This is a genomic window from Thiohalophilus thiocyanatoxydans, assembly GCF_004366735.1.
Lineage (GTDB): Bacteria > Pseudomonadota > Gammaproteobacteria > UBA6429 > Thiohalophilaceae > Thiohalophilus > Thiohalophilus thiocyanatoxydans.
Genome location: NZ_SOQX01000002.1, coordinates 1 through 57,671, shown reverse-complemented (window position 1 = coordinate 57,671; position 57,671 = coordinate 1). Strand labels below are relative to the sequence as shown.

The 57,671-nt window shown below is 58.8% G+C and carries 53 protein-coding genes and 1 tRNA gene (1 of these 54 running past the window's edge); 14 read left to right on the top strand and 40 right to left on the bottom strand.

Annotated features, from left to right (window positions below; translation table 11 throughout):
• The 3 genes in view from hsdR to EDC23_RS03880 are tightly spaced (each overlapping or abutting the next) and all read right to left on the bottom strand, a layout consistent with a single transcriptional unit that may run on beyond the window.
• Positions 1-2,064, bottom strand: the 5' portion of a protein-coding gene (gene hsdR / locus EDC23_RS03890; protein ID WP_134081412.1) for an EcoAI/FtnUII family type I restriction enzme subunit R. Its footprint begins 330 nt before the window's first position; the window shows 2,064 of its 2,394 coding nt (coding positions 1-2,064); the start codon lies at positions 2,062-2,064; its stop codon lies off the left edge, out of view.
• Positions 2,061-3,284 (bottom strand): restriction endonuclease subunit S, encoded by a 1,224-nt coding sequence (locus tag EDC23_RS03885; protein ID WP_134081410.1) that lies wholly within the window; start codon positions 3,282-3,284, stop codon positions 2,061-2,063. Before EDC23_RS03885 ends, hsdR begins: the two co-directional genes overlap by 4 nt.
• A complete protein-coding gene (locus EDC23_RS03880; protein ID WP_134081408.1) occupies positions 3,281-4,762 on the bottom strand; it encodes a type I restriction-modification system subunit M in 1,482 nt (493 codons plus the stop codon). Before EDC23_RS03880 ends, EDC23_RS03885 begins: the two co-directional genes overlap by 4 nt.
• Before the next feature lie 247 nt (positions 4,763-5,009).
• On the opposite strand from EDC23_RS03880, the gene EDC23_RS03875 reads away from it, so the two are divergent.
• The 3 genes from EDC23_RS03875 to EDC23_RS03865 all read left to right on the top strand — a co-directional run bounded on the left by EDC23_RS03875 (position 5,010) and on the right by EDC23_RS03865 (position 6,941).
• Positions 5,010-5,876 carry a hypothetical protein gene (locus tag EDC23_RS03875; RefSeq protein ID WP_134081406.1) on the top strand — a complete coding sequence of 289 codons (867 nt, stop codon included), beginning with the start codon at positions 5,010-5,012 and terminating at the stop codon, positions 5,874-5,876.
• Positions 5,877-5,986: 110 nt separating this feature from the next.
• The gene (locus EDC23_RS03870; RefSeq protein ID WP_134081404.1) at positions 5,987-6,184 is read left to right on the top strand and encodes a helix-turn-helix transcriptional regulator; all 198 of its coding nucleotides are present in this window, start codon (positions 5,987-5,989) and stop codon (positions 6,182-6,184) included.
• Positions 6,185-6,398: 214 nt separating this feature from the next.
• On the top strand, positions 6,399-6,941 hold the full coding sequence (locus EDC23_RS03865) for a hypothetical protein (RefSeq protein WP_134081402.1): 543 nt from the start codon (positions 6,399-6,401) through the stop codon (positions 6,939-6,941).
• Between the two features lie 569 nt (positions 6,942-7,510).
• On the opposite strand, the gene EDC23_RS03860 is transcribed toward EDC23_RS03865, so the two are convergent.
• The 13 genes from EDC23_RS03860 to EDC23_RS03800 all read right to left on the bottom strand — a co-directional run bounded on the left by EDC23_RS03860 (position 7,511) and on the right by EDC23_RS03800 (position 18,304).
• Positions 7,511-7,789, bottom strand: a complete 279-nt coding sequence (locus EDC23_RS03860; RefSeq protein WP_134081400.1) for a hypothetical protein — start codon at positions 7,787-7,789, stop codon at positions 7,511-7,513.
• A gap of 254 nt (positions 7,790-8,043) precedes the next feature.
• Entirely contained in the window at positions 8,044-8,232 is a 189-nt protein-coding gene (locus tag EDC23_RS03855) for a hypothetical protein (protein ID WP_134081398.1), read from the bottom strand.
• Positions 8,233-8,398: 166 nt separating this feature from the next.
• On the bottom strand, positions 8,399-9,355 hold the full coding sequence (locus tag EDC23_RS03850) for a COG2958 family protein (RefSeq protein WP_134081396.1): 957 nt from the start codon (positions 9,353-9,355) through the stop codon (positions 8,399-8,401).
• A gap of 29 nt (positions 9,356-9,384) precedes the next feature.
• The gene (locus EDC23_RS03845; RefSeq protein ID WP_134081394.1) at positions 9,385-10,134 is read right to left on the bottom strand and encodes a hypothetical protein; all 750 of its coding nucleotides are present in this window, start codon (positions 10,132-10,134) and stop codon (positions 9,385-9,387) included.
• Between the two features lie 263 nt (positions 10,135-10,397).
• Positions 10,398-10,490: transfer RNA gene (locus EDC23_RS03840), tRNA-Ser, on the bottom strand.
• 58 nt (positions 10,491-10,548) lie between these two features.
• A complete protein-coding gene (gene csrA / locus EDC23_RS03835) occupies positions 10,549-10,743 on the bottom strand; it encodes a carbon storage regulator CsrA (protein ID WP_134081392.1) in 195 nt (64 codons plus the stop codon).
• Positions 10,744-10,896: 153 nt separating this feature from the next.
• On the bottom strand, positions 10,897-12,126 hold the full coding sequence (locus EDC23_RS03830; RefSeq protein ID WP_134081390.1) for an aspartate kinase: 1,230 nt from the start codon (positions 12,124-12,126) through the stop codon (positions 10,897-10,899).
• Between the two features lie 171 nt (positions 12,127-12,297).
• The gene (gene alaS / locus EDC23_RS03825; protein ID WP_134082455.1) at positions 12,298-14,928 is read right to left on the bottom strand and encodes an alanine--tRNA ligase; all 2,631 of its coding nucleotides are present in this window, start codon (positions 14,926-14,928) and stop codon (positions 12,298-12,300) included.
• A 201-nt stretch (positions 14,929-15,129) separates the two neighbouring features.
• Positions 15,130-15,570 (bottom strand): regulatory protein RecX, encoded by a 441-nt coding sequence (locus tag EDC23_RS03820; RefSeq protein ID WP_134081388.1) that lies wholly within the window; start codon positions 15,568-15,570, stop codon positions 15,130-15,132.
• Positions 15,571-15,594: 24 nt separating this feature from the next.
• Positions 15,595-16,665, bottom strand: a complete 1,071-nt coding sequence (recA, locus tag EDC23_RS03815) for a recombinase RecA (RefSeq protein ID WP_134081387.1) — start codon at positions 16,663-16,665, stop codon at positions 15,595-15,597.
• Between the two features lie 228 nt (positions 16,666-16,893).
• Positions 16,894-17,457: an RNA 2',3'-cyclic phosphodiesterase gene (gene thpR, locus EDC23_RS03810; protein WP_134081385.1), complete on the bottom strand. Its 564-nt coding sequence runs from the start codon at positions 17,455-17,457 to the stop codon at positions 16,894-16,896.
• The gene (locus EDC23_RS03805) at positions 17,450-17,956 is read right to left on the bottom strand and encodes a CinA family protein (RefSeq protein ID WP_134082452.1); all 507 of its coding nucleotides are present in this window, start codon (positions 17,954-17,956) and stop codon (positions 17,450-17,452) included. The genes thpR and EDC23_RS03805 overlap by 8 nt, the downstream gene beginning before the upstream one ends.
• Positions 17,957-17,995: 39 nt before the next feature.
• On the bottom strand, positions 17,996-18,304 hold the full coding sequence (locus tag EDC23_RS03800) for a PilZ domain-containing protein (RefSeq protein ID WP_134081383.1): 309 nt from the start codon (positions 18,302-18,304) through the stop codon (positions 17,996-17,998).
• Positions 18,305-18,612: 308 nt separating this feature from the next.
• On the opposite strand from EDC23_RS03800, the gene mutS reads away from it, so the two are divergent.
• The 5 genes from mutS (at position 18,613) to trxA (ending at position 29,222) form a co-directional block, all read left to right on the top strand.
• Positions 18,613-21,168, top strand: coding sequence for a DNA mismatch repair protein MutS (mutS, locus tag EDC23_RS03795; protein WP_134081381.1), 2,556 nt, complete (start codon positions 18,613-18,615; stop codon positions 21,166-21,168).
• Between the two features lie 121 nt (positions 21,169-21,289).
• Entirely contained in the window at positions 21,290-21,613 is a 324-nt protein-coding gene (gene fdxA / locus EDC23_RS03790) for a ferredoxin FdxA (protein WP_134081379.1), read from the top strand.
• A 27-nt stretch (positions 21,614-21,640) separates the two neighbouring features.
• A complete protein-coding gene (locus tag EDC23_RS03785; protein ID WP_134081377.1) occupies positions 21,641-24,568 on the top strand; it encodes a PD-(D/E)XK nuclease family protein in 2,928 nt (975 codons plus the stop codon).
• Positions 24,569-24,809: 241 nt separating this feature from the next.
• Positions 24,810-28,289, top strand: coding sequence for a UvrD-helicase domain-containing protein (locus tag EDC23_RS03780; protein WP_134081375.1), 3,480 nt, complete (start codon positions 24,810-24,812; stop codon positions 28,287-28,289).
• A 69-nt stretch (positions 28,290-28,358) separates the two neighbouring features.
• Positions 28,359-29,222, top strand: a complete 864-nt coding sequence (gene trxA / locus EDC23_RS03775; RefSeq protein WP_134081373.1) for a thioredoxin — start codon at positions 28,359-28,361, stop codon at positions 29,220-29,222.
• Between the two features lie 197 nt (positions 29,223-29,419).
• On the opposite strand, the gene EDC23_RS03770 is transcribed toward trxA, so the two are convergent.
• The 10 genes from EDC23_RS03770 to EDC23_RS03725 all read right to left on the bottom strand — a co-directional run bounded on the left by EDC23_RS03770 (position 29,420) and on the right by EDC23_RS03725 (position 38,562).
• Positions 29,420-30,142, bottom strand: coding sequence for a DsbC family protein (locus EDC23_RS03770; protein ID WP_134081371.1), 723 nt, complete (start codon positions 30,140-30,142; stop codon positions 29,420-29,422).
• A gap of 395 nt (positions 30,143-30,537) precedes the next feature.
• Positions 30,538-31,443 carry a site-specific tyrosine recombinase XerD gene (gene xerD, locus EDC23_RS03765; protein ID WP_134081369.1) on the bottom strand — a complete coding sequence of 302 codons (906 nt, stop codon included), beginning with the start codon at positions 31,441-31,443 and terminating at the stop codon, positions 30,538-30,540.
• Complete coding sequence (locus EDC23_RS03760; RefSeq protein ID WP_134081367.1) at positions 31,440-31,919, bottom strand: methylated-DNA--[protein]-cysteine S-methyltransferase; 480 nt, start codon at positions 31,917-31,919, stop codon at positions 31,440-31,442. Before EDC23_RS03760 ends, xerD begins: the two co-directional genes overlap by 4 nt.
• Before the next feature lie 259 nt (positions 31,920-32,178).
• Positions 32,179-34,047 (bottom strand): tetratricopeptide repeat protein, encoded by a 1,869-nt coding sequence (locus EDC23_RS03755; protein ID WP_134081365.1) that lies wholly within the window; start codon positions 34,045-34,047, stop codon positions 32,179-32,181.
• 83 nt (positions 34,048-34,130) lie between these two features.
• A complete protein-coding gene (gene rplS, locus EDC23_RS03750; RefSeq protein WP_134081363.1) occupies positions 34,131-34,481 on the bottom strand; it encodes a 50S ribosomal protein L19 in 351 nt (116 codons plus the stop codon).
• Between the two features lie 27 nt (positions 34,482-34,508).
• A complete protein-coding gene (gene trmD / locus EDC23_RS03745; RefSeq protein WP_134081361.1) occupies positions 34,509-35,252 on the bottom strand; it encodes a tRNA (guanosine(37)-N1)-methyltransferase TrmD in 744 nt (247 codons plus the stop codon).
• Positions 35,253-35,286: 34 nt separating this feature from the next.
• Entirely contained in the window at positions 35,287-35,823 is a 537-nt protein-coding gene (gene rimM / locus EDC23_RS03740) for a ribosome maturation factor RimM (protein ID WP_399359075.1), read from the bottom strand.
• A 51-nt stretch (positions 35,824-35,874) separates the two neighbouring features.
• The gene (gene rpsP / locus EDC23_RS03735) at positions 35,875-36,132 is read right to left on the bottom strand and encodes a 30S ribosomal protein S16 (RefSeq protein WP_134081357.1); all 258 of its coding nucleotides are present in this window, start codon (positions 36,130-36,132) and stop codon (positions 35,875-35,877) included.
• 255 nt (positions 36,133-36,387) lie between these two features.
• Positions 36,388-37,749 (bottom strand): signal recognition particle protein, encoded by a 1,362-nt coding sequence (ffh, locus tag EDC23_RS03730; RefSeq protein ID WP_134081355.1) that lies wholly within the window; start codon positions 37,747-37,749, stop codon positions 36,388-36,390.
• Between the two features lie 48 nt (positions 37,750-37,797).
• Complete coding sequence (locus tag EDC23_RS03725; RefSeq protein ID WP_134081353.1) at positions 37,798-38,562, bottom strand: MBL fold metallo-hydrolase; 765 nt, start codon at positions 38,560-38,562, stop codon at positions 37,798-37,800.
• A 300-nt stretch (positions 38,563-38,862) separates the two neighbouring features.
• On the opposite strand from EDC23_RS03725, the gene EDC23_RS03720 reads away from it, so the two are divergent.
• The 4 genes from EDC23_RS03720 (at position 38,863) to EDC23_RS03705 (ending at position 42,290) form a co-directional block, all read left to right on the top strand.
• Positions 38,863-39,690, top strand: a complete 828-nt coding sequence (locus EDC23_RS03720; protein WP_134082449.1) for a cytochrome C assembly family protein — start codon at positions 38,863-38,865, stop codon at positions 39,688-39,690.
• A gap of 96 nt (positions 39,691-39,786) precedes the next feature.
• Positions 39,787-41,082 (top strand): HlyC/CorC family transporter, encoded by a 1,296-nt coding sequence (locus EDC23_RS03715; RefSeq protein ID WP_243830707.1) that lies wholly within the window; start codon positions 39,787-39,789, stop codon positions 41,080-41,082.
• Positions 41,083-41,274: 192 nt separating this feature from the next.
• On the top strand, positions 41,275-41,913 hold the full coding sequence (locus EDC23_RS03710; protein ID WP_134081351.1) for an FHA domain-containing protein: 639 nt from the start codon (positions 41,275-41,277) through the stop codon (positions 41,911-41,913).
• Between the two features lie 2 nt (positions 41,914-41,915).
• A complete protein-coding gene (locus EDC23_RS03705; RefSeq protein ID WP_134081349.1) occupies positions 41,916-42,290 on the top strand; it encodes a PilZ domain-containing protein in 375 nt (124 codons plus the stop codon).
• Between the two features lie 474 nt (positions 42,291-42,764).
• Here the strand turns inward: EDC23_RS03705 and radA are convergent, their stop codons facing one another.
• The gene (gene radA, locus EDC23_RS03700; protein ID WP_134081347.1) at positions 42,765-44,129 is read right to left on the bottom strand and encodes a DNA repair protein RadA; all 1,365 of its coding nucleotides are present in this window, start codon (positions 44,127-44,129) and stop codon (positions 42,765-42,767) included.
• Between the two features lie 201 nt (positions 44,130-44,330).
• Between radA and EDC23_RS03695 the strand changes: the two genes are divergently transcribed.
• The gene (locus tag EDC23_RS03695; RefSeq protein WP_134081345.1) at positions 44,331-45,287 is read left to right on the top strand and encodes a PDC sensor domain-containing protein; all 957 of its coding nucleotides are present in this window, start codon (positions 44,331-44,333) and stop codon (positions 45,285-45,287) included.
• Between the two features lie 419 nt (positions 45,288-45,706).
• Entirely contained in the window at positions 45,707-45,988 is a 282-nt protein-coding gene (locus tag EDC23_RS03690) for a hypothetical protein (protein WP_134081343.1), read from the top strand.
• Between the two features lie 163 nt (positions 45,989-46,151).
• Here EDC23_RS03690 and EDC23_RS03685 read toward each other — a convergent pair whose 3' ends face one another.
• The 13 genes from EDC23_RS03685 to rpsF all read right to left on the bottom strand — a co-directional run bounded on the left by EDC23_RS03685 (position 46,152) and on the right by rpsF (position 57,375).
• Positions 46,152-46,949, bottom strand: a complete 798-nt coding sequence (locus EDC23_RS03685; RefSeq protein WP_134081341.1) for a DODA-type extradiol aromatic ring-opening family dioxygenase — start codon at positions 46,947-46,949, stop codon at positions 46,152-46,154.
• A gap of 142 nt (positions 46,950-47,091) precedes the next feature.
• The gene (locus EDC23_RS03680; protein ID WP_134081340.1) at positions 47,092-48,036 is read right to left on the bottom strand and encodes an RDD family protein; all 945 of its coding nucleotides are present in this window, start codon (positions 48,034-48,036) and stop codon (positions 47,092-47,094) included.
• A 178-nt stretch (positions 48,037-48,214) separates the two neighbouring features.
• On the bottom strand, positions 48,215-49,177 hold the full coding sequence (locus EDC23_RS03675; RefSeq protein WP_134081338.1) for an SPFH domain-containing protein: 963 nt from the start codon (positions 49,175-49,177) through the stop codon (positions 48,215-48,217).
• A 3-nt stretch (positions 49,178-49,180) separates the two neighbouring features.
• Positions 49,181-49,663, bottom strand: a complete 483-nt coding sequence (locus EDC23_RS03670) for an NfeD family protein (RefSeq protein WP_134081336.1) — start codon at positions 49,661-49,663, stop codon at positions 49,181-49,183.
• A 91-nt stretch (positions 49,664-49,754) separates the two neighbouring features.
• A complete protein-coding gene (locus tag EDC23_RS03665; RefSeq protein WP_134081334.1) occupies positions 49,755-50,150 on the bottom strand; it encodes a hypothetical protein in 396 nt (131 codons plus the stop codon).
• 754 nt (positions 50,151-50,904) lie between these two features.
• Positions 50,905-51,534: a hypothetical protein gene (locus EDC23_RS03660; protein WP_134081332.1), complete on the bottom strand. Its 630-nt coding sequence runs from the start codon at positions 51,532-51,534 to the stop codon at positions 50,905-50,907.
• Between the two features lie 97 nt (positions 51,535-51,631).
• Positions 51,632-51,901 carry a hypothetical protein gene (locus EDC23_RS03655; protein WP_134081330.1) on the bottom strand — a complete coding sequence of 90 codons (270 nt, stop codon included), beginning with the start codon at positions 51,899-51,901 and terminating at the stop codon, positions 51,632-51,634.
• A gap of 633 nt (positions 51,902-52,534) precedes the next feature.
• Positions 52,535-53,611, bottom strand: coding sequence for an alanine racemase (alr, locus tag EDC23_RS03650; RefSeq protein WP_134081328.1), 1,077 nt, complete (start codon positions 53,609-53,611; stop codon positions 52,535-52,537).
• Positions 53,608-55,008, bottom strand: coding sequence for a replicative DNA helicase (gene dnaB / locus EDC23_RS03645; protein ID WP_134081326.1), 1,401 nt, complete (start codon positions 55,006-55,008; stop codon positions 53,608-53,610). The genes alr and dnaB overlap by 4 nt, the downstream gene beginning before the upstream one ends.
• A 261-nt stretch (positions 55,009-55,269) precedes the next feature.
• Complete coding sequence (gene rplI, locus EDC23_RS03640; protein WP_134081324.1) at positions 55,270-55,719, bottom strand: 50S ribosomal protein L9; 450 nt, start codon at positions 55,717-55,719, stop codon at positions 55,270-55,272.
• A 56-nt stretch (positions 55,720-55,775) separates the two neighbouring features.
• Entirely contained in the window at positions 55,776-56,702 is a 927-nt protein-coding gene (locus EDC23_RS03635) for a DUF2232 domain-containing protein (RefSeq protein WP_134081322.1), read from the bottom strand.
• Between the two features lie 36 nt (positions 56,703-56,738).
• Entirely contained in the window at positions 56,739-56,969 is a 231-nt protein-coding gene (rpsR, locus tag EDC23_RS03630) for a 30S ribosomal protein S18 (protein WP_134081320.1), read from the bottom strand.
• Between the two features lie 49 nt (positions 56,970-57,018).
• Positions 57,019-57,375 carry a 30S ribosomal protein S6 gene (gene rpsF, locus EDC23_RS03625; protein ID WP_134081318.1) on the bottom strand — a complete coding sequence of 119 codons (357 nt, stop codon included), beginning with the start codon at positions 57,373-57,375 and terminating at the stop codon, positions 57,019-57,021.
• Positions 57,376-57,671 lie beyond the last annotated feature (296 nt).

Here is a 57,671-nt window from a genome sequence, read left to right as displayed (position 1 = left end):
TTCACGTAGCTGCTCGACGCCGTAGCCTTTTTCCTCCAGGCCGTTCAGCAGGGCCTTGCGGGTATCCGGTCGGCTCCACAACTGGCGCAGCTCGTCCTCGTTCTTGAACAGCTCGGGCAGGTCGCCGAAGAGCCGTTGCACGAATTCAGCGGCGGAGATCGGCTTGCCGTCGGGGCTCCAGAAGGTGGTCGCGCTCATGTGCTGCAGGGTGCGTTCCTTGCCGTCGGCCAGTTTTACCTTCACCTTGCGTTGCTTGTCGCAGACACAGGGCGATTCGCCGCATACAGGGCATTCCTCGGGCGGTTCTTTGGGACAGACACAGGGGCTCTGTCCGCAAACCTCGCAGGGCCTGGGCGGTTCGATCACGCAGGTACAGGGCACGTTACCGCAGCGCGGGCAGGGATCCGGGGCCAGCGGCTCGCCGTCCCATTCCTCGTCGTTGAAATGCTCGTAGGCCTTCACGAAGTCATGAATGGTGAAATAGTCCTTGCCGTCGAACAGGCGCGTGCCGCGGCCGATGATCTGCTTGAACTCGATCATGGAGTTCACCGGCCGCATCAGCACAATGTGGCGCACGTTGCGCGCATCCACGCCGGTGGAGAGCTTCTGAGAGGTCGTGAGAATTGTTGGAATGGTTTTCTCGTTATCCTGGAAGGCCCGCAGCCAGCGCTCGCCCTCGGCGCCGTCATTGGCCGTGACGCGCTCGCAGTAGTGCGGATCCTTGATGGTCTTCATCTGGTTGATGAGATCGCGTACCGCCAGGGCATGTTCCTGGGTGGCGCAGAATACCAGGGTCTTCTCGCGCGGGTCGATGCTCTCCATGAACAGCTTCACGCGGTACTGCTCGCGCTCACGAATTTCGATAACCCGGTTGAAGTCTTCCTCGGTGTAGCGCCGGCCCTCTTCGATCTCGCCCTCGATGACCTGATCGTCCGAGGTGAAGACGTAATCATCCAGAGTCGTGGCGATCTGCCGTACCTTGAACGGGGTTAGGTAGCCGTCGTTGATGCCCTCCTTGAGGGAATAGATATACACCGGGTCGCCGAAGTAGGCATAGGTGTCAGTGTTGTGGGTGCGTTTGGGCGTGGCGGTCAGGCCAAGCTGCACGGCCGGGCTGAAATGCTCCATGATCTGGCGCCAGTTGCTCTCGTCGTTGGCCCCGCCCCGGTGGCACTCGTCGATGATGATGAAATCGAAAAAGTCTGCCGGGTAATCGTAGAAGTTGTATTGCGGGTTGCCCTCGGCATTGCGCCCGGTCATGAAGGTCTGGAAGATGGTGAAGAAGATGCTGCCGTTTTTTGGCACCCGGCCCTTCTTGCGGATGGTCTCCGGGTCGATGCGCACTAGCGCGTCATCGGGGAAGGCGGAGAAATCGTTAAAGGCCTGGTTGGCGAGGATGTTGCGGTCGGCCAAGAACAGGATGCGCGGCTGGCGTCCTGGCTCGCCACTCGCCCGCGCCGCCAGGCTCCAGCGGGCATGGAACAGCTTCCAGGCAATCTGAAAGGCGATGGCCGTCTTGCCTGTGCCGGTGGCCAGGGTCAGCAGAATGCGGTCACGCCCCTCGGCGATGGCCTCCAGAGCCTTGTTGATGGCGTTGTGCTGATAGTAGCGTGCCTGCCAGAAGCCGCCCTTGTCCTCGAAAGGCACCGCACCGAAGCGTTCGCGCCAGAGATTCCGCTCGGCAAAGGCTTCATGCCAGAGCGCATCCGGTGACGGAAAGGCTTTCGCATAGCCTTCCTCGCCGGTGTGCATATCCACCCGGTAGATACCGACCCCGTTGGTGGAGAAGGCAAAGCGGGCCTGCAAGCGTTCGGCATAGCGCTTGGCCTGGCCTAATCCTTCGGTGTCCGGTGAGGTGCGTTTCTTGGCCTCGATCACCGCGAGCTTCTGGCCGCGATACATCAACACATAGTCGGCAATGTCCTGCTTGCCGCGCCGGCCGCCGCCGATCAGCCGCCCCGGCGCGATCACCTCGCGCCGTACCCGGCTGCCGTCCACCACGCCCCAGCCAGCCTCCTTCAGGGCCGGGTCGATCAGTTCGGCACGGGTCTCGGCTTCGTTCATGCCACCGCCTCTTCAGCCTCTTTGTGCATCTCGGCTGTCAGCTCGCCGGTGAAGGCCTTTTGCAGCAGGGACTGTTTGAGTTCGGCGAGAGCAGTTAGTTTCTGTTGGTAGATAGATTCAAGCCGTCGCGTCTCAAAACTGAGGTCATCCAGCATGCTCGACAAGTCTGTTTGTTTATTTAATGGCGGAATGGATAGTTTTAATTTCTTCATGTCGCGAATGTTAATTTGCATTAACGCAGCTCCATATGTTTTCTCCTTAATCTGTTCTTGTACACTGGGTGACTTCAGTAAGTAATATCCGAATTCTTGAGTGAGAACAGAAGAATTAAATCGAATTGGAACAATGCCTCTAGTTACATTCGCTCCCGCTAACTCACTAGCCGCAATAGAAACAACGCCCGTGCTCCCTCGCACACAGAGAAGCAGATCATTTCCTATCAACGTAGTCCTTTTATATGACTTAGCTAGATCTGGATTGATATGTTTTAAATTATCTAGCGTAATGACTTTTTTTGTTAAATCGGTTGGGCGAACTACGGGCAGTCCATTTGGAAATTCTTTCCCTGGCTGAACGATTCCATAAGAAAGTGAGCATGTTTCATCAACAACGTTATCTAAGGTATCTTTGTGCCATTTTCTGGCATCTTGACTGAAGATCGCATTCAGGTAACTGTCAAACAATTCACGGGCATTGGCGAGGTTCTTTTCGGTATTGGCTATGGCCGCTTCAGTCCCCGCGAAGGCCTCATCGAGAATGGCGACGATGCGTTTTTGTTCGAGAAGCGGCGGTACAGGCACCGGAAAGTTAGCTATGTCTTCTTTGCTGAATCCAGCTTGCGCTGATCTTGCGGCGATATTCATTAATGGCCGTTGGAAAAGAGCGGAATTTAGAAAGTAATAAAAATAGTTTCTGTCAATCACTTCATCGTCAGGTATCGTTTTAATAAGTGCAACATTATATGCACCCGACTTGCCTCTATGAATTTGGCCTACGGAGGCGCCGTACCTTCCAATCAAAATATCATCTTCGGAACAGGTGCGAATTTTCTTCGTGACAGGAATATAAACTGCTTTGTCATCACTCTTGAAATCTCTTATTTGTAAAAGCCTCACATATCCTTCCTGAGGTACAGATACAAATTGCGATTTCGGTGGCTGTGATCCACCTTGAAAGCCGGAGACCTCTTTCAAAGGTTTCGTATTCCAAGTTGACGTCATAACATCCCCCGTATCCCTTCCAGGATTTCCTCGCTCTCCCTGTCTAGGGTTTCGATCTCGTTGATGATGACCTCGGGATCGCGCAGGGGATCTTCCTCGGCCTTGTTGGGGTTCTTGACCGACAGATCCCAGGTTTCCTGATCAATGTCTTCAATATTTACCGTCCAGGATTCATCCGAGTCGGCAAAGCTGGCCTGCAGTTCGACGAATTCCTTCAAGTCGTCGTCGTTGAGCGGATTGGTTTTGCCCAGGCTGCGGCCAGGGTCGAGGTGGTAGTACCAGATATTTTGTGTCGGCGCGCCTTTCTCGAAGAACAGCACTACAGTCTTTACACCAGCGCCAAGGAACGTCCCGCCGGGGCAGTCGAGGATGGTGTGCAGGTTGCAGTTCTCCAGCAGCTCTTTGCGCAGGGCGCGGGAGGCGTTGTCGGAGTTGGATAGAAAGGTGTTCTTGATAACGATGGCCGCCCGGCCGCCGGCCTTGAGATACTTGATGAAGTGTTGCAGGAACAGAAAGGCCGTCTCGCCGGTCTTGATGGGGAAGTTCTGCTGGATCTCCTTGCGCTCCTTGCCGCCGAAGGGTGGATTGGCAAGGATCACGTCGAAGCGGTCCTTTTCCTGGATGTCGCTGAGGTTCTCGGTCAGGCTGTTGGTGTGCTGGATGTTGGGCGTCTCGATGCCATGCAGGATCATATTCATGATCCCGATGACATAGGGCAGGCTTTTCTTCTCCTTGGCGTAGAAGGTGCGGGTCTGCAGTGTCTCCAGGTCTTTTGTGGACAGCTTGGGTGGTTTGTTACCGTCAGGACCATCCGGCCCGTAGCGTAGGTAGTCGTGAGCCTCGCACATAAAGCCGGCCGAGCCGGCGGCCGCGTCGTAGATACGCTCGCCGATCTTCGGTTTGGTGACTTTTATCATCGCGCGGATCAGCGGGCGCGGGGTGTAGTATTCGCCGCCGTTACGCCCGGCGTTGCCCATGTTGCGGATCTTGGCCTCGTACAGGTGTGAGAGCTCGTGCTTTTCCTTCTGCGAGCGGAAGCTCAGGCTATCGATCAGCTCCAGCGCTTCACGCAGGCTGTAGCCACTCTGGAACTTGTTACGGATCTCGCCGAAGATCTCACCGATCTTGTACTCGATGGTATCCGGCCCGGAGGCGCGCTCGCGAAAGCCCTGCAGGTAGGGAAACAGCTTGGTGTTTACGAAGAGGATGAGATCTTCGCCGGTCTCGGCGTTGTCGTGGTCAAATGAGCCGTCGGCCTTCTTCGGCGCCGCCCACTTCGACCAGCGGTAGTCCTCGTCAATGATGAAATCGTAGGACTTGCCTCGCAGCTCGGCCTCCATGGCCCGCTCCTGCTCCAGGTCATCCAGGTACTTGAGAAACAGCATCCAGGAAGTCTGCTCGGTATAGTCCAGCTCCGTCGCGCAGCCGGCCTCTTTCCACAGCACGTCATCGATATTTTTGAAGGTTTGCTCAAACATGTCGGCGAGGAACTCTATAAGTTATTGTTTTTATTGCCAATTAAGATTCGATTCGGGTACTGGTATCAAAAGGAGCACTACCATTCACATAAATCATCTATAACTGCTTGAATTTCCACCATTGTGGACTTCAAAACATGGTGGATATACTACATGGGATGCAGATAGACAGAAATAGACAACCTTTTAATCTCTACTGCTTACCAGAGCTTGCCTCAGGGAAAACCCTGAATCTCGATACCAGCCCGTGACCACTACCCCCTCAGAAAAACAAGAAGACCGTCTGGGGATTTACCGGCGGCTGTCCAATGCCTGGAAGATGGCCAGCATTGATCGGGATATGGCATATCAGGAGCTTGTACTGGCCCCGGTTTTTGACGGGTTTGCCCCTGTCGGTGCAGCTATTCTCCTCTCGGTTCTCTGTTATCCGGAGGAGCAGGACAAACGTTCATCATTTGTTGATGCGATAAGCGCACGGATGTTCAAAACTGGCACCAAACCGAGGAGCCCAGAACGAAAGGAACTCCGGGCTACACCCGGAATTTCATCCCTTCTCGACCTGCCTAACAAGCGCATTGAACAGATTCTGAACGATGGGCTACGCCGTTTTCACTCCCGAATGCGCGCTGGGTGGGTGCTTGGTCAAAAATTAAGCTCTAGCGAAGACCCGAATACCCAGCTTCCCCTTCGGGATCTCATGCTTACAGCTGCCCGGCAAAATACCCGGACCTATCCGGCTTTCGACTCAAGCACTGGTGACAAAGAACAGGTTATCACCAGCTTCAGACAACGGGTCATGACCCCGGCCCGCCCGGTCGCCCACCTGGCCCTGGAAATCCACAATCTGTTTGTCAGAGACAACACAAGGAAAATCGGCCTGTTGGAACTGGTCAACTCTGCAGAAACCTGGCTGGCTGAAACTATCGAGAATGCCGAAGTGCACCGGGTATTGTTCGGCGATCTCTTTCCTTCCCGTTCAAGCACTTACCTACCCGGTCGGAGCAAAAACTATTGTGTCCCCCCTGCGGAAATGATCGCGGTCCTGCCGTTCATCGATCCGATTACGCCGGAAATTGGCTGGGATGCCCTGAAGAATCTGGAAAGGCTCAACTAGCCCTCCGTCCAGAATTAACTGTTCCTTTACTGTTCCTACGATTCGTTCTCCCCCTCCCCTAATCTCCTCGCCCATGGACTTCTTGATAACCCATGAGGAGGTATTAGACGATGAAGACCATCCTTCGGCTTCCGACCGTAGTCGCCCGCACAGGCCTGTCTCGCAGCACTCTGTATCTACGCATTGCAGAGGGCCGGTTCCCCAGACCCATCTCACTGGGCGGCAGGGCTGTCGGCTGGCTTGAATCTGACGTCGCTGAGTGGATCGAGGCCCGGGTCGAAGAGAGCCGGAAAGGGGATGTGGCATGAAGACACAGAATCCGCTTTCCAAAGGCCTGAAATCGACCTCGCTGCGAGCTTCCGTAGATGCGCACTGCTACATGTGCATGGGTGGCGAAAAAGACGACACAAGGACCCAGAAAAGTGTCGTCGAATTGATCCGGGTGTGCAGTAGCGAGATTTGCCCGTTGTGGTCTGTGAGGCCGTTTACCCGCTCGAATTCGGAGGATAAGGCAGGTAACTGATGCTGACCGCTGCGAAAAAGAGGCCTGAAGATCAGACCACGGATGAATGGTTGGCTGAGTATGGTGGAACCAGCCATGCTTCAGCGGATGGAATGCGTCCACCAAAGCATCCTCCTGGAGCCAATAGCAGTGCCAACGAAACTACTCACCTGTTCCGCTTTATCGGCCATCGCACGACAAGAACAGGCAGTGTTGTTCTGGAATTCGAAACCCTGGATGGTCAGCTGCAGGCCGTGAAATTTTTTAATGTGAGCATCAAGAGCCGGCGGGGAAACACCTACCCCGCAGGCATACATGGTCAGTTCGATCCGCCAGAGCGTGGAAAATTCCGTCGATTCTGGATGGAAGCTGTAGGCCAACCACCCGGCAGGTGGTGTCGTGTCCACAAATCACTCCGTAGCAAACTAGGAAAACTTGTTTTCACTGGGGAAATTAAACATTGCATTGATAGGAAAGGGATTGGTTATAACAAAATCACAAACCTCACCTGTGTACAGGAAGGTGAACTGGCACAACTCAGTCACAAATTGGGCACAATCTAGGCACAATCTAGGCACAAATCGGGCACAGAGACCCAGCACACATACCGGGCACAGCATCATTCTGAGACCCTTGCAGTGATTGGGTTTCCAGCGATTTCACCGCATAGGGAAATACTACATAGCGAATAAGTGCACAAAAACACAGTTACCCAGGCACACAGAACACACTGCTACATCTATAGATCTATCTATATCCATGTAGTGTAATTCTGGGATGACTATCGAAATGTAGTGTTCAGAAGTTTGGAGAGCGAGAAAATTAAGTTTTGCGATCAGTACGCGCGCGGACCTGAACAGCAATGGCAGTGTTGGGAATTACTCTCAGCACACTCCCTGAATTATCAATGGCTATCATCCCAGCTATCACCTATGCCTTAGCAAAACTGAGCAAATAATATACAAATTTTACAGGAATCACCCTTCCTGGCGGCGAGGCTCTCCGACAGGCTTTTGAGGTGTCGTAGGAATAGACCTGGTAAAAGATAGTCAGCTTGCCGTCCTGGGTGACGACAACAGTTTGCGTGGGGGAGTCGAGCAGGTCAGCGTCCAGCTACTCCTGCCCCATCAGGTTATGTGGAGTTCTTTTTGACCATCGATTCCATCGACGACCTTTGCTCCGATGTGAGTGGAAGTGAACGGCCCGTACTTTCCTCGTACTTCGCGAACATGGCCAGGATCGGATCCCAGTTCTTGTCGAACCTCGTCAGAAATTCGCTTGAGGGCTCGGGCGGTAGCAGAGGTATGGGGACGGTATTTTCGTCCCGCATCGACATTGGATAGGAAAATACGCGCTGCTTCAGCAAGCTCTCAGTCGGTAAGTCCTTGTTCGGCTTCTTCTCATCGGGCATCGCTTATATCCTTGATTGCGGTGTTGTCGTTTCGTTATGGGTGGTTAATCTGTCGACCCCGACCCGGATTTCGCCTGTGGGAACTCCACGATAATGGTTCTCGAAGGTGTCTCTTGCCTGGGCTTGTTCAGCAGGTACGGCGGTGGCGGGCTGAAAGTCGAGAGACATCTGCTCTGACTGAGCCGCACGACATTGGCGCTCTTGTATATTGCTGGTTTCTCGCTCATAGTCTGCGTATAACCCTTAGGTCTCGCCTACTTCTCATTCAGCTTCTTGCGCCGATCCCTCGCCCGATACAGGTTCACTAGCGCCTGTTTCTCCAGCTTGTTCAGCTCGGAGTCGCTTAATTGCGTCGAGGTGTTTTCGGGCTTCTGCTTCGAGGTGTTCGATTTCTTCATGGTCAGATCCTCTTTCTCCAGGCGGCGGGTCTGCTTATCCAGCACCCGCTTGATGGCCTTGGCATCACCAAAATAATCGGTGTGCGTGATACTGTCAGAATAGCAACCAAAACAGTGTAATCACATAAGTTGAAACTTTATAAGTATTAGCCGGAACCCACCTGTTTCTCTAGCTCCATCAAACATCTAGGCCATCAATTTTCATTACAAATCAAACATCCCCTTTGATTTTATTTATATAAGACTCAGGGTCCTCAATCACATCGTCGTATTCAGACTTATGTATTCGTTTCGAATCATAATCAATCTTGACATCCTTGATAAATTGCCTGAAGTCATCATTTTGCTCAGACAATTTATTCATCGTTTCCCAATCCAACTGAGGCCTATATTTGGCATGATAGAGAATTCCCGATGAATCAATATCATTAAGATCAAGGTGAATCACACCAATACCGAATGACATAGATAACCGCTCAAGCTCTGAGAGCAATTCATCATCTTGTTTTATTTCTGCAGCAATCAGATACCCTTCATTTGCCCACGACGAATTGGAAACAGCCTGAAAAAAAGCTTCTCTGTAATTACCTTTAGTTATCGATTTTTTTAGCTCAAAAGAGAACAGCTTTAATGCATTGTTATCTGATATACGATTGAACTCTATTAGATCGGGATTCCAGTCTTCCAAGGGAAGATGAAAACCCACGAGATCCGGATGGCTCCACTCACTATATCCATGCTTCTTAGATTTCTCATGAAATATAGTTTTGGTAAGTATGCTTTTCCCCCGACTAAATGTGGGGTTCGTATATGCAAAATAACTAACCAGCGGATGGAGATCTCTTTCGGTATATTTAGATTTAGGCTCTTTTTCTTTTCTTTCTGATACTTCGATTTTTTCTATTATGTCATCTGGCAACTGGCTAGCTCTTGACTTAAGAAAAAATCTGGCGGGTCTGCTTCCAATTTTAATAAATTCAGTTCTAGGATTATCCCTTACTTCCACAAACAATCTTGCACCAAGTGTTTGCCATGGGGTTTTACCTGTAGTGTTCAACCGTTGATCCAAACCCTTACTCTTACCAATTTCCCATATTTCCTGATAGGTTAGCGGCTTGTCTGCATCCACCAGAACTTCTACAGCGTAATCTGTAAATGTAAAACTCATCCCCATCTCCCTCGAAAACTAGCAGATCGTTATCGGTTTATGGTTGTATCCTGTTTATCCAAGAACGCAGACAATCTAGATGATTCATTAGCTAGTTGTTTAGATAGCCTATACTCTTCGGAAACCTCAGCTGGCGCCAGCAAATATCTCAATTCGCCTTCCTGGTTTAACAAAATTTTTGATAGCTCATCACCAAAATTCATTTTTTTCTTATTGGCTTTAACCAAACAAACCATGCCGCCCAGCATGAAATTATACAACCTGACATTTTGTTTCTTTAAATTCAAAGGTGCTCGGTATGCAAAAACCTCATCATCTTGCTTATGGATCAGCAATCGCACTAAAGCGACATCAAACCATGAGGGAATTTCTATTTCACCGAATGCAATTTTCTTAATTTCATCTTGATAGCTGTAAAGATCAATTTTTCCATATTCCTCAGAGGTAATACTGTATTTCCAGAGAATTCCTGCACAGAATCTTAAAATTTTATCTTTGTCGATACCGTGACATTCTTTTATGCCAAATCCTCTATTAATTGAGCCTTTTCTTATATTAGCAAACACAATAGCGGCATATTCTTCCAGTCTACCCAACTCCCCATCGCAGGTTGCACATAGTATGTTTTTATCGAATGTGCCTGATTGAGTAGGATGAAAAGATCCATCTGTCTTAACCGCTGTAGCATGGCTTTTCCCAGTCTGCACTTCTTTACAAAACACTTGAGGAATTAAATGTGCTCGAATGGTGTTTTTTTCACCGCATTTGCTACATGGCATCCGATTCCACCTGATTCACTATTTTAGGAAGATAGCCTCAGGCCTCTAAACACTAGAGCTCAAGGCTAGAGGCTTTCTATCAGTGCGATTTGATTTGCGGATAACGATTGGTTCTCAGCAACCAGATATTTTTGAAATTATAGAAAACTATGATCACAGTAACCCGAAGGAACTGCTACGGCTACAAAAGGGGGCCAAATGGGGGACTATGCGTATGAATGCAATATTAAGTTATTGTTTTTTATAGGATTATAATTATAAATTGGCGGAGAGAGAGGGATTCGAACCCTCGATGGAGCTATTAACCCCATACTCCCTTAGCAGGGGAGCGCCTTCAGCCACTCGGCCATCTCTCCGGAACCCCGTTTTACCGGGGGAGCAAAGGATACTAGGGCCGGGGGCCGAGGTAAAGTCTCAGCTGCCGGACTCCCGGGTGCTGCCGTCATCTTCGCTCTTGATCCGCTCGTAGATCTCCTCACGGTGGACGGAGACATCCTTCGGCGCATTGACGCCGATACGTACCTGGTTGCCCTTGACACCCAGGACTGTCACGGTCACTTCGTCGCCAATCATGAGTGTTTCACCCACCCGTCTGGTCAAAATCAGCATGTTAATCTAACTCCTTTTCGGATAATTCGGTCATTTCTGTCCTTCGGTCGGCCTGATAGCGGGCAGGCTCCCGTTGGATATCGTCAACTGATCACTAAACTTTAATAAAATCAAAACCGGTAAAAGATCGTTATTTCACGATCCCCGACCGATTTACAGAGTCATTTCCTGCTCAAGCTGGAAAGCGCTATGCAGTGCCCGTACACCCAGCTCGAGATACTTTTCCTCGATGACGACGGAGATTTTAATTTCCGAGGTGGATATCATCATGATATTGATTCCTTCCCTGGCCAGGGTTTCAAACATCTGACTGGCGACACCGGCGTGGGAACGCATCCCCACACCAACCAGTGAAATTTTAACAATGGATTTGTCACCTGCAACCTCACGCGCGCCCAGCTTGCCCGCAACGTCCTGTAGCAGTTTCAGGGTTTTATCATAATCGTTGCGATGCACGGTAAAGGTAAAATCGGTGGTGCCGTCGGCGCCGACGTTCTGGATGATCATATCGACTTCAATATTGGCGTCACCAATCGGGCCCAGAATACTGAACGCCATACCGGGTTGATCCGGAACGCCCAGAATCGTCAGCTTGGCTTCATCGCGATTGAAGGCGATGCCGGAGATGACAGGTTGTTCCATATCCGCTTGTTCCTCGTAAGTGATCAGTGTGCCAGGGCCCTCTTCAAAGGACGAAAGCACTCTTAGATTGACATTATACTTGCCGGCAAATTCCACCGCGCGGATCTGCAGGACTTTCGAACCCAGGCTGGCCATCTCCAGCATCTCCTCGAAGGTGATACGCTGCAGGCGCCGGGCATCAGCGACGACGCGGGGATCAGTGGTGTAAACACCATCCACGTCGGTATAGATCTGGCATTCGTCGGCCTTCAGGGCCGCCGCCAGCGCCACCGCGGTGGTATCGGAACCCCCGCGACCGAGGGTGGTGATATTGTTCTCCTCATCCCGTCCCTGAAAGCCTGCCACCACCACGACCCGGCCCTGATCCAGATCGGTGCGCATGCGGCTTTCATCGATATCCAGGATCCGCGCCTTGGTATGCGCGCTGTCGGTCAGAATATGCACCTGCGAGCCGGTGTAGGAGCGGGCCGGATAGCCACGGGCATTGAGGGCCATACTCAGCAGGGCAATGGTCACCTGTTCACCGGTGGAGACCAGCACATCGTACTCCCTCGGATCGGGCTGGTCACTCACCTGGCTGGCCAGCTCGATCAACCGGTTGGTCTCGCCGCTCATGGCGGAAACGACCACCACCACGTCGTGGCCGGCCTGACGACTGGCGATCACCTTGTCGGCGACATTCTCGATTTTCTCAACCGTACCAACCGACGTACCGCCGTATTTTTGAACAATAAGAGCCATTAAAACCTTTACACGGTGCCCAAAGGGCGCAAATTAAACACTAGTTGACAAAAGATTGAAAGGCGCATCCCCGCCGGAGACAGGAAAAAGGCCTCGATCAACCCGCCATCGGACAGAAAAATAAAAAAACCGGCCAGGTGCGACCCGACCGCCCCCCGGGGCCAGGCGCCTTCAGCCGGCCAGCTGGGAGCGAACCCAGTCCGGGACACTGGCCAGGGCGGCATCCAGTCCTTCGGGCTGACTGCCGCCGGCCTGGGCCATGTCGGGACGGCCGCCGCCCTTGCCGCCAACCTGTTGCGCGACCATATTCACCAGTTCGCCGGCTTTGAGTTTATCGGTATTGTCCTTGCTCACGCCGGCAACCAGCGCCACCTTGCCGTCGCTGACGGTGGCCAGCACCACGGCCGCCGAACCGAGTTTGTTCTTGAGCTGATCCACGGTGTCGCGCAGCGATTTGGGATCGGCGCCGTCGAGCCGGGCCGCCAGCACCTGGAGCCCGTCGATCTCCCGGGCCTGGGCGGCAAGATCAGCACCCTGGTTGCTGGCCAGTTTGGTCTTGAGCCGCTCCACCTCTTTTTCCAGCTGACGGTTCTGTTCCAGCGTCTGGTGTACCCGCTCGGCCAGTTGCTCGCGGGCGCCCTTGAACTGGGCAGCGATTTCATCCAGCTGCGCTTCGTTCTCTTCCACCCACTGCAGGGCCCGCTGACCGGTCATCGCCTCGATACGCCGTACCCCGGCGGCCACGCCGCCCTCGCTGACGATCTTGAACAGGCCGATATCGCCGGTGCGCGCCACATGGGTGCCGCCGCACAGCTCCATGGAAAACTCGCCCATGCGCAGTACCCGGACTTCTTCCCCGTATTTCTCGCCAAACAGGGCCAATGCGCCGGCGGCCAGGGCCGCATCAGGGGTCATGACCCGGGTCTCGACCGGATGGTTGCGGCGGATGTGTTCGTTGACCAGCGCCTCGATCTGCTGCAGCTGTTCGCGACTGATCGGCTCGAAATGGGCAAAGTCGAAACGCAGGCGCTCGGCGTCCACCAGCGAGCCCTTCTGGGTGACATGCTCGCCCAGCACCTGGCGCAGCGCGGCATGCAGCAGATGAGTGGCCGAATGGTTATAGGCCGTGGCCTGACGGCGCTCGGCATCCACGCTCGCCTCGACCTGTTCGCCGGTTTTAATCGCGCCCTCGGTCACCTTGCCGAAGTGCAGGAACACCTTGCCGCCCTGTTTGCGGGTGTCCTCGACCGTGAATTTACCCCCGTCCGACTGCAGCCGGCCACGATCGCCCACCTGGCCACCGCCCTCGGCGTAAAACGGCGTGCGATCCAGCACCAGCATCCCGGCCTCGCCCTGGCCCAGTTCGTCCACCGGCTGGCCGTTTTGATAAATCGCCTCGACCGTAGCCGGGCCGGCCAGCTGCGCGTAGCCGGTAAACTCGGTCTCGCCTTCCACCTGCACGGCCTCGCCGTAGTCGACGTCGAACTGACTGGCGGAACGGGCCCGTTCGCGCTGGGCGGCCATCGCCTTATCGAAACCGGCCATATCCAGTTGCAGACCGCGCTCGCGGGCGATGTCATTGGTCAGATCCACCGGGAAGCCGAAGGTGTCGTAGAGCTTGAAAATGGTCTCGCCGGGGATCGTCTTGTCGGGCAGCCCGGCGATCGCCTGATCCAGGATCTGCATGCCCTGTTCCAGGGTTTCGGCAAAGCGCGCCTCTTCCTGCTTGAGAATCTTCTCCACCATCGTCTGCTGTTTGACCAGCTCGGGATAGGCCTCGCCCATCTCCCTGGCCAGCGACTCCACCAGCTGATGGAAAAAACCCTGCGGCGCCCCCAGCTTGTGGCCGTGGCGAATCGCCCGGCGGATGATGCGTCGCAGCACATAACCACGGCCTTCGTTGGAGGGCATCACGCCGTCAACGATCAAAAAGCTGCAGGAGCGAATGTGATCGGCGATCACCTTGAGAGAGTTATCCTGCCTGTCTTGACAGCCAGTGACTTTCGCCGCGGCGTCGATCAGGCGCTGAAACAGATCGATCTCGTAATTGCTGTGCACGCCCTGCATGACCGCAGCAAGACGCTCCAGCCCCATGCCGGTATCGACCGACGGACTGGGCAGCGGATTGAGGGTACCGCTCTTGTCCCGGTCGTACTGCATGAAGACCAGGTTCCAGATCTCGATATAGCGATCGCCGTCCTCGTCGGGCGTGCCGGGCGGACCGCCGGGGACTTCGGGACCGTGGTCGTAGAAAATCTCGGTACAGGGACCGCAGGGGCCGGTGTCGCCCATGGACCAGAAGTTGTCGCTCTCGTAACGCTTGCCGCCCGGCTTGTCGCCGATACGGGTGAAGCGTTGTTCATCCACACCGATCTCCTTGAGCCAGATGTTCGCCGCGTCCTCGTCGTCCTGATAGACGGTCACCCATAACTTATCCGCCGGCAGTTTCAACACGTCGGTCAAAAATTCCCAGGCATACCCGATCGCCTCGCGCTTGAAATAATCACCGAAGCTGAAGTTGCCCAGCATCTCGAAAAAGGTGTGATGGCGGGCGGTATAGCCGACGTTTTCCAGATCGTTGTGCTTGCCGCCGGCGCGCACACAGCGCTGGGAGCTGACCGCCCGCTTGTAGGGACGCGACTCCTGACCGAGGAAGGTCTCCTTGAACTGCACCATACCGGCATTGGTGAACAGCAGGGTCGGATCATTGGCCGGCACCAGCGGGCTGGAGGCGACGACTTCGTGGCCCCGCTCGCGAAAGTATTCCAAAAAGGCTGTACGTAATTCAGCACTGCTGTTCATCATGGGTCTTCCAGTCTCGCTGCATCAACAAACGGTTCAGTTATCGGCAAAGTATCTACATCGTTGACTCTCGCAAAGACGTTTATGCCCGTTGTGTGGGTGCAGAGCCGCAAAGCAAAATTAATCTCTGCGAGCTCTGCGTCTCTGCGTCTCTGCGAGAGATATATGGCAACAAACAACTGAAATCAATTGCCTGAAATGTCAGTCATCATCCCGTACCACGTTTTGAATCTGCTCGGTGGTAAATCCGCGCTGCTGCAAAAAGCGCATCTGCCGGGCTTTTTCCCTGTACTCCTCGGGTAAAGCAGCGCCGAATTTCCTGACACGCACCTCCCTGGCCAGATCGATCCAGACCGGGCTGCGTTCATCCAGGTATTGGGAGATCAGCGTCTCGCTGACACCTTTTTGCGACAGTTCGGCAATGATCTTGCGCGGCCCGGAGCCCCGGGTCTGCCGGGAATGGACGAACGCTTCCACGAACCGTTCGTCACTCAACAGGTTTTCATCCGCAAGGCGCTGCAATGCCGAAGCGACTTCCTCTTCGGCATACCCCTTGCGCACCAGCTTTTGCTGCAGCTCACAGGTACTGTGTTCGCGGCGGGACAACAGATCCATCGCCGCTTCACGGACGCTTTTAGCCATACAGCCGAACCGGCGTCACCGCCATCAGGCTTGTTCGGTTTCGGCCTCTTCCAGCGCGGCGTCGCCCTCCACATCGGGCGCGGCTTCCGCCTTACCTTCGGCCGGCTTGGGCAGCAGCTTGTCGCGGATCTGGGCTTCGATATCCTGCGCCATCTGCGGATGCTCCTTGAGGAAGTTGCGCACGTTATCCTTGCCCTGACCGATGCGCTCACCGTTATAGCTGTACCAGGCGCCGGATTTATCCACCAGCCCTTCCTTGACCCCGAGATCGATGATCTCGCCCTCGCGGGAGATGCCTTCGTTGTACAGCAGGTCGAATTCCACCTGTTTGAACGGCGGCGCCACCTTGTTCTTCAGCACCTTGACCCGGGTCTCGTTACCGATGACCTCGTCACCCTTTTTGATCGAACCGATACGCCGGATATCCAGGCGCACGGAGGCATAGAACTTGAGCGCGTTACCACCGGTGGTGGTTTCCGGGCTACCGAACATAACGCCGATCTTCATCCGGATCTGGTTAATGAAAATCACCAGGGTATTGGAGCGCTTGATATTGCCACTCAGTTTGCGCAGCGCCTGGGACATCAGTCGTGCCTGCAGGCCGACATGGGTGTCGCCCATATCGCCCTCGATTTCCGCCTTGGGGGTCAGTGCCGCCACCGAGTCGACCACCACCACGTCCACCGCACTGGAGCGTACCAGCATGTCGGTGATCTCCAGGGCCTGTTCGCCGGTATCCGGCTGGGAAACCAGCAGATCGTCCACGTTCACGCCCAGGCGCCCCGCATACTGGGGATCCAGCGCATGCTCGGCATCCACGAAGGCCGCCGTGCCGCCGTGTTTCTGGCATTCGGCGATCACCTGCAGAGTCAGCGTGGTCTTGCCCGAGGATTCCGGACCGTAGATCTCCACCACCCGGCCCTTGGGCAGGCCGCCCACGCCCAGGGCGATATCCAGCCCCAGCGAACCGGTGGAAATGGCCTCCACATTGCGCACCGCCGAGGTGTCGCCCATGCGCATGACCGACCCCTTGCCGAACTGTTTTTCGATCTGGCTCAGTGCGGCGCTGAGTGCCTTTTTCTTGTCTGCATCCATGATGTTTCTCCCATAACTTGTCGAATGAAACCCTATCCCTGGTCCCACGCCCACTCGTAACCCGACGCCATTATTTCACACAATCCCGACGATGGCCTAGCCTCGATTTGCCCCGGCCCGAGGTCGCCCGAACACCGCCTGCCGGTCTTTACAACGCCGCGACCGAAAACACCGAAGCCACGGAATAACCTGCATATGTCACAGGCTTTTTCAGTGGCTCCGGTGGCTTCAGCACAGCCGGTGGTTTTCCCGAAGGTCCTGATCGTTCAGCGGCCAGCGTTGCAGGATCCGATATTCGACCCCGGTCGGCCGGGTCCGGGATTCGACCAGTACGAACTCGCTGACCGGCCACAGTAGCGGTTGTTCAATCGCTTCACTCAGCGGCGGCCGACGCAGCTTGCGCACCAGGGTCAGATGGGCCTGCCAGGGACGCGAATCGATCCGAAAGCCGCATTCGCCCAACCCCGGCTGCAACCGGCTCACCAGGGTGATCAACCCCAGTGGGGACTCCTCGGGGGCAATCCAGCCGACCCGGGGACGGGGCCAGTGGCCCAGGCGGGAGAGGGCCAGGGTAAAGGGCGGCGTCTCGAGCGTGGTGGCAACCTTCTCGGCACAGCGGCGCTGCTCGGTGTCGGACGGGCCCAGATAAAAGAGTGTCAGATGGATCTGTGCTGCCGTCAGGCAACGGGCATGCTGATCAGCGAACTGCTGCGTCGCCACCCGATGCAACCGCGTGGCCAGCTCCGGTGGCGGCCAGAGGGCCAGGAACAACCGTTGGCGGGCCTCAGCCACCGGTCAATTCGAGCACGCCTTCCAGCGCCCGGGCCACCGCCTGGCGGCGGACCGCGTCCCGATTGCCGTTGAACTGCCGGGACTCACTGCGCACGTCCGGTTTGCCCGGCGCAGCCTGTTGCGCCCAGCCGAACCAGATCAGCCCCACCGGCTTGTCGGGGCGACCGCCGCCGGGCCCGGCAATACCGCTGACCGACAGCGTCAGGCTGGCCTTGCTGTGATGCAGCGCCCCTTCGGCCATGGCACGCACCGTCGCCTCGCTCACCGCACCGTGTTCGTCCAACACGTCGGCCGGGACGCCCAGCAGATCCTGTTTGGACTGATTGGTATAGGTGACAAAACCGCGCTCGAACCAGGCGGAACAACCCGGCACATCGGTCAGCAGCTTGGCAACCCAGCCGCCGGTACAGGATTCGGCCGTGGCCAGTTGCAGATGGGCGTCCCCCAGCCGCTCACCGATCCGGTGCGCCAGTGCCAGCAGGACCTCGTCGCCCGGCACCCGACTCATCGGCCGCACCCGGGCAGCCTGTCGGCCGGCTCATTCTTCATCCAGAACACTGGTAATAATGGCGCCGATCTCATAACCGTCCCCGCGACGCTGTTTGGCCATGCGCACCACCCGCACCACGGCATGCAGCGGCGCATTGATCTGCGGGTCCGATTCGACATAAATCTCGACCTGCGTATCCACCGGTATCTCGTTGGCGGCAATAAACATCAGTCCCCGTCCACTGAGATTGGCCAGCCGCCCGATCGCCTCCTGCTCGCTTCCTTGCGGCTTGAAGCGGATATCACAATCCACCTCCACCCGAATGAAATCGCGCTTTTCGTCATAATCCCTTGGCATTCCGGTCTCTCCTCCATCGATTACGCCGGTTCACCGACGTTCTTATTATGGGAGAAACTGTATGGCAGCTGTCGAATCGGCGCAAGCCGATTCAGTGACGAGGTACGAGGGACGAGTGACGAGGAAAAATCAATAAAGGCTTTTTCAACTTTATCCTGTATGCCCGGCGCCATGCCTTCCTTGCTCCAAAAAACCATTTAATAAATTCTCCGCGTCTCTGCGACTCCGCGATCTCCGCGTTGATTTCCAGGGCCTCGAAAACGCCGGGCAGTTTCCCGAACGCAGCAAAGTCGATAAACTCACAGCCCATGTCGAGCACCGCACCCACTTCCCGGCACACGCCGATGATGCAGCAGTATCTGCAGCTCAAGGCGAGCTATCCGGATATTCTGCTGTTTTATCGCATGGGCGATTTTTACGAGCTGTTCTACGACGACGCCAAACGCGCGGCTCGTCTGCTCGACATCACCCTCACTCAGCGCGGCCAGTCGGCGGGCCAGCCGATTCCGATGGCCGGGGTGCCCTATCACGCGGTGGAGAGTTATCTCGCCCGACTGGTGCGCCAGGGCGAGTCGGTGGCCATCTGCGAACAGATCGGCGATCCGGCCACCAGCAAGGGACCGGTCAAGCGCGAAGTGGTACGCATCGTCACCCCCGGTACCCTGACCGACGAGGCCCTGCTGGAAGAACGTCGCGACAACCTGGTCGCCGCCCTCTATGCCCGCCAGGATCACTATGGGCTGGCCTGTCTTGATCTCAGCAGCGGCCGCTTCAGCGTCCAGCAGCTGCAAGGCAACGAGGCGTTGCACTCGGAGCTGGTACGTCTGCAACCGGCCGAGCTGCTGGTCGAGGAGAGCTTTAACAGCGACCCGCTCGATTCCCGGGTGCTGGCCATCAAACCCCGTCCACCCTGGTTCTTCGATCACGACAGCGCCTATCGCCTGTTGTGCGAGCAGTTTCAGACCCGGCACCTGGCCGGTTTCGGCTGCGATGACTGGCCGCTGGCGATCGCCGCCGCCGGCGCGCTGTTGCGTTATGTGCAGGAGACCCAGTGCGGCGTGCTGCCCCATCTGCACGGCCTGATCAGCGAACAGCGGGAACAGAGCCTGCTGCTGGATGCCGCTACCCGCCAGAATCTGGAGCTGGAACAGAATCTGGCCGGCCAGCACGCCCACACCCTGGCGGGGATCATGGACCGTTGCGTCACCCCGATGGGCAGCCGCCTGCTGCGCCGCTGGATCAATCGGCCATTGCGGGCTCAGGCCCGGCTGCGCCAGCGCCAGGCACTGATCGGCTTATGGCTGGAAGACGAGCGTTATGCCCCGCTGCGCGAACTGCTCAATCAGGTCGGCGATATCGAACGGATTCTGACCCGGGTGGCTCTGAAGTCGGCCCGGCCGCGGGATCTGCGCCAGTTGAGCGTGGCGCTGGCGGTGCTGCCCGAGCTGCAGCGGCAGCTGGGCGAGCTGGCGAGCGACAATCCGCTGCTCGACGAGCTGGCCGAACAGGCCCGGCCGTTTCCGCAGATCGTCGCCCTGCTCGAGCAGGCGCTGGTGGAACAACCACCGCTGCTGATCCGTGACGGCGGGGTGATCGCCGAAGGCTATGACAGCGAGCTGGATGAGCTGCGCGATCTGCAGCACAACGTTGGCGATGTGCTGGCCGAGCTGGAGCAGCGCGAGCGGGACCAGTCAGGCATCCCCACGCTCAAGGTCGGCTACAACCGGGTTCACGGTTATTACATCGAGATCAGCCGCGCCCGGGCCGAATCGGTACCCGCCCATTACCAACGCCGCCAGACCCTGAAGGCCGCCGAGCGCTATATCACCCCGGAGCTCAAAGCGCTCGAAGACAAGGTATTGAGCGCCAACGAACGGGCCCTGGCCCGGGAAAAGGCGCTGTACGATCAACTGCTGGATCGGCTCAACACCGAGCATCGGGATCTGCAGGCGTGCGCCGCCGCCCTGGCCCAACTGGATGCGCTGGGCAACCTGGCCGAGCGCGCGGCGGCACTGAATCTGCGCTGCCCGCAACTGGTACCCGACGAGGGGCTGCAGATCAGCGCCGGCCGCCACCCGGTCATCGAACAGGTGCAGTCGACCCCGTTCACCCCCAATGATCTCGAGCTGGATGAGACGACCCGCATGCTGATCATCACCGGCCCCAACATGGGCGGCAAATCCACCTATATGCGTCAGATCGCGCTGATCACCCTGCTCGCCCATATCGGCAGTTATGTGCCGGCCGAATCGGCGCGGATCGGGCCGGTGGATCGCATATTCACCCGCATCGGCGCCGCCGACGATCTCGCCGGGGGACGCTCCACCTTTATGGTGGAGATGACCGAAACCGCCAACATCCTGCATCACGCCACCCGGCACAGCCTGGTATTAATGGACGAGATCGGCCGCGGCACCAGCACCTTCGACGGACTGGCCCTGGCCTGGGCCAGCGCCCGGGATCTGCTGACCCGGATCCAGGCCTATACCCTGTTCGCCACCCACTATTTCGAGATGACCCGGCTGCCGGAGCTGCTGCCGCACTGTCGCAACGTGCATCTGGACGCCCGCGAACACGGCGAGCAGATCGTTTTTTTGCACCAGGTCAAACCCGGTCCGGCCAGTCGCAGTTACGGCCTGCATGTGGCCGCCCTGGCCGGCGTGCCGCGCGCGGTGCTCGAACAGGCGCAGGCCAAGCTGCAACAACTGGAACAGGGCGAGCATGTTTCCGTCCCGCCACCGACCACCCCGGAACCCGACGAGCATCCCGTCCTGTCCACCCTGCGCCAGCTGGACGCGGACGAGCTGTCACCCCGCCAGGCGCTGGAACAGATCTACCAGCTGAAAAAGTTACTCGGCCCGTAAGCCCGGGCTCGCACCTCGCCCGCGTTTCACGCTACCATACTCTTATTGAATTGCCCGTCGAACCGATATCCTGGAACGGAACCCGGGTTCGACCTTGCTGAACAGATTAAGGAGCATGCACATGACTTACGTGGTCACCGACAACTGTATCAAATGCAAGTACACCGACTGCGTTGAGGTGTGTCCTGTCGACTGCTTTCACGAAGGTCCCAACTTTCTGGCGATCGATCCCGAAGAGTGCATCGACTGCACCCTGTGCGAACCGGAGTGCCCGGCCGAAGCGATTTTCGCCGAGGACGATGTGCCCGCCGGGATGGAAAACTTCATTGAACTCAATGCCGAGCTGTCCCGGGAATGGCCGGTGATCATGGAAATCAAAGATCCCCCGCCCGATGCCAAGGAGTGGGACGGCGTACCGGACAAACTTCAGTACCTGGAACGCTGAACCATTTCCGCGTCCGGGCCAGTTCCCATGACGCCAGACAGCCTGCATGACCGCGTGGTGGTCCTCCCCTACCACGCCGATCCCCTGCAACAACTCGCCCGGGATCTGATCCGCCACCACCGTGAACAGCTGCCGGATCTCACCGGGGTCACGCTGCTGGTCGACGATCCCCAGGTCAGCGGTCCGCTGCGTCGACAATTACTGGACGCCGCGACCGAACAGGGCTTCGGCGGGCTGGTGGGACTGGATATCCGCCCGCTGCGCGACTGGGTGCAATCGTTTGTGCCCGATACCGTCCGGGTCTGTTCCGCGGTCAGCGCCGAACTGCTGCTGGTCGAGGCGCTGCGCCCCTATCAACACCTGTTCAACCAGGCCAGTCCCTGGCTGCTGGCCAGCGAACTGCTGGAACTGTTCCAGGCCCTGACTCTGGGCGAGATCGGCCTGCCGGCCGATTGCGACAGTTTCATCGACCGGCTGCAGAACGCCTACGGGGTGCGCGACAGCCTGCGCCAGACCCTCGGCCGCGAGGCCACCATTGTTCACACCCTGTGGCACGCCTGGCACGAGCAGCTGCGCGCCCAGGGCCTGACCGACGCCGACTCCGCCCACCTGCTGGCCCTGCGCCACAGCCTGGAGCACCTCGACACGCAGCATCAGCTGTGGCTCGCCATCGCCCGCCCGCCGGCCCCGGCGGAGCAGCAGTGGCTGCAGAGCCTGTTGCAGCGCGAACAGCTGCACCTCTATCTACAGGGCCAGATCGCGACAGCGCCCACCGGTTATCCCGATCAGCATCTGCAACCCCTGGCCCAACGGCTCGCCCTGCCCGCCACGCCCCCGCCCACGACCGCCTATGTCCGGCTGCTGGAGAGCGTCTTCGACCAGAACGATCCGCCCCTGCGGGAGAGCGCCCGGCAACTGGCCGAGGCGGCCCCGGAGAGCCCGGCGCGGGAACGGCTGGCGGTACTTTTGGCCGACAATGCCGAACACGAGGCGCGGGCCATCGATCTGCAGGTGCGCCAGTGGCTGCTGGCGGGCAAGACCCGGATCGCCATCATCACCGAAAACCGGCGTCTGGCCCGGCGGGTGCGCGCCCTGCTGGAGCGCGCCGGGATTCAGCTGGCCGACGCCGCCGGCTGGGCGCTCTCCACCACCAGTGCCGCGGCGGCCCTGGAGCGCTGGCTGGAGTGTCTGGAAGAAGACTTTGCCCATCTGCCGCTGCTGGATCTGCTCAAATCGCCGTTCGTCTTCGCCGATGCCGATGCCGAGCAGCACCGGCTGGCCACCTGGCGCCTGGAGCAGGACCTCATTCGCCACGAAAACATCGCCCGCAATCTCAACCGCTATCGCGCCCACGCCCACGACCGGCGTAAACGGCTGGCCAACCAGGCGGACATCACCCCGTTACTGGATCTGTTCGATCGGCTGGAGGCCGCCGCCGCGCCGCTGCTGGCCCTGCGCCGGGGCCGCCATCCGGCCGCCCGCTGGATCGCCGCCCTGCAACAGAGCCTGCAGCGGCTGGAAATGGACCGGGCGCTGGAACAGGACGCCGCCGGCAGCCGCCTAGTGCAACTGCTGGAGAAGCTCGCCGGCGGGGTCGATGCCGGCGCCTTCGAACTGGCCTGGGGTGAGTTTCGCACCTGGCTGGGCCGACACCTGGAACGCACCCATTTTCGGCCCCGCCCCACCCAGCAGCGGGTGCGCCTGCTGGGGCTGGCCCAGAGCCAGCTGCAACAATTCGACGCCCTGATCCTGGCCGGCGCCGAACAGGAATCGCTGCCCGGCCATCCGGCCATCAGCCCGTTTTTCAATCAACAGGTGCGCCACGAACTGGGGCTGCCGCAGCGCGAGACCCATTACGCCGAGCGCTTCTATCACATCCGTCGCCTGCTGGAAGCCGCGCCGGCGGTACTCGTCACCGCCCGCGCCGAACAGGACGGCGAACCGGTGGTCATCAGCCACTGGCTGGAACATCTGCTGACCCTGCACCAGCAAGCCTGGCCCGATCAGTCACTGCTGGCCACCCCCCTGGCCGCGCAGGCCAATGCCGCCGAGGCCTTTCAGGTAGCGCACGAACCGGCCGTACCCCTGCCGTCACCGAGTGTCCAGCCGGTGCCGGTGCTGGAGGCCGGCCTGCTGCCGCCGGGCTTCTCGCCCAGCGATTATCAGCAGCTGCTGGACTGTCCCTATCAGTACTACGCCGCGCGCGCCCTGCAGCTCAAACCGCCGGAGGAGATCCGCGAGGCGCTGTCCAGCGCCGACTATGGCGAGCGGGTGCATCGCTGCCTGCAGGCCCTGCATACCCCGGTCGCCGGTCTGCCCGAACCGTTCGACGCGCCGTTCGAGCCGGCCAACCGCGCCGCCGCCATCGCCCGGCTGGAGGCGATTTCCGAGGCGGTATTCGCCGATGTACTGGCCGACAATTTTGAGCACCAGGCCTGGCTCGCCCGCTGGCGGGCCTTCATTCCCGGCTATCTCGACTGGCAGATCGCCCGCCGCCAGGGCGGCTGGCGGGTGAGCCAGACCGAACTACGCTGTGAGGGTCAGCTGGGGGCGGTGGCGATCCGGGGACGGCTGGATCGGATCGATCGCGCCGATGAGGGGCAGGCGATCCTCGATTACAAGACGGGGCGCAGCCTGCCCAAACCGGCGGAAGTCCGCAGCGGCGAAGCGATCCAGCTGCCCTTCTATGCCCTGCTGCAACAGCAACAGGCTCCGGAACAGCCGGTGCTTGAAGTGGCCTATCTGCATTTTGATAAAGCGGACAAACCGCTCAAACTGAACTGTTCGCTGACGGCGGACGAATTGCAACCGCTTGGCGAGGCGGTCGGCGAACGCCTGCAAACCCTCGTGAACCAGATTGAGGCGGGTCAGGGGCTGCCCGCCTGGGGGGATGCGGACACCTGCAACTATTGTGATATGGCACTGTTATGTCGAAAACCGGTCTGGCAGACATAAAAAAAACGGGACGACCCACCGATGCGGATGCTGATCCACCCCGGCGGCCATCCCGGCTCAATTCCCTGCGGGCACTCCGGCCCGTTGCTTGTCCGGGCAGTTCCGGTCTACGCCCCGGCCTGCGCCGGCGCGCTCGACTGCTCCGTGTCACTGCCACAGTCATCCCTGCGGTTCATCCTGAGTGGGCTGTCCTGCCCCCGACACGTCTCCCTGTGCGACGTCCGCTTGGCGGCGGGCGCACATGTCGCACGCCGCCAGTGCATCGAATAAGTCTAGCTGGACGATCCCCGATTACAAGCCCGATCAACCCGGCCAGTGTGTCCCGGCACAGGAGCCGGCTATGAGCGGCGCCGCGACCCCTGCCCTGGTGGGCAACATCACCGTGCAGGCCTCGGCCGGCAGCGGCAAGACCTATCTGCTGGTCAGCCGCCTGCTGCGGCTGTTGCTCGAGGGGGCCGAGCCGGACGCGATCCTGGCCATCACCTTCACCCGCAAGGCGGCGGCCGAAATGCAGCAGCGCCTGCTGCAGCGGTTACAGCAACTGGCGCTGTGCGACGACGCCACGCTGGATCATCAGTTGCAGGCCCTGCAGCTGGAACCGAGCCCGGCCCTGCGCCAGCAGGCCCGGCAACTCTATCAACGGCTGTTGCAAACGCCCTATAGCGTACGCGCCACCACCTTCCACGCCTTTTGCCAGGAGCTGCTGCGCCGCTTCCCGCTGGAGGCAGATGTCCCGCCCGGCTTTGAACTGCTGGAGCGCACCGCCGCACTGCTCGACGAGGCCCGCGAGGCGTTGATGGTCAACGCCGCCCGCGAACCGCAGAGTCCGCAAGCTATTGCCCTGCGCCAACTGTTCGACGAGCTGGGCCTGTCCAACACCCTCGGCGCCCTGCGCCAGTTCGTCGGGCATCGCAGCGACTGGTGGGTCTATACCGCCGGCCAGTCCGATCCGATCGACTGGGCCTGCCGGCAGTTGCGCGACCAGCTGGACATCGATCCCGACACGGATCCGATCGCCGACTTTTTTGCTGATGCCGGGCGTTGCCAGCGACTGGCGCGCTTTATCGAACTGTTGTCAAACCACCCGAACCCCACCAACAACAAAACGATCCAACAACTGCAAGACGCACTGGACGAACAGGCGGATATAAGCGCCCGCTATGTTGCGGTATTGCAGACCTTTCTCACCCAGGACGGTAACCCGCGTAAACGGGATGCCAACCAGACCCTGCGCAAAAAACTGGGCGATGCCGGTGCGGAGGAATTGATCGCGTTGCATCACCAGTTATGTGATGAGTTGTTGCGTGTTCAGCAACAGCTGGCGGCGCAACGCAACTACCGGGTCAACAGCGCCTGGTACCGGGCCGGCGTCGCCTTGCTGGATCATTACCAGCGCATCAAGCGCGAACAGCGGCTGCTCGATTTCACCGATCTGGAATGGAAGGCCTATCAACTGCTCAACGATGGCGACAATGCGCTGTGGGTGCAGTACAAACTCGATCAGCGCATCGCCCATCTGCTGGTGGACGAGTTCCAGGACACCAACCCGACCCAGTGGCAGCTGTTGTTGCCCTTGCTCGAAGAGCTGGCCCAGGAGAGCGAACGCCAGCGCAGCGTCTTTTTAGTCGGGGATACCAAACAGTCGATCTACCGCTTTCGCCGCGCCGAACCGCGGCTGTTCGACACCGCCACCGAGTGGCTGGAGCGTCGTCTGGGCGCGCAGCGTTATCCGCTCAATACTTCCTGGCGCTCGGCCCCGGCGATTATGGACTTCGTTAACCAGTTGTTCGGCGACGATCCCCGCCTGCACCAGCAGATCCCCGACTTCCCCGAGCACCACACCCGTCATCAATCGCTGTGGGGCGAGGTGATTCTGCTGCCGCCGGCCAAAGAACAGGAGGACGAGGCTGAAACCGAAGCAAGCGCCGACACGCCGCTGCGCAATCCATTGTTGATGCCGCGCCCCGAGCCGACCCACACCCGCCACCGCCAGGAGGCACAGACGATCGCCGAGGAAATTCGCCACCTGATCGACACCCGCCTGCCGGTCCAGGCGAGCCCCGACGCGCCGGCCCGGGCGATCGATTACGACGACATTCTGCTGCTGGTGCGCTCGCGCACTCACCTGCCCGAGTACGAACAGGCGCTGCGCGAGGCGGGCATTCCCTATCTGAGCGGCAATCGCGGTACCCTGCTGGAGAGCATCGAGGTGCAGGACATGCTCAACCTGCTCAACTGGCTGAGCATGCCCTTCGACAACCTGGCACTGGCCGGCATCCTGCGCTCGCCGCTGTTCGCCGTCGACGACCGGGATCTGATGCAACTGGCCGGCGAGGCACCGGGGAACTGGTTCGAGCGGCTGGCGCTGCAGGTCGCCGATCAGCCCCCCGAGGCCCCGCTGCGCCGCGCCCACGATCACCTGGCCCGCTGGCGCACCCTGGCCGGACGCATACCGGTGCACGATCTGCTGGATCGCATCTACAGCGAGGCCAATGTGCTGGCCCGCTATCGGGCCGCGTTTCCCACCCACCTGGTGCCGCGCGTCATGGCCAACCTGGTGCGCTTTCAGGAGCTGGCACTGGAGATGGACAGCGGCCGCTATCCGAGCCTGATGACCTTCGCCCAGTGGCTGCGGGAGTTGCGTCAGAACGACGACGATGCCCCCGACGAGCCGGCCGACGCCGGCCGGCAGGCGCGGGTGCGCATCATGACCATTCACGGCGCCAAGGGACTGGAGGCGCCGGTGGTCTTTGTGATCGACAGCGCCCGCGCCGAGCCGCGCGGCAAGGCTCACGAGGCGCTGGTGGAATGGCCGGCCAACGCCCCCCGCCCGGCCCATTTCCTGCTGCGCCCCGGCAAGGGCTGGCAGGACCCGCTCAGCGAGGCGGTGATCGAGCGGGCCGAAAGTGCCGCCCGCCGCGAGGAGGCCAACCTTTTATATGTGGCGCTCACCCGCGCCCGCCAGCGACTGTATATTTCCGGCAGCCTGCCCAAACGGGACGAAACCACCAGCTGGTATCAGCAGATCGCCGGCGCCTTTGACTTGCAGCCCGATCAGATCGAGACCGTCCGGACCCTGGTCACCCGCAACGAACCCCCGCCGACACCGGCGCCGACGCCCGCCGCCGAGGCCGAGGTCGTCCCCGAACCGGATCCGCGCCTACGCCGGCCGCTGCCCCTCGGCGCCGGCGACGCGGCGCTGGCGCCCAGCCAGCAGGGGGCGGAGAACGGCGGCGGTGTCGAGGATGAAGACGGGCGCACGCGGGGTATTGTCATCCACCGCTGCCTAGAGTGGCTCTGCCAGGACCCGGCACTGCCGCGGGAGACCGCGCTGCAACGGCTGGCCGGCGAGGCCGGCGCCGCGCAACTGGCCGAGTGGTGGGACGAGGCGCTGGCCGCCTTTTCGGCCCCGCAACTGGCCGAGGTTTTTCAGCCCGCCACCGAGGTGCAGTGCCGCAACGAACTGCCGCTGCTCTATCGCCAGGGGGAACGAACCGTCAACGGCATTATCGACCGGCTGTTAATCGAGCCCGGCCGGATTCATCTGATCGATTACAAGACCCATCGCGCCGCGCTCGACAATCCCGCGGCCGTGGCCGCCGGCTATGAAGACCAGATGCGGCTCTACGCCGAAGGCATTCGCCAGCTGTGGCCCCATCATGAACTTCGAATCAGCCTGCTGTTTACCGTCGCTGCGCAACTGTGGCCAATGCAGGTATAATTCGCCACACGTCCCGCCCGTCCGGGGACGTTTTCATCCTTCTCCGTTCAGCAACCGACAGGACAGACCATGAGCCAATCGCAGTACAGTTTCGATGTCAGCGCCCAGACTTTTCAAGCACAGGTGATCGATGCCTCCCATCAGGTGCCGGTGCTGGTGGATTTCTGGGCCACCTGGTGCGGCCCCTGCCAGAGCCTGATGCCGGTGCTGGAAAAACTGGCCGAGGCGTATCAGGGGCAGTTCATGCTGGCCAAGGTGGAGATCGATCAGCAACAGGAACTGGCCGCCCACTTCGGCGTGCGCAGCGTGCCCACGGTCAAGCTGGTCAAAAACGGCCAGATCGTCGACGAGTTCACCGGTGCCCAGCCCGAAGGCGAGATCCGCGCCCTGCTCGACAAACACATAGAAGGCAAGCCGGACACGCCCATGCAGCAGGCCATCGATCGCTATGAAGCAGGCGAGACGGAACAGGCGCTGCAACAGATGCAGCAGATCATTCTCGATGATAAAGAGAACATGCAAAATCGGGTGCGCTTCGCCGAGATCCTGATCCAGGAAGAACGCTACGACGACGCCCGCCAGTTACTCGACAGCCTCTCCGTCGATGTCCAGATGAGCCCGGAAGTCTCGGCGCTCTATTCCAAACTGGAACTGGCCGAAACCCTGGCCGACTCGGACGATATCCCGACACTGGAAAAACGCATCGAAACCGATCCCAAAGACAGCGAAGCCCGCTATCAACTCAGCGCCCGCTACGCCGCCGAAGGCCGTCACGACGAAGCGATGCAACAGCTGCTCGAGATCGTCAAACGCGATCGCACCTACAACGACGACGCCGGACGCAAGGGACTGTTAAGAATGTTCGAACTGCTCGGCAACCAGGGCGAACTGGTCAGCAAATACCGCCGCCTGCTGGCACAGGCACTCAACTAGTCAGTTTGGTGTAATTAACGCGGAGGACGCAAAGGCGTTTATGCCCGTCGTTTGGGTGCAAAGAACGCGGAGAAAGTAATAATTTTGAATTTTAAATGTTCAATTTTGAATGGAACCCAGTTCTGAAACCCAGAATTTAAAATTCAACATTCATAATTATTTTCTTAGCGTTCTTTGCGCCTCTGCGTTGGATCTTTTCAGTTCGGTGCCTTGCCATTGAGAATTGCGGCGAGGCGTTTGGGGGGGACGAAGCCGGGGACGATCTGCCCGGATTCGAGCACCAGTGCCGGGGTACCGGAGACACCGATCTTCTGCCCCAGCTCAAAATGACGGGTGACGGGCGCGTCACAGCTCTTGTTCGGAATCGCCTCGCCCTGCTTGGCTTTGGTCAAAGCCGCTTTTTGATCGTCGGCGCACCAGGCGGAAACGGCCTTTTGATAGGAGCGGGATTCGAGACCGGCGCGGGGATAGGCCAGGTAGCGGATCCGGATACCCCGCTCGTTGTAATCATCGACCACTTCATGCAGCTTGCGGCAGTAACCGCAGTCGATATCGGTAAACACGGTCACGGTATGTTCGGCGTCATCCGGACCGAAAACAATCATCGACTCCTCGCCCAGTGCCTCAATGGACTCGGCCACCGACTGCTGACGGTACTCGCGGGTCAGGTTACGCTGGTTGTCGAGGTCGATGACTTCGCCGTCCACCACATACCGCCCATCGGAGGACATGTAAAACACCTGCGGAGGAATCGTGACCCGGTACATTCCTTCGACGGGTGACGGCGCGACATTCTCGGCTTTGACATCGTCGAAACGTTCCATGATTGCCTTGCGCGCCTGCTCAAGCTCATCGGCACCGGCATGGGAGAACAGCCCCAGCAGGGCGGCGATAACAACAACACGGGAAAATTTCTGCATAAGAGTGACAACCAAGGGTTAGTGTGTATAACGCGTGGGATTATATCCGATTCACGCCCGGGTGTGGGTTATCTGATAGCCAAAACGGGGAGAAGTTCCACAAAAATCAGTGCTGAGTGCTGAGTGCTGAGTGCTGAGTGCTGAGTGCTGAGTGCGAAGCAGTGTAGGCCAGGTTGCGCGCATCGCTACCTGGCATTCTCCGCTCGGCAGGGTGGAGGTTGTCTCTCGCAAAGACGCCAAGACGCAGAGAAATATCCTCTTTAAATCTTCAGCGGCTCGGCGCCTTTGCGAGAGTCGAATATCTTCGTAGCCGGGTGTCACGCAGGCTATCGCCAGCGTGACCTGCGCCACCCGGAACTCAGCACTCAGCACTCAGAACTCAGAACTCGTCACTCTCACCCCCTGGGATGATGTTGAGCGTGGAGTTCCTGTAAACGGACTTTGGCGATGTGGGTATAGATCTGGGTGGTGGAGAGATCGCTGTGGCCGAGCAGCATCTGTACCACGCGCAGATCGGCGCCGTGGTTGAGCAGGTGGGTGGCGAAGGCGTGGCGCAGGGTGTGCGGGGAGAGCGGCTTGTCGATCCCGGCCCGGCGCGCGTAATCCTTGATCAGGTACCAGAAGGTCTGACGGGTCATGGCGTGGCGGCGGTTGCTGATAAACAGCGCGCCGCTCAGCTGACCGTCGAGCATGGCGGGCCGCCCGTCCTGCAAGTAGCGCTGCAACCAGCCCAGCGCCTCCTCGCCCAGCGGCACCAGACGCTCCTTGTCGCCCTTGCCGGTGATCCGCACCACCCCCTGCTGCAGATTGAGCTGCCCCAGCTGCAGATTGACCAGCTCCGAGACCCGCAGGCCGGTGGCGTACAACACCTCGAGCATGCAGCGATCCCGCAACCCCTTGGCGGTGGCGGTATCCGGCGCCTGCAACAGGGCGTCGACGTCCGCTTCGCTGAGACTTTTCGGCAGCGGCCGCCCCAGGCGGGGTGCCTCGATCAGGGCCGTGGGATCCTCGTCGATACGCTGCTCGCGCCGCAACCAGGCATAGAAGCGGCGCAGGCAGGACAACAGCCGGGCGGTACTGCGCGGACTGCGTTTGTCCTCGAGGCGCTGGGCGAGATAGCCCTGAATCTGTTCGCGATGCACATTGAGCAGCGAATCGCGACCCTGCTGCGCCAGCCACTGACCGAATTGCCCCAGATCGGAACGGTAGGCCGCCAGTGTATTTTCGCGCAGCCCCCGCTCCATCCACAGGGCATCGAGAAACTGCTCGATCAGGGCCTGCTGTTGTGCCGGATCACTCATGCGGTGAGCACCACACCCTCGTGTTGCAGCAACCAGCGCTTGAGCCGGATCGGCTGGCCGGCGGTCTTGCCGGCAAAGCCGCCAATCCCTCCGCGCGCCACCACCCGGTGACAGGGAATATAGATGGGAATCGGATTTTGCCGACAGGCATTGCCCACCGCCTGGGCACAGCCGCCGATCTCCGCCGCCAGCTGGCCATAGGTTTTGACCTTCCCCGCCGGAATGGCCCGCAACGCCCGCCACACCCGTAGCTGATAATCGCTGCCGGCAAACTGGAGCGGCCACGCCAGCGGCGCCGCGGCATCGACAAAATAGGCAGCCAGCTCGGCGGCCACCCGTTTTTCCGCATCCCGGCTCGCCGCCGGTAGCCGTTGAAGCGGACGCGCATGTAAATCGATGCCGGTGATGACCTCCCCGTTCAGGGTGACAGCCAGGGTCCCCGGCGGCACGGTGATCTGAAAGCGGGAGATGGTCATATCAATACCCGAATTTATACCGGTGAGAACACGCCCTATTCTGTCCGGATAAGTGCGCGGATACCAGTCCGAACTGCGCTGTTTCCACGATCGTTCAGGCATAAACAGGATAGAACCGCGAGGCCGCCAGCCCTTCGGTGGCGCCGGCCATCACCGCCAACCCGCCCTGCTTCGTTCTGCCGACCGCTCCATGGCGGCGCATGATTCACTCTGTGCGTATCGTGCCTCACCCGGGCAACGCGAATCCCGCCCTTTGAGTTTACTGCGGCGAACGGGAGGCCGCGGGCGCCTGAAACCGGTTTGCCGCGGCGTCATCCGTGGCAGGTGCGGCGGCGTCACCACTGCGTCCGCCTTCCAGCAACCACAGCTTTTGCAACTCCTGGCGCAACACTGCTTTGCGACTTTTATCCTCGGTCACCCGCAGCAGGTGTTCAAACAGCGCCCGGGCATCGTCCACCAGGCCCGCCCGCGACAGGGCGACCCCGGCCTGATAGCGGGCGGTCTGCGCCCAGGGATCCATGGCATCGGCGCCGATCAACATGGCGGATTTAAGATACAGACGGGCCGCCTCGGCAAACTGTTCCCGGGACTGATGGGAATCGGCCATCCAGTAATAAAGTTCGCGTTTACGTTTGGTGTCGGTGGTCAGTTCTTGCAGTATCGCAAAAAGATCCAGTGCCTCCTCATGCGCCCCGGCGGTCTGCAGATCGAACACCACTTGCAACACCTGATCCAGCTGTTGTTCCTGCGGCTGTGTCATCGACGCCAGAAGATCCTGCAGGGTCTGATGGCCCTTGCTCACTTCACCTCCCAGCACCAGAATACGCGCGCGGCGTAATTGCCAGATAAACGCCTCTTCGTCTTCGGGCACCTGTTCGATACTCGCCATCAGGGCCGAGGCGCGTTCGATCTCCGAACGCGCCAGCGCAATGTCCACCAGCTCCAGTCGAACGCTGAGCGGAATAGCCGCAACCTGCCGAAACTGTTTGCTGTCGAGAAACAACGCTTCCATCAGCGCGGCGCCGCGCGAACGCTGGCGCATCAGGGCAATGAACGCTTTGGCCGCGCGCTGGCGGCTGGCCGCGGTCTGCCCCTTGAGCATTAATACCGCGTAATAGGATCGGGCGCGCACCGGCTGCTTGCGCCGCGCCTGCTCCGCGGCCTTGAACCAGGGCGCGTCATCGCCGATCAGAAACTGTTGCTGGTTGCCCAGATAGGTGGCCAGATCCACATAGGCGTTCCAGAGGCTGTCGGCGTTATAGTCGAACAGACCGGGCGGCAGGGGTTCTGTACTATGCCCGGCCAGCACATGCTCCAGGGCGTTGGCGGTGGTGATCCGATCCCCGCTACGCCGGGCCGCCTCGGCGATCACCGCCCATAAATGGTGGCGGTTATCGGCCTTGACCCATTTGCCGCGCAGGTGACGCAGGCCGGCCTGCATGACTGTCTTCGGTGCACGCACGTCACCACGCAACTGGGCCAGCAGCGTCAGCATGCCGGCTTCGGCATCCTCTTCGCCGGCCAGCAGTTCTGGCACCTCCCCGGGGCGATCGCTCATCAGCAGAATCCGCGCCTGCAACAGGCGGTCTTCACGGTTTTGCGGGGGATAGTCCTGATAAAACTGGCGACTGGCCAGATAGGCGTCTTCGGCCAGCCCCAGACGAATGTAACTGATCATCACCAGTTCCCGCCAACGGCGCAGCCATTCATCCTCGACCGGCTCAATTAACCAGATCAGCTCCTGCAACACCGACAGGGCCCGTCGCGGTTTATCCAGTTTCAAAAAGGCGTTGGCCCGCTCGGTCATGGCCCAGCGCACGGCCTGCTCCGGCATATTGCGGGGAAAGCCGGTCAACCGGCTGGCCAGTTGCTGCCACTGACCGCTCTGGCGATAGATCCGAACCCGTTCGCGCTCCAGCGCCAGCCATTCGCTCTGTTGGGAAGGCATGGTCGGTTGCAGCTCATCGAGCAACTGCATCGCCAGGGTGGCGGCGCCGCTGTCGGCCAGGGCGCGTACCTCCTGCAGGGATTCGTCGGCGGCCAGCGGCGGCGCGATCAGCAGCACCAGCGCAGCAAGTATCCCGCGCCAGCGCGGCCCCCGCACGCGGGATTGCCGTCGCCAATACAAAAAAACGGGTAACCCTGGCGGGTTACCCGTTTTTATGATTACCGGCGCGCGGTAGTTCGAGCGGACTGCCATGCCGCACCAGTTTACTTGGTGAGCTTTTCCTTGATGCGGGCAGACTTGCCGGCACGTTCGCGCAGGTAGTAGAGCTTGGCACGACGCACATCGCCGCGACGCTTGACCTGAATGTCGGCCAGGGTCGGGCTGTAGACCTGGAAAACACGCTCAACACCTTCACCGTACGATACCTTGCGCACGGTGAACGAGGAGTTGAGGCCGCGGTTACGCTTGGCGATCACCACGCCTTCATAGGCCTGCAGACGTTCGCGCGTACCTTCCTTCACTTTTACCTGAACGACGACGGTATCGCCGGGGCCGAACTCCGGGATTTCCTTGTTCATCTGTTCCGCGTCTAACTGGTCGATAATGTTACTCATGCTCATCGCTCCCAAGCTCGTGCCTCGTTATTCAATATCCTGCTCGTGGATAAATTCCGCGAGCAAAGTCTGTTGTTCCTCATCCAGTTCGAACGTCTCGAGTAAATCGGGACGTCGCAGCCAGGTTCGACCCAGCGCCTGTTTGAGCCGCCAGCGCTCGATGGCCTTGTGATCGCCACTGAGCAATACCGGCGGGACTTGCCTGCCTTCTATCATCTCCGGCCGGGTAAACTGCGGAAAATCCAGCAGCCCGTCCGAAAAAGAATCCTGTTGCGCCGAATCCTCGTGGCCCAGCGCGTCGGGCAACAACCGGGTGATTCCGTCCATCATCACCATGGCGGCCAGTTCGCCGCCACTGAGAACGTAGTCACCGATGGACCACTCCTCGTCGACCTCGGCCTGAATCAGCCGCTCGTCGATCCCTTCGTAGCGACCACACACCAGTATCAGGTGCGAGTGGCGGGACAACGCTTCGAGTCCGGCCTGATCCAGTTTGCGCCCCTGCGGTGACAGGTAGATTACCCGTCCCGCGGCGTCGCCGCTGCCACGTGCATCACGAATCGCATCACGCAGCGGCTCGAACAGCATCACCATCCCGGGGCCGCCGCCGTAGGGGCGGTCGTCCACCGTCTGGTAACGGTCCGCGGTATAGTCGCGCGGATTGTAGAGTCCCACCTCGACCAGACCGCGGCTCAGTGCCCGGCCGGTGATTCCGGCGCCGGTGACCGCGCTGAACATCTCCGGAAACAGGGTGACAAAATCAAAGCGCATGTCACTTCACCTTCATACCGTTGCCCGGCATGAATCAATAATCCGGATCCCAGTCGACGCGTATCACGCCCTGCTCGAGATCCACGTTTTTGATCACCTGTTCGCGGATAAAGGGGATCAGCCGTTCGTGTCTCTCGCCGTCTTGCTGCGACTCGACCACCAGCACATCATTGGCGCCGGTTTCCATCAGGTTCGTCACCTGGCCCAGATTCCGCTCGCCCAGGTTGATAACCTGCAAGCCCAGCAGATCCCGCCAGTAATAATCGCCCTCATCCAGTGCCGGCAGCTGGGCCCGGGTCACGGCGATCTCCTTGCCGACCAGCGCCGCGGCGTTGTCGCGATCCGCGCACGATTCCAGTCGGGCGATCAGCGTCTTGCCGTGCTGCTTGCCCTGTGCCACCGGATAGGGCCGCCATTCGCCCTCGATCGACAGATACCAGGGGGAATAACGCAAAATGTTGTCGCGAGGTTCGGTATGGGAATAGACCTTCACCCAGCCCTGGACACCAAACAGGCCACTTATATGCCCCAACACAATCATGTCATCGGCATGTTGCATGGCCTGTCGCAGTCCTCCGCCCGGCATGGCCCGTCTTCGGGATCCAGGCGGTGTTACAGCGTCTTACGCCGCTGTGGCCCGTTTCTGCTGTTCCTTGACGAGTTTGCTGACCCGTTCGGAAGCCTGGGCGCCCTTGCTGATCCAGTGAGAAATACGCTCACTGTCCAGGTTCAGACGCACCTCGTTACCGGTGGCCACCGGGTTGAAGAACCCCAGGCGCTCGAGATAGCTGCCATCCCGGCGGTTACGGGAGTCCGTGACCACGATGTGATAGAAAGGGCGTTTTTTAGCGCCGGCGCGTGCCAAACGTATGGTTACCATCGCGACTTATAACCTCTTGTACCAAATAAATTGAGGCCGTCACGACTCGCGGTCGGACAGCCTTCCCGAAAAGAGGGGGGCATTGTACTGAAAATGGCGGAAAAGTGAAGGGTTTAGAGCCATTTTGCGGGAAAATTTACCCGCCCCGGTCACTGACTACAGCGTCAGCCATTGAAGCCCCTGAATAAAACGTGTCTTCGGCGGTTTTCGCCCTGTTTCGAGGCTCGGGCTGTACCCCGCACGCCTTCCGGGCGGTTACATCAACCCCGGCGGCAGGTTGCCGCCCTTGAGGCCGCGCATCATCTTGGCCATGCCGCCGCCTTTCATTTTCTTCATCATCTTCTGCATCTGGGTAAACTGCTTGAGCAGCCGGTTGACGTCCTGGATCTGGGTGCCGGAGCCCCCGGCGATGCGCCGCTTGCGTGAGCCCTTGATCAGATCCGGTTTGCGCCGCTCCGCGGGGGTCATGGAGCGGATGATCGCCTCCATGCGCTTCATCTGCTGCTCGCCGGCCGCCGCATCCATCGCCCCCTGGGGCACATTGGGCATACCGGGCAGCTTGTCCATCAGGCTGGAGAGCCCGCCCATTTTTTTCATCTGCTGGAACTGGGCGAGAAAATCCTCCAGATCGAAGCCCTTGCCCTTCTTGAGCTTGGCCGCCATCTTCTCGGCCTCGTCCACATCGATCTGGCCCTGGGCCTCTTCGACCAGGGAGACCACGTCGCCCATGCCCAGGATGCGCGAGGCGATCCGATCCGGATGAAAGGGCTCCAGCGCGGTGGTCTTCTCGCCGGTACCGAGGAACTTGATCGGCTTGCCGGTGATCTGGCGAATCGACAGCGCCGCCCCGCCGCGGGCGTCACCATCGGTCTTGGTCAGGATCACCCCGGTCAGCGGCAGCGCATCGTGGAAGGCGCGCGCGGTGTTGGCTGCGTCCTGACCGGTCATGCTGTCGACCACGAACAGGGTCTCGACCGGCTGGACCGCCTCGTGCAGACGCCGCACCTCGTCCATCATGGTCTCGTCGATGTGCAGTCGCCCGGCGGTATCCACAATCAAGACATCCTTGTGCTTGACCTTCGCCTGCTCCAGCGCCCGTTGGGCAATTTTCACCGGATCCTCGTCACTGGCACTGGGGCAGAATTCGGCCTCCACCTGGCCGGCCACGGTCTCCAGCTGATCGATGGCCGCCGGGCGATAGATGTCGGTACTGACCAGCATGACCGATTTTTTCTGGTTCTCCTGCAGCCAGCGAGCCAGCTTGCCGGCGCTGGTGGTCTTGCCCGAGCCCTGCAGGCCGGCCAGCAGGATCACCGCCGGCGGGGTCACGCTCAGATCCAGACTGTCGTTGGCCGCGCCCATCAGCGCGACCAGTTCATCGTTGACGATCTTGATCAGCGCCTGACCCGGGGTCAGGCTTTTGAGCACATCCTCGCCCAGCGCCTTCTCTCGCACGTGATCGGTAAATTCCTTGACCACCGGCAGGGCCACATCGGCCTCCAGCAGGGCCATGCGCACCTCGCGCAGAGTGTCCTTGATATTCTCCTCAGTCAGCCGGCCGACACCCCGCAGGTTACGCACCGTCTGGCCAAGTCGCTCGCTCAGACCATCAAACATACTGCCTCACTTGAATTGAACCCGACCGCTGCAGCGGCCACGGGAGGATTATAACGTGAAACGACTGCCCGCCGAGAGGCGATTGAGGTGATGGGTGGTGATAACGCGGCGACACTCGTCATAAATCTCGTCCTCGTCACCCGGCTTGTTGTGGGAGATGTAGATCTCGGGCCGGTGGCGCAGCTTGAGGAGATCTTCCGCCAGCAGCGAGGGGCAATAATGGCCGGCACGGCGGCAGATGTCGATATCGCGATCCGGGAAGGCGGCCTCGACGATCAGCATGTCCAGCCGATCCAGCTGGTTGAGCCGGGCCCAGAAGGTGTCATTGGTGGTGGTATCGCCACTGAAAGCGAATACCCGCCGGGTATTGCGCACGATATAGCCCACTCCGGGGACCACGTGATTGACCGGCACCATCTCGAACTGCAGCTCCCCCACTTGCCGGCTTTCGCCCGGCTGCATCGGCTGATAACGCAGCACCGGCCGATCAGGATGCGGCAGCGCGGCAAAGTCGGGCCAGATGACATTGTTGAAAATGTGCGTGCGCAGGGCATCGAGGGTCGCATCCAGGGCGTGGATGGTCAGCGGTTCGTGCAGATGCTCGAACACACTGTCCACCAGCAGGGGAATGCTGGCGATGTGATCCAGATGCGAATGGGTGAGGAAAATATGCCGCAGATCGGTCATCTGCTCCAGGGTCAGATCGCCCACACCGGTGCCGGCATCGATCAGAATCTCCTGGCCCAACTTCATCGTGGTGGTACGCAAACCGTCGCCGACACCGCCGCTGCAACCTAAAACCTGCAATTCCATCTAGTTAAGCCCTAACTCCGCCAATCTGAATCATGCTTCACCCCTTTTTATAACGAGTCCAATGATGCCATTTTCAAGTAAACCAAAATGCCACCAGAGTCACAAGTCTAAGAGCTTGATAATCAGCCATTTTATAGGCTTAACGCGACGATTAGCCGACAATGGCGGCAATTCGCCCCGCCGACGCCTATCCGCAACCCGATCCGGCGACCGTGCACCGTGAACGCCCTGTCCGATCCACGCCGCGCCGGAAGATATATACTTCCTTCACCGATCGAGCTGTGCGATGATTTGCCCGTGATGAATTCCCTCGCGTTGAATCTGTTCTTGCCCGGCGTGGCCGGCATACTCCTGTACCTGCTGGCCGGCGGCCTGCTATGGCAACGTCTGATCGGCGGCGCCATGGCGCAGCAGGCCGCCCGCTTGCGCCCGTTGCTGATCGGCCTGGTGGCGGTGGCGCTGCACGGCAGCCTGCTCTGGCAACTGTTGTGGACCGATGCCGGTCTGGATGTCGGTTTCTACACCGTTTTCAGCCTGGTGGGCTGGCTGGTGGCGCTGTTACTGATTCTGTCATCGTTCACCCGCCCCATCGAATCCCTCGGCATCGTCGTCCTGCCGTTTACCGCCCTGACCGTGCTGTTACGCCTGCTCAGTGACGAACACCAGTATCTGGCGCGGGATCTGAGTGCCGGTCTGGAATTTCATATTCTGATCTCGATTCTCGCCTACAGCCTGCTGAGCATCGCCGTGGTGCAGGCCATCCTGTTGTATTTCCAGGAAGCGCATCTGCACAACAAACAGCCGGGCGGTATCCTGCGCGCGCTGCCGCCGCTGGAGACCATGGAAACCATGCTGTTCCAGATGATCGGCCTGGGCTTTATCGTGTTGAGCGTTTCACTGCTCAGCGGCGGCTTCTATCTGGAGGATCTGTTCGCCCAGCACCTGGTTCACAAAACCGTGTTGTCGATCATCGCCTGGATCCTGTTTGCCATCCTGCTCTGGGGACGCATCCAGTTCGGCTGGCGCGGACGCGTGGCCATTCGCTGGACCATTGCCGCCTTTATCGCCCTGATGCTGGCCTATTTCGGCAGCAAGTTTGTTATCGAGCTGATCCTTCATCAGGCGTAAACAACACGCCGGGACCACGGCACCTGAAACCTTGACACTGTCAGCCATGTCCTGCGTAATCCACTTACTCCCAAATCCGCAAGAGGCAGCGCGTTCTTGAACGAATTACCCCTTGGTATGCTCATCGGCATACTCGTCTTTCTGTTGATTATGTCGGGATTTTTCTCCGGCTCCGAAACGGGGCTGATGAGCCTCAATCGCTATCGGCTGCGCAACCTCTCCGAAAAACAGCACAAGGGAGCGCAACTGGCCGAACGCCTGCTGACCCGGCCCGATCGCCTGATCGGGGTCATTCTGCTGGGCAACAACTTCGTCAATATCCTGGCCTCGGCGATTGCCACGCTGATCGGTATCCGGCTGTTCGGCGAGTCGGGCATCTGGATCGCGACCATCGCCCTGACCATTGTCGTACTGATCTTCTCCGAGGTCACACCCAAGACCCTGGCGGCTTTCAACCCGGAGCGCTATGCCCTGCCCGCCTCCTACGTTCTGGCCCCGCTGCTGAAAATCTTTTACCCGCTGGTCTGGTTGATCACCCGCCTCTCCAACGGCCTGCTCCGGGTGTTCGGGGTCCGACTCGATGAAGCCGGGCGCATGACCCTGAGCAGCGAGGAACTGCGCGTGGTGGTCAGCGAGGCCGGCAGCATGATCCCGCAACGCCATCAGGAGATGCTGCTGAGCATTCTGGATCTGGAGAAAGTCAGCGTCGATGACATCATGGTCCCGCGCAACGAGATCGTTGGTATCGATCTGGCCGACGAGTGGGAGGAGATCGCCCAGCAACTGACCGAAAGTCAGCACACCCGCATGCCGGTTTACGAAGGGGATATCGACCATGTAATCGGCATGGTGCATCTGCGCCGGGCCGTGCGACTTTTCCAGCAGGACGAGCTGGACAAGGAGAGCTTTCGCAAGATCATTCGTGACGCCTATTTCGTCCCAGAAGGTACGCCACTGCACACCCAGTTGCTCAATTTTCAGCACGAGCGCCGGCGTATCGCGCTGGTGGTCAACGAGTACGGCGATATTCAGGGATTGGTGACCCTGGAGGATATTCTCGAAGAGATCGTTGGCGAGTTCACCACCGATCCGGCCGCCTCCAGTCGTGACATCCATATCCAGGACGACGGCACCTACCTGGTCGACGGCAGTATCACCATTCGCGAACTCAACAAGGCGCTGGAGTGGGAGCTGCCCGTTGAGGGCCCCAAGACCCTCAACGGCCTGATCCTCGAATACCTGGAACATATCCCGGACCCGGGCACCAGCCTGCTAATCGCCAACTACCCGATCGAAATCGTCCAGACCACCGGCAACGCGGTGAAAACCGTGCATATCGATCCCAACTGGCAAATCGTCCCGCCAGACAGGGGGAAATCAGGCACAACCTGAAACCAGTGGGTGCCCCGGCCGGCCGAACCCGCGCCCGGTTGCCGGTGGATGTAAGGCCATAAATTGCAGACAGACGGTCAAAATCGGGACTATCCTGCGGCGCAGTTGTATAATAACATTAATAATCAACTATAATTCTACGATAAATATCGTTTTTTTATTCACGCCACTACACCGGGAGCCGAGTCCTACGTGTCCAAGCTGACGCTGTCATTCAAGGGAAGCATGCTACGCGTCTACCCGGTGCTCAAGGGCAGCATGTTGATCGGTCGCGATCCCGACTGCACCATCCATATCGACAGTCTGGCGGTCTCGCCGCAACACGCACGCATCGATACCCGGGATCAGACCTCGGTGCTGTTGGATCTCGACAGCGAAGGCGGCACCTATGTCGGGCAGGAGAAGATCGCCAAGCACCTGCTCAAGGACGGGGATGTCATCCGCGTCGGCAAACACACCCTCGCCTACAAATACGAAGACGATCCCCACATGGCCAGCGCGGAGCAACCGCCCGGGATCGAGGAAGTCGCGCCGTCGCAACCGGCCGAACCCGAAGTCAGCCATGAATCGCGCCAGGGCTGGTTGCAGATCCTCAATGGGCAGAACCTGGGCAAGACCCTGAGCCTGAACCGTTCCATGACCAACCTGGGCAAACCGGGCATCGCCACCGCGGTCATCACCCGGCGCAACGACGGCTATTTTCTCTCCCACCTGGAAGGCGATCATCCGCCGCTGGTGGACAACCAGCCGCTGGGCGAACACAGCCACAAACTGCAGGACGGCAACACCATTCAGATCGGCAACATCAAGATGCAGTTCTTTCTGGACTGAGCATGACCGGCTCCTTTGAACGGCGACACTTTACCCGGATTCCCTTCGACGGCGAGGTGCAGCTGATCGATCCCGCCGACCACCGGCAGTGGCAAACCGATATACTCGACATCAGCCTGCGCGGCGCGCTGGTTCAACGTCCCGCCAACTGGCCGGCTAACATCACGCGCGTGTTGATCCTGCAACTGCGACTGAGCGATGCCGTCCATCCGGCTTTCGAGGTCCGGATCACCCACGACGAAGCAGATCGCCTCGGCCTGCACTTCGAACAGATGGACCTGGACAGCGCCAGTCACCTGCACCGGCTGCTCGAACTCAACCTCGGCGATCCCGCCCTGCTCGAACGCGAACTGGCCGAACTGCTCGAGTCTGATTGAATAATCCCCTTCTCTCATCCTCTGGGAAATAACGCGGAGGTCGCAGAGGCGCGGAGACGCAGAGGATTCAATGAATCGTTCTTCTCGCAGCTTTACAGTATTTCTAACGAGTCAAAAAACCACCAAGACACTGAAAACACCGAACTAAACCGAATCAATGCATTCGGTGTTTTCGGTGATCTTCTCTCGTCATCCGGGAAATAACGCGGAGGTCGCAGAGGCGCGGAGACGCAGAGGATTCAATGAATCGTTTTTCTCGCAGCTTTACATTATTTCTAACGAGTCAAAAAAACCACCGACACACTGAAAACACCGAACTAAACCGAATCAATTCATTCGGTGTTTTCGTTGGTCTTCTCTCGTATCTGGGAAATAACGTGGAGGTCGCATAGGCGCGGAAACGCCGAGGTACGGATTATTATTTTCTCCGCGACTCTGCGCCTCTGCGAACTCCGCGTTAATTAACCGAATCGTTTAAAAGAGATCCAGCAGTTCTTCCAGCCGGCTGACGGCGGTGATCTGCAGGCCGTCAATGGGTTTGCGCGGGGCGTTGCCCTTGGGGACGACGGCGCGTTTGAAGCCGTGCTTGGCCGCCTCGTTCAAACGGTCCTGACCGTTGGGGACGGGACGGATTTCGCCGGCCAGGCCGATTTCGCCGAACACCACCAGATCCTGTGGCAGGGTCTTGTTGCGCAGGCTCGATATCACCGCCAGGATCACCGCCAGATCGGCGGCGGTTTCGCTCACCCGCACGCCGCCGACCACGTTGGCGAACACGTCCTGATCGGCGCACACCACCCCGGCATGGCGATGCAGCACCGCCAGCAGCATGGCCAGGCGATTGTGTTCCAGCCCGGTGGTCACCCGGCGCGGGTTGCTCAGCTGGCTGTCGTCGACCAGCGCCTGCACCTCCACCAGCAGCGGCCGGCTGCCCTCCAGGGTAACCAGAATGACACTGCCGGGCACCGCCTCGTCGTGGCGGGATAAAAAGATCGCGGAAGGGTTATTCACCTCGCGCAGCCCCTTGTCGGTCATGGCGAACACGCCCAGCTCGTTGACCGCGCCGAAGCGGTTTTTCATCGCCCGCACCAGCCGGTAACGGCTGCCGGAATCGCCCTCGAAATAGAGCACCGTATCGACCATGTGCTCCAGCACCCGCGGGCCGGCCAGGTTGCCCTCCTTGGTCACGTGCCCGACCAGAAACAGCGCGGTGCCGGTCTGCTTGGCGTAGCGCACCAGCTGCGCCGCCGACTCGCGCACCTGGCTCACCGAGCCGGGCGCCGAGGTCACCTCGTCGGTATAGACCGTCTGGATGGAGTCGATCACCAGCACCCGCGGCTGCTCCTGCTGGGCGATGGCCAGAATGTCCTCGATGCGGGTCTCCGCCAGCAGGCGCAGATCGCCGGCGGCCAGTCCCAGCCGCTGGGCGCGCAACCCGACCTGCTGCAGCGACTCCTCGCCGGTGATGTACAAAGGCGAGAGCTGTTCGGCCAGACTGACCACGGTCTGCAACAGCAGGGTCGATTTGCCGATCCCCGGATCGCCGCCCAGCAGCACCACCGAGCCGGGTACCAGCCCGCTGCCCAGCACCCGATCGAACTCGCCGATCCCCGTGGCCACCCGCGTCACATCCTCGGCGCCCACCTCGGCGAGGCGCTGCACCCGCTGGCCGCTCGCCTCGCCGGTAAACCCGGTAAAGCGGGCGCTGCGACTGCCGCCGCCCACCGCCGTCACCTCCACCAGCGTGTTCCACGCCCCGCAGTCACCGCACTGCCCGGCCCATTTTGGTGCCTGGCTGCCGCATTCGGTGCAGGAATAGACAATCTTGCTCTTGGCCATAGGGGGTTAGATATCCGCTCTTGAGATCAGGGGACATGGTACCATGAGCCAGCCTGTCGCGATCCCCGCGCAACCCCGGCACATTTGCCGCGAAAGACAAACGTCATCCGCCTGTCACACACTGCGGGGAGAATGGACGGCACACTATTTGAATACCAGTACAGGAATAGAAAGACTCGACAACCACATGGATGGAGCATTATGTCAGCCTTCAAGGATCGCATTACCTATCAAAAACAACTGCTCGCCAGCCTCGCGGCCGAGCCGCTGACCGCCCTCGCCGTAGAGGCGGCCACTGTCTGGCAGGAACCCGCCCGGCTGGATCAGGTGCTGTGGCAGGGACTGGAACGACTGCCCCACTGCCACATGCTTTATGCGGTGAACACCCAACACATCCTGATCTCCGCCAACGTGGAGAACAAGCAGCTCGATACCCAGTGGCGCGGTCTGGATCTCACCGGCCGGCCCTATTTAAAGCGTACTCTGCCCTGGCAGGGCTTCACCCTGTCACCGGTCTATACCAGCCGTCACAGCCTGCGCCCCTGCATCACCGCCATCCAGGCCGTGTGTCAGGGTGACGCGATCCTCGGCTTCATTGCCGCCGACTACCACGTCGACGATTTGCACAGCCAGCGCGGCAACCCCCCGGCCTCGGCCGGCTGGAGCCAGTACAAGGGCGACCCGGCGATCCGCGGCACCGTGTTCCAGCAACAGCGCAGCATCAGCGCCATGGACAAGGTACTCGGCGAAGTAATGAACAGCATCGCCGACATGCTGCGCCATCACGGCATTTTTCACGTCAAGATCCACTTCTCCAGCTCCCGCGCTTCCTTCTGGTCGCTTGACGATCCGTATGACTACAACATCCACATGCTCGATGAGATCGTCGATCCCGAACGCTGCCTCGCCTACCCGCGCCGCCCCACGCATGAGCGCACCCAGGTCAGCTTCGAGGACATCGGCCGTGTGCTGGATCAGTTCAAGGCCCTGCGCCACGCGGACGAAACCATCTACCTGCGCTCCGCCTCGTTCAACATCATCAACGGCATGGTCGGGCTCACCTTCTCCTGTGACGGCTCACACTACATCCACTTCCAGCAGTTTCTGGAGATGGACAGCCGGTTCTGGTTCGGGGAGGCGGTGGCGGAAGCGGGATAAAATATCTCAACGCAGAGAACGATTAAGCGAAGTTGGCAGATGGCAGATGGCAGATGGCAGATGGCAGATGGCAGATGGCAGATGGCAGATGGCAGATGGCAGATGGCAGATGGCAGATGGCAGATGGCAGATAAAGTGTAGGCCAGGTTGCGCGCAGCGCTACCTGGCATTCGTCGGATCGGCATGGTATCTCTCGCAGAGACGCCAGGACGCAGAGAAAGATTAAGCGAAGTTGGCAGTTGGCAGTTGGCAGTTGGCAGTTGGCAGTTGGCAGTTCAGGATTGTGGCTGCATGTAAGTCTATTGCCCCAGAAAAACGGGTTATTCCTGAAATGTTAACCAAGTATTAAAATCGGTTGAGAATCGTTAATATCATAGTCTGAGATCCTCTGCCGTACGCACAAGATTTCGGAGGTTACAATGCGATTAAAACTATTCCTTCTGCCCCTGGCATTTTTCGTTATCACCGCATGCGCAGGCAACCCCGAGAGTAATGCTGCCCGGCAATGTGAACGTGGCCTGAAAACCGCCTACCAGGAGCTCGACTTTGCCAAGGCCAAGGGCTTTAGTGGCACCATGGAGTACACCAAGGCCGCCAGCCTGCTGACGGCTGCCAAGGTACAGTCTGAGTTTGGTAAATACCCAAACTGTATCGACAAGGTCGAGCGGGCCCGTGCCTATATCCGGCTATCACAGAAATAGTCCTGTTTGACGTAAAAACGTCTCACCACGAAGACACGAAGTCTGTTTATTGAGTCAGGGCAATCGCCTTCACTCCTGTCATCGTGAAAAACACGGAGTTCGCGGAGACGTTTGCACCTGTCGTCGGGGTGCAGAGGAACCTTGAGCACAGTTGGCCGTTAACTCACCACAAATACATGCTCGATTGTTTGTTCAGGATGGATAGCTCATACCGCTCGGTACTGGGCGCCTGTGCTATCCCGTAGCAGACATGAAGTGGTAAAAGATGCTCTTCGCGCGGATGGCAGAAGCGTGCGCCCGGCGCCTCTTCCCAATGAATTAATTGCTCATGCCGTTTAAATTCCGGCAGTTCAGGGTCTTCGCACACGTTCTGTAACCACACTTCAAACGCCTTGTTGAGCCGATCAGATTCGGCGTTTTCGGGCGCGAAGAAGGCTTCCATGTTGTGAAACGAGAACCCCGAGCCGATCACCAGCACATTGCGGCTGGCCAGACTTTGCAACGCACTGCCCACCTGGATATGAAAAGCCGGATCGAGACTGTCGGCCAGCGACAGCTGCACACAGGGAATATCCGCCTGCGGATACATAATCTTGAGCGGCACGAAAACCCCGTGATCAAAACCGCGCGCCTCATCCAGCCGGGCTTCGATATCCCCCTCGCCGAGCAGGCGATACACCTCGCGCGCCAGGGACGGTTCACCGGCACACGGATACGCGATCTCGTACGACTCCGGCGGGAACCCGTAGTAGTCATAGATCAACGGCGGTGTGCTACCTGCAGTGATGGCCGGAACCGGCTCTTCCCAATGGGCACTGACCACCAGAACCGCCTCCGGGCGCGGAATGTTTGAGGCGATATCCTGCAGACACGATACCATTTGCCCATGCCCCGGATCGCCCAGCAACGGCAACGGGCCGCCGCCATGAGATATAAAGAGTGCGCGGGGTAATGGCTTCATAGGTCTAGCTTACAAGAACAAAGGCGATATGACTTGCGACAAATGCTAACGCGAACAGTCCTCGTTTGCCACCGCCCCCATTAACGCTAACCACCGATAATTCACACCAATGAGCTGGAATACTGCCCCCCGATCCTCGAAGTTATATATCAGTTGCCAATTCTTCCGGTTCGAAGTTGTAGGACTGGCTGCGCCATTGTGACCAGATGCCGATATCGAAGCCGTAGATCAGGGTAACCTGGATCAGGTCCCGGTCCATGGCCTGGGGATAACCGGCAATAACTGTCCGGGCCATCTGGCGGGCGAGTTCTGAATCATCCAGCACATCGCGCGCGACAAACACCTTAACGGTCACATGGTTCGTGGTCGTCGAATCATCCGAGGCCATATTGTGGATCGTCGAGCCCATGGTCACATTGGCAAAGCGCACCAGCGGGTTTTTTATCAGGGTTGCATGAATCGAGAGCATTTCCTTCAAGGGTGAATCATCCGCCAGTTTCAGAGTGAAAGCCGGCACGACAGCGGCGGTAACAAACAGAACCGTGACCACAACAAGATGCGGCTTCCAGACCGGCCCCACAGCCTGCTTCGGCGCGGCCGCATTAACCACATAAGTTCCCACAACCAGATCATGCAGGGACTGGCGTGTCACCCGGTTGAACACATACAGATAGACAATAGCCAGACCGCCACCAAAGATGATGACAGAAAGCGGGAAAGCCAGATAGATCAACGCCTCCCCGCCGAGCTGAATTCCATTAAGAAAAAACGGCAAACCAAGCACGACATAACGCGCAAATGAGCGAAGCAACCCGATGGGATTATTCCCCTCATCCACTACCCGGATCCCCAGCAGGCGCTTGCCCAGGGTTTGTCCGTTACCAATCGAGCTGTTCAACACCCCGAAGTAAACCAGCGCAATCGCAAACCCGAGCAGCCGACCCAAGCCGCCCAGTTCGATAAACAGCTCACCAAACACCTGCCCGAGGGCAAACCCCACTACGCCCAGAACAAAAACATCCACAATCAGCGCCCCAATCCGGCGCCAGAACCCGCAAATCCATTTGGTTTCTTGTTGTTCTTCCATTCCCTTCCCCTTTGTTAAATGAAACAGCTTGGAAGCGTCATCTCCCCTTTGAAAACGTTTTTAAGCGGTTATTTCAGCTGTGATTTGACCCATTCATTTCTTCTATCAGTAACTTACGCAGGTTCGATCCCGCTTTGCGCTTTGTTGCCACTCTGAGCCGGCTTTTCCATTAAATTCGTTACGTCGGGTTTCCAGCTGCCCCCGGGAACAGGGATTTGATCGACTCCAGACTGCCCAGAATTCCGGTTGCCTCGTACGGTACCATCACACGATCGCCTTCTTTGGCAATGTCAGGCAGGGTATCCAGATACCGCTGGGCAATCAGGTAGCTGACGACGGTCTGGGCATTGAGCTCGGCATTTGTCTCCTTGCCTGCGCTCAGCACCTCCTCGATGGACTTGCGTTCACCCTCGGCCCGCAGAATAGCGGCCTGTTTATCGCCCTCGGCTTTTTTAATCTGGGCTTCCTTGTAGCCATTCGCCTCGGTTACCGTGGCGCGACGTTTTCGCTCGGCAGCCATCACCTGGCGCATGGCCTCTTCGACGTCGCTCGGCAGCGTGATGTCCTGGATTTCTACACGGTTGACCTTGACCCCCCATTTCTGTCCGGCCTCGTCCATGACGGTTTGCAGCTGGGCGTTGATTTCATCGCGGTTGGAGAACAGCTTGTCCAGTTCGCTGCTGCCCACCACGGCACGCAAGGTCGTTTTAGAGAGCACTTCCACGGCCTGAATCAGGTTTTCCACCTGGTAAACCGCATCCCGGGGCGTCTGAATTTCAAAATAGAGCGCCCCATCGATCTGAATGGTAACGTTGTCGGCTGTTACTACCGGCTGGGCCGGGAAATTAAGGACCGTCTCACGCGTGTCGATCTTGATCTCCTCAACCACTCGTTCCTGTAACGTCTTGGTGGTGAGCCCGGTGCTTTCGTAACGACGGATTTTGATCGGTCGGGGCCGCTCAAGAACCGGGATCAGGAAATTGATACCCGGCTGAAGCGTTCTGTTGTAACTACCCAGACGTTCCACCACCACCGCCTGGCTCTGCTGAACGATAAAAATGCCCTTTACAATAAAGGCGATGATCCCGATACCAACAATGACGGCCGCGATCAGGCCGACTGAAGCTCCCAGCTGTCCCATTTTTTATTCTCCTGTACGTTCGTTGTGTTCCATCGCTTTAGTCTCCGCAGCCCGGTAGGCCAACACGGTGATCCCCTTCATCTGTTCCACGATCAGTCGCTCGCCTTCCACGGGGACACTGCCGTCTACCAGTTCGAGCGGGTACATATCCCCCTTCAGCTTGGCGACCAGGTCATCACCCCGGCGCACGACGACAACCGGCTCACCGTTCTCCCAACCCGGCTCACGCGGACCCGGGCCTGTCGGACGCATGGTTTTGTTGAAGACCCACATCATTACCGGAACCAGTACGAGCGTGGCAAGGACGAATCCCCATACCTGGCCTGTCAGGCTGAAACCCAGTGCCGCCAATAATGCCGAGACCAGTGCCGCCAGGCCCGTAGCCACCAGGATAAACTGAGTCCCAACCACCGTCAGATCGAAAACGATCAATGCCACTGCAATAGCAAGCCACCAAAGCCAGGCGGGTAATCCCAGAAATTCCATCGCTCCCTCCTCTTTTTAAAACGGGTCGGTGACACAGAGTAATACGAATAATTCTCGTTTGTTACCGACTTCTTCTATGCGTTTAACTGACTCACCACGACACTGGTGGATTGTTTTTTCGTATGAAAGTTACGACAGTACACTTGGGGTTTTCATAATACTCGTCTTCCATAACCGATTTGATTACAGGCTGGTGAATAATGTAAAAACTGTGGACATTTTCAAGTTGTGAATCGAAGAAAATAGAAATAAAGCTATGATACATAAAGCGTAAACCATTTATTATGAACATAGCTCTTCCAACCACTCTTTTTTTACCGCTCCGCCCAAAATCAGTCTGATGAATTTTTAACAGCTTCCGGAATCTTTTTATCCCACCACGAGAGAGCAAAAAGGAAATTTTACCTTCTTCCTTAAATTTTTCCTCCTGGAGCTTCATCACTTCCAGATCAGGTATAAAAACATCTTCTGTATTTTTTACACCCAATACATATAACCTCTAACGTTAAAACAGCCGAAAAATCAGGATAGGTTCACGTCGCCTCTTTAACGAGATTCTGGCACCAGGTCTTGCCTTTTGCCTTTCAAGAAGCAAAACGCAAGACCTAACCTCGCTATCGGTCAAAATTTAATCCCTCCGACACCTTTTTCACCGGTTATTATGTCATCGAGCCCTATTCTGTACATCGAGCCTGTTCCGTCTAATACGGCGACGCCGGTATACTAGTAACACCATAATAATCACAAATGCTGACACACCCATAAAGTTTGCAACGACCCATGGGAATACGGGATCCTCGGCACCCAGGCGAAGATAAGTCGCCGAAATCAGAAATAAATTTCCGACAACGAGTAATACCACAAGGGGTAAAAGCTTCTTGGGAAAAATCTTAATTCTTAAAGGCTCCTTTGTTTAGTCTTCGGAGGTCAGCTACTAGTCTTCGGGGGCCAATTCCAACATTACAACAATATTTGAATCTTGGAACTGACCCCGCTATCCATGTGCCCAAAGCCCTACTGTCTCACACACTACCTAGACTCGCGCCAGCGTGCAATTCGATGGGCCGGGTAATCAGTCAAATACAGAATTCGCTAATATTAAGAAATAATTGCTCTCTGACACCGATTATTAATGAGTTTAAAACGTGAATGTTCGAATGTTGGACCTGACCCCGTTCGCCCCAGTTACGAGATTCTGGGGGTCAGAAGCAAAACGCAAGACCTGACCCCACTATCCGCTGTTAAGCTATCGGCCAATCAGAATCCGCGAGCCGATTTTTGGGTATTTCGTATGCTTTGTAGTAATACTCACACACCGCTTGCTCTCCACCCTTTTCCCGATATAGTTCTAAATGATTAAAGAGGCCTTCTGCTGCCAATTTCGCCTTTAACCAGATATCGCGATCTTGAAATAGCGTTCCATCAGCTTGCATGCGAAACACCAAACCATCCCGCAATTCTTTTAAGTGTTGTTCCCAGTCTATGCTATCGCTCTCCAGCAGCGTCCGGAGAGGCAACTCCTTTATGTCAGATGCAGCATCCAAATCATTACCCCAAATCCAAGGGCTATCACACGTTACAGTCAAACTTGCATAATAATTAAGATCCTTTTCGAATTGATGGATGGTGTGTAGTAAGCCCTCCAACTCCCGTTGCAGCCGGGACTGCCGTAGTGTTTCCAGAAGTCCAATGAATGCTAGGAACGCATAAAAGGGGCCTAAAACACCACCTATATACCCTCCAAAGCTCGCCCAATCCTGAGGTACCCCAGATAAAGGACCATGAAAGTTATAGAAATAGATCCCCACGACAATGAGTGTGGCAATTGCCGCCAACCAAAGTGACCCTTTCAACGTGCTCTCAAGGTTCATAGTTTCGTATACTTAACGACTGAATTAAGCGGGCCCGAAAAAGCGCAGCTTTTGAGGGTCCGGCAGGCCTGAAAACCCTGCGAACTTGAATAATTTGTTATGTTTCTTCATCTTTTTCTTTCAACTCTTTAATTGCGCTCTTATACTTTCTCGGCATCAATACTTTATAAATTAAATCAGTATTTAGAACTACTGCGCCAGTTTTTGCTAACACTGATTTCCGTGAAAAGAGATTAATAGAAATTACAGCGAGCACAAAAGCAAGGCCAATGTAAATAACGCCATACAACCCGGTTGCGGCCGCAATGGCGCCAAAAGCAACCAAAAATACTACAACACCAATAATAGTTTCTTTGTTAATTTTCATTTGAAAACATAACAGTGATATATACAGACGTGTGTGTGTTATTCGGTAAAAGACAGACGTCTGTAATATCAGGACCCGGGTCCTGATATTACAGATAGCCCTAATTTTAGCAACACTACTACCGATTTCCACTCACGCCAACCCTTGGCCCGTTCTCGCTTCTACGGGTTTCCCCCTGACTCCACTACTAACCCCTTGATCCCGTCAGACGACGCCGAGCATCGCAGTGGAAGGAGGATTAGCCCGAAGGGTGCGCGCATGGACGCGCGCACTCGCCAGTCGGCACAGGGACGTGCCGTCTGGCGAGCTCCGACTGGAATGAGAAGCGCAGGGAACCGGTTCAGCCATTGGAAATGGCTGGACCGGCGGCGTTTTCGGGCGCGTTTTCTTTGGTTCTGTTTCTTTCGTCGCGTGACAAAGAAATGAACCCGAGGCGCGCTGGCGGGTCAGCGCTTTCGAGATTCAGGGCGCCCGGAGGGCGGTCATTTTCTATAGACTGGATTCCGGCCTGCGCCGGAATGACGAGGTGCGCAGGTGCGTGGGTCCGCTTTCAAGTTCAGCTCGCCCGGAGGGCGATCCTTCTCCCCTCTCCCTAACCCTCTCCCCAAAGGGGAGAGGGAATAAGATCAGGCTTCACTCGTGAATGTAGTCAAACCCCACCCGCGCGGTCACCTTGCACAACAACTCATACCCAATCGTCCCCGCCGCTTCGGCGATCTCTTCCACCGGCAACCCCTCGCCCCAGAGGATCACCTCATCGCCGATGGCCGCCTTCGGGCAGTTGCGCAGATCCACGCAGAGCATGTCCATCGACACGCGCCCGACGATGGGCACCCGCTTGCCATTGATCAACACCGGCGTACCGCTGGGCACGTGACGCGGATAGCCGTCGCCGTAACCGATGGCCGCCACGCCGATGGGCATATCCTCGGGACAGCGCCAGCTGCCGCCGTAGCCGATCGGCTCGCCGGCCTGATGCCGGTTCACCGCGATCAGTTGCGAGCGCAGGGTCATCACCGGACGCAGATCGTGCTGCTCGCCGACACTGTTATTAAAGGGGGAGACACCATAGAGCATGATCCCCGGCCGCGCCCAGTCGCTGGCGGCCTGTGGCCAGCCGAGGATCCCGGCGGAGTTGGCAATGCTGCGCGCCGTAACAGACAGATCATCCAGAGTCTCGAAGCGGCGGATCTGCTCCAGGGTAAAGTCGTCCTCGTGGTCGTCGGCGTTGGCCAGGTGGGTCATCAGCCGTACCCGCGCCACACGCGGGCAGCCGAGCAGCCGGCTCAGGGTCGCGGCCACCTCGGCCGGCGCGACACCCAGACGATGCATACCGGTGTCGACCTTGAGCCAGACATCCAGCGCCGGACCTGAGGCCTGTTCCAGAATGGCGATCTGATCGGGGTGATGGATCACCGGCTGCAGCTGAAAGCCGTCGATCAGCCGCAAGTCGTCCTCCCGGACGAACCCTTCGAGCAGCACGATCGATTGCGGGATCCCGGCCTCGCGCAGGGCGATCGCCTCGTCGAGGGTGGCGACGCCGAAGGCATCGGCATCATCCAGCGCCTGGGCCACCTCGATCATGCCGTGGCCGTAACCGTTGGCCTTGATGATCGCCATCAGGCGGCTGTCGGACGCGTGCCGGCGGGCGACGGTCAGGTTGTGTTGCAGGGCGCGCAGGTTGAGGGTGGCCCGGGTCGCTCGGGTCATCCACCGGGTCCTTCGAGGTAGTTGTCCCCGGAAATGTAGTTTTCGAACTTGGTGTACTGGCCCAGGAAGGTCAGGCGGGTGGTGCCGATGGGGCCGTTACGCTGTTTGGAGATGATAATCTCGGCGGTACCCTTGTCGGAACTCTCCTCGTCATAGACCTCGTCACGATAGATGAAGACGATCACGTCGGCGTCCTGCTCGATGGCGCCCGATTCGCGCAGATCCGACATGACCGGGCGCTTGTTGGGCCGCTGCTCCAGCGAGCGGTTGAGCTGCGAGAGGGTGATCACCGGTACGTTGAGCTCCTTGGCCAGCCCCTTGAGGCCGCGGGAGATCTCGGAGATCTCGGTGGCGCGGTTTTCGGTGTTGCCGCTCACCTGCATCAGCTGCAGGTAGTCGATCACGATCAACCCCAGGCCGTGCTCGCGCTTGATGCGCCGGGCGCGGGAGCGCACTTCCATCGGCGAGAGGCCGGGGGTGTCGTCGATATAGATGGGTGCTTCGTTGAGAATGCCCACCGCCGAGGTCAGCCGCGGCCAGTCGGCGTCGTCCAGCTTGCCGGTGCGGATCTTGTGCTGATCGATGCGGCCCAGCGAGGACATCATGCGCATCACCAGTTGCTCGCCGGGCATCTCCATACTGAACACGGCCACCGGGGTCTGGTGTTTGATGGCGGCGTTCTCCACCAGGTTCATGGCGAAGGAGGTCTTGCCCATCGAGGGGCGCCCGGCGATGATGATCAGATCGGAATTCTGCAGCCCCGAGGTCATGTCGTCGAAATCGGTGTAGCCGGTCGGCACCCCGGTATAGGCCGAGCTGCTTTGATAGAGGGTGTCGATGCGATCCACCGCCTTGACCAGCAACTCCTTGATGCCGACATAGCCGGAGCGGTTGTGGGCGCCCTGCTCGGCGATGTCGAACACCGCCTTCTCGGCCTGATCCAGGACCTCGGCGCTGCTGCGCCCTTCGGGGTTGTAGGCCAGATTGCCGATCTCGGTGGCTACCCGGGTCAGCTGGCGCAGCACCGAACGCTCGCGCACGATGGCGGCGTAGGCCTTGATGTTGGCGGCGGTGGGAGTGTTCTTGGCCAGTCCGCCCAGGTAGCTCATGCCGCCGGCGGCATCCAGCTGGTTGCGCTGTTGCAGCCATTCGGAGAGGGTCACCACGTCGCAGGGGTTGGCCTCTTCGGCCAGGGCCGCGATGGCGCTGAAGATCAGCCGGTGATCGCGGCGGTAGAAGTCGCTCTCGCTGACCTGCTCGACCACCTGATCCCAGCTGCTGTTGTCGATCATCAGCCCGCCGAGCACGGCCTGCTCCGCCTCGATGGAATGCGGCGGGACCTTGAGTGCGTCTGTCGCCTGATCCGAATCGGCGACCGAATAGATAGCGTCAGGCATGATGATTAATCGTTATAGTTCCATCGCCTTCGGATCCCCCGGCACGTGACTTGCCCGGGCTTGCCGAAGAAAAATTAAGCCGGATGATTGACCCTGCCTCCGCGTCGCGGAGGCCCTGAGCATAGCACACCCCCGCCGCCGAACGGAGCGGTTGCAAAGGAGTTTATTTACCTTGACGGGCTTGACAGGCGATGACGCACGGCAGCGTTGTGCCGCGCGTCACACAGATGGCGCGACGGGCGGGACAGCCCGGGGAATCGCTTACTCGGCTTCGACCACCAGCTTGATCGGCTGCATCACTTCGGCGTGCAGCTGCAGCTCGACCTGGTATTCGCCGGTCAGGCGAATCGGCCCTTCGGGCAGGTTCACTTCGCGTTTTTCCAGCTCGATACCGGCCGCGGTTACCGCGTCGGCGATGTCGGCCACGGCCACGGAGCCGAACAGCTTACCCTCTTCACCGGCCTGGGCGCGGATGGTCACCTGCTCCAGCGCGGCGATCTGCCCGGCGCGGGCCTGGGCGGCGGCCAGGGCTTCGGCAGCGGCTTTTTCGAGCTCGGCGCGGCGTGCCTCGAACACCTCGATGTTCTCTTTGGTGGCCGGAACCGCTTTTTTCTGCGGTACCAGATAGTTGCGGCCATAGCCCGGGCGAACGTTGACCTTGTCACCCAGAGTGCCGAGGTTGGCTACGTTTTCCAGCAGAATCACTTCCATTTTTATTACCTCAATACCTGTCGCGAATGTTACGTCGGTTAAATGTTCTCGTTTGTTCAGCTCGTCGCATCGGGGAAGCGACGACGAATATCAATCCAGTTATCCAGCATGCCCAGCATGGCGACGGCGATCGCCCCGTAGGGCAGCGTAAACAGCAAAACAATATACAACGCCACCATCCAGGGCTGCCCGTTCGGGAGGCGGCCGGCCAGCTGATGACCGATAGCCAGCCCCTGAAACAGAAACACGCTCAACACCACCGTGGCCGCGTTGACCAGCCACTGCCCTGCCAGGCCGCCGACAAACTGGGCCAGGGCCACGATCAGCAGGCCGATTCCGGCGGCCAGGGTGCCCAGACGCAACTGGCGAAACTCCTGCGGGCTGCCGACCTGGAACAGCGTCGCCTGCCAGTAACGCCCGATCAACACCCCGACGATGGCGCTGAGCACCAGCGTGGCCAGCAGCGCGCCGGTCATCACCCCGGCCACCTGCTGCAACAGCTCGCGAAACGCCGCCTCGTCCGGAAACTCGACGCCCGCCGCCTTGAGATCCGGGATGATCCGCTGATCGAAATAGGTGCTCCACCACTGGGCGGGATCGCCCAGTAACAGGAACATCACCCCGATCCCGATCAATCCCGCCAGCCCGGTCAGTCCCAGCGTCTGGGAGAGCGACTGATGCTGGCGCAGCCACTGGGCCGCCAGCCAGGCCGGCAGCCAGACCGACAGCGCATAACCGACACCGTAATGCGGACCGCCGATCGTCATCGCCAGCAGGGCCAGCGCCGCGGTGGCGCCAAACACGATCAACAGGCTCTCGCGGCTGGCCTGGGTCAGGGCCACCAGGGCCACGACCCCGGCGCCGAGATAACTGATCGGCCAGCTCAGCGGGAAAAAGAGCAACGACAAGGCGGCCAGCCCGACCAGCGCCACAATGGCCTGGAGCGGACCGCGCATGGCATAACTTGCCAGCGATTGCATCATTATCACGGGGCCTGTTCGCCAGCGAACAGCGCCGGATCAATCCTTGTGCGAGTCGCTATACGGCAGCAGGGCCAGATACCGGGCGCGCTTGATGGCCGTGGACAGCTGGCGCTGAAAACGGGCCTTGGTCCCGGTAATGCGACTGGGGACGATCTTGCCGCTTTCGGTGACATTGGCCTTCAGCACGCCGAGATCCTTGTAATCGATCTCGGTGAAGCCTTCGGCGGTAAAACGACAGAATTTCTTGCGACGGAAAAAACGGGCCATAATTATAAATCCTTAGTGGTCAGCTGATTGAACGGGAGGCAGTGCCGGCTCAGGCCGCGCTTGGCTCACTGCTCTCTTCTTCGCGCTCGTCTTTCTTCGCCATCGGGGAAGCTTCGGTGATGGCGCAATCGCGGCGGATGATCAGATTGCGAATGACGGCATCGTTAAAGCGGAAGCCGCTCTCCAGCTCATCGCGGGTTGCCTGATCGCATTCGATGTTCAGCAGCACATAATGCGCCTTGTGAACCTTTTGAATGGAATAGGCCAGCTGACGACGGCCCCAGTCTTCAACGCGGTGGACCTTGCCACCGTTGCCTTCCACCAGATTGCGATAGCGCTCCAGCATGGCCGGGACCTGTTCACTCTGGTCAGGGTGGACCAGAAACACGATTTCATAATGACGCATAGTCTCGATATATCCTTTCGGTTTAACAGCCCCCCGTCGAAGCCTCGCGGCCGCGGTGGAGCAAGGAACCCGCCGGCCTGCGGGCCGGAGAGTTGTAAAGGTGGCGCATTTTACTCGAGCGATCAGGGCTTTGCAATCCAGATATAGCCGGTAGGCCCGATATAGCGCAGCGGTATCGGGCAGACTGCCAGGAACTAGGGGCTAGGTGTGATCTCTCAGTAGGTTGTTCATCCGGCACCTACCCGGACAATTGGCGGTGCAAACCCAAACCAACCGCCAGGAGGCCCGGATGAACA

Coding starts and splice junctions, on each gene's coding strand:
- rplS (WP_134081363.1), bottom strand. CDS start 34,481: ATGAGTAACATTATCGACCAGTTAGACGCGGAACAGATGAACAAGGAA.
- EDC23_RS03780 (WP_134081375.1), top strand. CDS start 24,810: ATGTCGCACGCCGCCAGTGCATCGAATAAGTCTAGCTGGACGATCCCC.
- EDC23_RS03725 (WP_134081353.1), bottom strand. CDS start 38,562: ATGGAATTGCAGGTTTTAGGTTGCAGCGGCGGTGTCGGCGACGGTTTG.
- EDC23_RS03705 (WP_134081349.1), top strand. CDS start 41,916: ATGACCGGCTCCTTTGAACGGCGACACTTTACCCGGATTCCCTTCGAC.
- rpsR (WP_134081320.1), bottom strand. CDS start 56,969: ATGGCCCGTTTTTTCCGTCGCAAGAAATTCTGTCGTTTTACCGCCGAA.
- mutS (WP_134081381.1), top strand. CDS start 18,613: ATGTCGAGCACCGCACCCACTTCCCGGCACACGCCGATGATGCAGCAG.
- alaS (WP_134082455.1), bottom strand. CDS start 14,928: ATGAACAGCAGTGCTGAATTACGTACAGCCTTTTTGGAATACTTTCGC.
- EDC23_RS03760 (WP_134081367.1), bottom strand. CDS start 31,919: ATGACCATCTCCCGCTTTCAGATCACCGTGCCGCCGGGGACCCTGGCT.
- EDC23_RS03680 (WP_134081340.1), bottom strand. CDS start 48,036: ATGGAAGAACAACAAGAAACCAAATGGATTTGCGGGTTCTGGCGCCGG.
- fdxA (WP_134081379.1), top strand. CDS start 21,290: ATGACTTACGTGGTCACCGACAACTGTATCAAATGCAAGTACACCGAC.
- EDC23_RS03865 (WP_134081402.1), top strand. CDS start 6,399: ATGCTGACCGCTGCGAAAAAGAGGCCTGAAGATCAGACCACGGATGAA.
- dnaB (WP_134081326.1), bottom strand. CDS start 55,008: ATGCCTGACGCTATCTATTCGGTCGCCGATTCGGATCAGGCGACAGAC.
- xerD (WP_134081369.1), bottom strand. CDS start 31,443: ATGAGTGATCCGGCACAACAGCAGGCCCTGATCGAGCAGTTTCTCGAT.
- EDC23_RS03845 (WP_134081394.1), bottom strand. CDS start 10,134: ATGCCATGTAGCAAATGCGGTGAAAAAAACACCATTCGAGCACATTTA.
- EDC23_RS03860 (WP_134081400.1), bottom strand. CDS start 7,789: ATGCCCGATGAGAAGAAGCCGAACAAGGACTTACCGACTGAGAGCTTG.
- rpsP (WP_134081357.1), bottom strand. CDS start 36,132: ATGGTAACCATACGTTTGGCACGCGCCGGCGCTAAAAAACGCCCTTTC.
- EDC23_RS03885 (WP_134081410.1), bottom strand. CDS start 3,284: ATGACGTCAACTTGGAATACGAAACCTTTGAAAGAGGTCTCCGGCTTT.
- EDC23_RS03720 (WP_134082449.1), top strand. CDS start 38,863: ATGAATTCCCTCGCGTTGAATCTGTTCTTGCCCGGCGTGGCCGGCATA.
- EDC23_RS03695 (WP_134081345.1), top strand. CDS start 44,331: ATGTCAGCCTTCAAGGATCGCATTACCTATCAAAAACAACTGCTCGCC.
- EDC23_RS03785 (WP_134081377.1), top strand. CDS start 21,641: ATGACGCCAGACAGCCTGCATGACCGCGTGGTGGTCCTCCCCTACCAC.
- csrA (WP_134081392.1), bottom strand. CDS start 10,743: ATGCTGATTTTGACCAGACGGGTGGGTGAAACACTCATGATTGGCGAC.
- EDC23_RS03635 (WP_134081322.1), bottom strand. CDS start 56,702: ATGATGCAATCGCTGGCAAGTTATGCCATGCGCGGTCCGCTCCAGGCC.
- trxA (WP_134081373.1), top strand. CDS start 28,359: ATGAGCCAATCGCAGTACAGTTTCGATGTCAGCGCCCAGACTTTTCAA.
- EDC23_RS03870 (WP_134081404.1), top strand. CDS start 5,987: ATGAAGACCATCCTTCGGCTTCCGACCGTAGTCGCCCGCACAGGCCTG.
- EDC23_RS03830 (WP_134081390.1), bottom strand. CDS start 12,126: ATGGCTCTTATTGTTCAAAAATACGGCGGTACGTCGGTTGGTACGGTT.
- EDC23_RS03670 (WP_134081336.1), bottom strand. CDS start 49,663: ATGGAATTTCTGGGATTACCCGCCTGGCTTTGGTGGCTTGCTATTGCA.
- EDC23_RS03880 (WP_134081408.1), bottom strand. CDS start 4,762: ATGTTTGAGCAAACCTTCAAAAATATCGATGACGTGCTGTGGAAAGAG.
- rpsF (WP_134081318.1), bottom strand. CDS start 57,375: ATGCGTCATTATGAAATCGTGTTTCTGGTCCACCCTGACCAGAGTGAA.
- EDC23_RS03690 (WP_134081343.1), top strand. CDS start 45,707: ATGCGATTAAAACTATTCCTTCTGCCCCTGGCATTTTTCGTTATCACC.
- trmD (WP_134081361.1), bottom strand. CDS start 35,252: ATGCGCTTTGATTTTGTCACCCTGTTTCCGGAGATGTTCAGCGCGGTC.
- EDC23_RS03800 (WP_134081383.1), bottom strand. CDS start 18,304: ATGCCAAGGGATTATGACGAAAAGCGCGATTTCATTCGGGTGGAGGTG.
- EDC23_RS03660 (WP_134081332.1), bottom strand. CDS start 51,534: ATGAACCTTGAGAGCACGTTGAAAGGGTCACTTTGGTTGGCGGCAATT.
- EDC23_RS03675 (WP_134081338.1), bottom strand. CDS start 49,177: ATGGGACAGCTGGGAGCTTCAGTCGGCCTGATCGCGGCCGTCATTGTT.
- rplI (WP_134081324.1), bottom strand. CDS start 55,719: ATGGAAGTGATTCTGCTGGAAAACGTAGCCAACCTCGGCACTCTGGGT.
- ffh (WP_134081355.1), bottom strand. CDS start 37,749: ATGTTTGATGGTCTGAGCGAGCGACTTGGCCAGACGGTGCGTAACCTG.
- EDC23_RS03770 (WP_134081371.1), bottom strand. CDS start 30,142: ATGCAGAAATTTTCCCGTGTTGTTGTTATCGCCGCCCTGCTGGGGCTG.
- EDC23_RS03820 (WP_134081388.1), bottom strand. CDS start 15,570: ATGGCTAAAAGCGTCCGTGAAGCGGCGATGGATCTGTTGTCCCGCCGC.
- radA (WP_134081347.1), bottom strand. CDS start 44,129: ATGGCCAAGAGCAAGATTGTCTATTCCTGCACCGAATGCGGCAGCCAG.
- recA (WP_134081387.1), bottom strand. CDS start 16,665: ATGGATGCAGACAAGAAAAAGGCACTCAGCGCCGCACTGAGCCAGATC.
- alr (WP_134081328.1), bottom strand. CDS start 53,611: ATGACCCGAGCGACCCGGGCCACCCTCAACCTGCGCGCCCTGCAACAC.
- EDC23_RS03685 (WP_134081341.1), bottom strand. CDS start 46,949: ATGAAGCCATTACCCCGCGCACTCTTTATATCTCATGGCGGCGGCCCG.
- EDC23_RS03655 (WP_134081330.1), bottom strand. CDS start 51,901: ATGAAAATTAACAAAGAAACTATTATTGGTGTTGTAGTATTTTTGGTT.
- EDC23_RS03850 (WP_134081396.1), bottom strand. CDS start 9,355: ATGAGTTTTACATTTACAGATTACGCTGTAGAAGTTCTGGTGGATGCA.